The organism is Bradyrhizobium sp. CCGUVB1N3 (genome assembly GCF_024199925.1).
Taxonomy (GTDB): domain Bacteria; phylum Pseudomonadota; class Alphaproteobacteria; order Rhizobiales; family Xanthobacteraceae; genus Bradyrhizobium.
Genome location: NZ_JANADR010000001.1, coordinates 1 through 56269 on the forward strand (window position 1 = coordinate 1; position 56269 = coordinate 56269).

Here is a 56269-nt window from a genome sequence, read left to right on the forward strand (position 1 = left end):
CTTAGTCGATTGTTACTCGTTAGCTCGACGGGGTAGGTCGGTTGTTTGTTGCTCATGCCTTTCGTTCGGAAGCCCATAGGGGCTTGAAGTTGCGGTTTCTACGGCCGGACGCCGGCGCGAAGACCGTCAATCGCTTTTTCCCAAAACGCAGAGGCCGTTGCGCGAGGGCGCAGACGGCCTTGCGTTTCGGATCCACCAAAAAGCGATTGACGCGCGCCTGGGCGACGGCCGTGACGAACCGCATCAAGCCCCGCAGTGGGGCTTCCAAACAGATAGGAAAGATCATGAGCAACAAACAACCTACCTACCTCGCGTTCAGCGTCAAAGAACGGGAAGGCAAACCAACAATCTGGACCAAGATCGGCGCGGCGTTTCCGCACGAGAAGGGCGACGGCCTGAACATTCAGCTCGACGCTCTCCCGGTTGGCGACCGGATCGTTCTGCGCGAGCCAAAGGAAAAGGCCTCCGAGGAAGGTGCTGAAAAAGGGGGCGCTCAATGAGCGCCCCCTCACTCGGCGTGAGCCGCATGAAGAGCATGCTATCGCGGCTATTCCAACCCATGATGATGGACGAGGTGGATATGCCTACGACCTATTTGTGGGTCGGCGATGAAAGCTACTCCGCCTGCATCAACCCCAACACGGGGAGGCTCTTTGCGACGCTCTGGCACGATGGTTACGGAAAGTTCGATCCGGTTCATTACGTGACCATCAGGCAAGCAAGGAGAGTCCTGTCGTATGATAGGCCCTTCAGGATCAGGCTCGGTAGCTTTCCAAGGCTGACATTCGAGTTCTTTCGCATCAAGTGTCATTCAATGAAAGAAGCCCAGGCCGAAGTCGAGCTCCTGCTCGATGCGTGGCAGATAACGTGATGCCGCCATAGAAGATACAAAGGTCAACGAAGAGCTCGCCTGACAAGCGGGCTCTTTTTTCATGAGAAGTAGGACGAGCGGAAATTGCAATCCAGTTTAGGAATGTTTGCGAATTACAAATGCTTCCGATGGAGGTGAAAAGGTTCAAAGAATAAATTGGCGGAAAAGGTAGCGAGATGTCCGTTTGCCTAGGGCAAACGGTGCTCGTTGGGGACCGGTGAGGTGGTCCCCAAACCCCAGGACGCATGCGCTCTGCCAAGGAAGGATGACATGGGCCGGCCAAGAAAAACTGAACCGCGTGATCGGCAGCTTAATTTGAGCCTCACTGCGACGGAATACGAAACCATCGTAAGGCGCGCGGCGGCTCTCGGGATGCGACCGGTGCATTTCGGGCGCGCCATTCTCTTGAGCAAGGAGCGAATTGCAGTTCCGAAGAGCGTGCCGACGGACAATGGCTGGCGGCTCTTGTTGGTGCAGTTGTCGAGGCTGGGAAACAACCTGAACCAGCTCTTGAAGGTTCTCCACACAACTGGCGACCCCGTTCCGCCCGATCTCGAGCCCCTGCTCAAGGATATCCGCAGCCTGATCGCGAGGGTGCGCGGATGATTGTCAAGAATTCCGGCGACGGAAAATCGTTTGCAGCGCGCGCCGACTATTTGACGCACGACAAGGATGCAAGGACCGACGAGCGCGTCGAATGGACGAAAACACTTAACCTTGCCAACGACGACGTGCCGGCGGCTATTAAAGAAATGGAGCTAACCGCTGAAAATGCTGAATTGCTCAAGCAGGAAGCCGGAATCCGGGGGGGCGGCAGGCCAACGGAAAAGATCTCGAAGCACTACAGCCTGAATTGGGCGATATCCGACGACCCCACACAGGAGCACATGACCGAGGAGTCGCAGCGTTTTCTGCGCCACATGGGGTGGCATGAGCATCAGGCCGTTTTGATCGCCCACAACGACAAGGCCTACAAGCATGTGCATATTTTGGTGAATGCTGTGCACCCCGAGACGGGGCTTCGTCTCAACGATGATTTTGAAAACGTGCGTGCGCAGGCTTGGGCGCTTCAATATGAGCGCGAGCAGAATCGTATTCATTGCGAGCAGCGGGAAAAGAACGCGAACGAGCGGGAAAAGAATATGCCGCGCAATGTCGCGATGGAATTCAAGGTCCAGGAACAGCAATTTTTTCGGGCCGAAGAAAAATTGGCGGAAAATACGCCGGAAATTCCAGATGATCCCAAAAATAGGGACTGGAAAATTCTCAAGGAAATCCAGCGCATCGAGCGAATGGAATTTATTGAGAGCGGGAGATCGGAATTCAGGCAGCTAAAGACCGAAGTTTATCGCGAGGTGCGCGAAGAATTCCGGGACCGTTGGGCGAATTTCTACTCCTTTAAGAGGTCTTGCTTGGATGCGAAGACCCTTGCTGGGATGAAGGAGAGAATCCTGGCGGACCAAAAGACGACACTGGAGACCAGGCGTGACAAGGCCTGGAACGAGCTGCGGGCCGAGCGCGACGGCTGGTATCGCGACATATTGGACGACCAGAAAGAGGCCCGGGCCGAATTACGATATCTGCAGGGCGCAAGTCTTGATACCGAAGCATTCTTGACGGAGCAGCGTGGCCATGGCCAAGCCCTTAGGCTTGAGCGCAGCTTCCATGAGGCGGCACACGAGGTAGCCGGTGCGACGTTGGCCACACCGGCTATGGAGCCTACTGCGCGACAAGAGGCTTCGTCAGGATGGATGGCCCGGGAGTCTGCCCATGATCCTGATCCCGCGTCGTATTCAGGTGACCGGATAGACAGGGGAATCGCTGCATCCGCCGACGTACTGCTCTCTTTTTTCGCGAATCTCGGCTCGGCTCGACCTGAGCCGATCTCACCGGAGGAGAGGGCGGACCTGTTTCGTGAAGCTGCCGAGAATGTGACCAAACAGCAGCAGCACGCTGCCCGCGAAGAGGAGGATGCCATCTGGCGCGAGCGACAGAAGGATCTCTTTGGAGAATGATCCAGGGGCCGGCCCCGCCACGGCCGAGCCCCCATCCGCCACGGCAAACGAACTGACGGAGGACGCTGGCGGCAATCGGCTGGTAGAAGAAAGTGAAGCCGACGAACTCGCGCTGAAGTGCGAGTTCCGGCGAAAGCAGGCAAGCTTGCGTTGGCTTCCGCGGCGGGCCCGAGCAGGAGCGCGGCGTGAACTTTACGAATGGCTGAGGGCCGCACTTAAGGCTCTACAGGAGCGGAAGGCCGCGCAGCGACACGCCGAATTGGAGCTTCGCCGAAAAAGGGTTGGACTCCGTATTGCCAAGCTGCGGTTCGGACCGTCCATGTGATGGTGGCAAGGCCTGGCGCGGCCGCCTGAGATGAGCGATCAACAATCCATCCGTGCAGAACGATCAAGTTTCGCGCATTTTCCATTCGCGGGACGGGATGTTCTGTTAATGTTCCATGATGAACGACGAATCGCCACCGCCGCCAGATTCAGTCCAGTCGGGCAAGCTCTCGCCCTCCGACTTCATGAGAAAGCTTCGGCCGGAGTATTACTCTGATTCCGAAGATCGGGCGGCCTACGTCCTCGACCAACCAACGCTTGAGTATCATCTCGACACAATAACCCGGCGTAACCAGACGCATGACTTCGAGATCTTCTGCCGCAAGTTGTGCGAGCGCACCATCTGTCCGAACTTGCGGCCCCAGACCGGGCCCGAGGGCGGGGGTGACAGCAAGGCGGACACTGAGACCTATCCCGTCACAGGGGACGTCGCTGCACTTACTTATGTGGGGCAGCCTCGGAGCGGAAGCGAAAGATGGGCTTTCGCTTTCAGCGCCAAGGAGAAGTGGGCTCCAAAAGTCCGCAGTGATGTCGAGGGTCTCGTTAAAACCGGTCGCGGTTATGATCGGATCATCTGCGTCACCAGCAGGTTTGCAAAAGCCAAAGATCGGGCACGCCTAGAAGATCAACTCTCCAGGCAATACGGTATCCCGATCACAATCCATGACCGATCCTGGATCGTCACCGAGATCATCGAGAAGGACCGCAAGGATCTTGCATTCAACTATTTGGGGATTGGCCAGCAAAAGGACGATCCGCTTCGTCTCGGCCCAACGGACTATTCGCGAGCAAGGCAGTTGGCCGAGACCGAGAAGGCCCTCGATGATCCCGAAGCCTTTCGCGGCATGGAGCGGCAACGTGTCACCGAAGCCCTGATCGCCGCCAAACTCTCACGTAATCTGGAACGTCCACGCACCGAGACAGACGGTCGCTTCTTGCGCGCTATTCGGCTGGCAGTAGCCGATGGCTCGTATCGCCAGAAGCTTGAGGCAAGATACGAGCACATCTGGACAGCCTTCTGGTGGTTCGACGACGTTCCATTGGTCAATGATGCCTATACGGAATTCGAGAAGCTAGTGTTGGGCGCGACGCACTCCAAGAACCTGGAGTTTCTGTGCAATCTCAACCAGCTTCTCGTTAACGCCATTGTACACAATCATCTGTCGCGCGAAGAATGCTTGTTCGACGAGCGTACAAAGCGCCTGAGGCAAGCTCTCGAATCTATCGCCGCTAACAGGGAACAACCCAATAACCGTTTGGAGGCTGTTACCTCCCTGCTCATTCTCCGGATGAACGATGCCTGTTTACAGAAGAAACCGGAACTGTTCGCCGACATCTGGCAGGACTTCGGTTCTGTTCTCGACGAAGCGCGAGGATTGGGTGAGTTCGACGCCGACCGCCTCGTAAGAATGATCGAGCTCGGTGGCGACATCGCGGGCAATGACCCGACTTACACCAGTCTCATTGAAAAGCTTGCAGACTTCGTTTCGGAACGAACGGGAGAGGCAGAAGGCGCTCTTATACTACTCAAGCGAGCTCAAAAGCTTGAATTCTCCGAAAACCTCGAAATGATCCGGTTGCTTGGAAAAGCCGCAATTGGTCTGACGAAGAAGGAATATGCGGAGAGCCTCATAGAGGCGATGCAACGTCTGACACTTGCGTACAGGAGCGCCGGACTACTATGGGCCGCGCGCTCTAGTTGCATCTTCGCTGCGGCAACCCTTTCCATTGAAGGCGAGGAGAACAGCCATCCTCCGGTTGGCATAATCCCCACTTTGAAGATTTGGGCGTGGATTGCGCTTGCGATGCGCCACGTACCCGACTTGCTGCATACCATTCAAATCCTGAGTGGCGCGCTTGAAGTTCTGCCTCTTGCGGACGAATCGAAGGCGAAGGTCAAGGAGGACCTGTTCGAGCTTGAAGTGGCACTAGGCAGCGTTCTTTTGAATTTGGAGGAGAACGATCTGCGTAAGCTGACTGGCTTGCCAGATGTTCTGGAAGCGTTAGGGCTCTTCACAGCGCGAACGGCGCTACTCTATGCTCTCGGTTATGACGACGTATTGCGGGCTGACGGCAGCCTTCCCGAATCTGAAACTGATGAGGACGTAAGTCAGTTCCTCTCGATAGTTGCAAGCCAGCCGGTAGCCGATCAAACGCGCGGTCCGTTGATTCTGAACATAGTGGGGCAACAGCAGAAACTTGCCACTCGAATCCTCGGTATGACGATTGAGATCGAGTTCGACGGAACCGATCAACTGATCAATGTTGCCGCAATGGTGCTTGGATCGGTGGAAGCCTTCTTCTCGACGTCGCTTGAACAGCGCATCATGCCTCACACCGAGCGCTTTCACATCAAGCTGAGGGAAAGCAGCGGACTATCGGACCCTGAATTTGAGATCGACAACATCGCCATGTCCGCCGAGCTCGTCTGGCCGACGGGACTGTCTCCCGCGAGCTTTGATCGTCATGCCGATATTCAGCAATTCCTTGCTGTTGTTTCCGGACAGGTTCTCGTCACGACATGCATGTTCGACGATCCCAAAAGATTGCTTGATAAGCTCTTCGAAAACGAGGCTGTTCAGCAGCGCATGGCGCTTATTGCCGCGAGCACCAACAGCTACCGCCGGCTCATGTCACAGGACGTGGCGAGGCTCTCGGATTGGAAAGAGGTTGTTCGGCGGAGCTATGAACCGCGAACGAAGCGACCTGCATTGGAGCGTTTCCAATTCGAGACGAAGCCGTCAACGGATGGCCAAGAAGAGGACAGCCCGAAAGAACCGAAGAGTCACACCAATCGCACAATTCGTTCCGTTATCGACCTACACGCCTGGAACAGCGCTCGATGGAAGGGCGTGGCCTATGCGGATTTAGGGGCTGTACGGGCCCCCGCGATGGCCTTCATGTTCGAAAATAGAGAGGCCGCCACCAAGATCTTCGAGCGTTGGCGTGCCCGCTTTGGCGAAAGGGATGTCGAAGAAGAAATCTACTTAACGATAGTGCGGCAATTGCCGGGCCAGAACCCAAACCATTATCTTGTTTTCATTGCATCCAAACAGCCCGATCTGAGCACTCATCAGTCCGGCCAAGGGCTGGCGATTGCATCGAGATCCATGACGATGGAGCCGAATGACAGCATCAATATCGATCGCTTTCTGACTGGGTACCATCGCTGCGGTACTTACGTTCTGATGCCCGCCATTTTGCAGGCTGGTCAACCACCCGAATTGCTATCCAATCTAGGGGTCATAAAGAGGGCGATCAATGTGAAGCTTGCCGCCCATGTCAGTCCTGAAGATATCGAGAGTTTGGCTCTTCGACAGCGAGGGATGATGGAGCCTTTGAAGCAAAGTCCGGACTTCGATGAATGATTCTAGATGATGACCAGATTCGGGCACTTGTCGCCCGCCCCGGCGAGGCCCTGAGCGTAGAGATCAAGCGGTGGATCGATCCGTCGCAGCCGGCCGGCATCGCCAAGATCGTGAAAGCAGCATTTGCCCTACGCAACCGAAACGGCGGGTTCTTGGTCATTGGTTTTGATGACAAGACGCTACAACCGGACGCCGCCAACGCGCCTCCCGATATTCGGGCAACGTTTCACCAGGATGTCATTCAGGGGTTGGTGTCGCGCTATGCGAACGAGCCTTTCGAGGTACATGTCGCTTTTGTTGAGCATGAAGGTGGTTCCTTTCCAGTCATCGCAATTCCTCCAGGGGTGCGGATACCTGTCGTCGTTAAGAACTCTCTGTCCGAGGGCACGGGCGACAAGTTATTGGCCGTCGGGGATGTCTATTTTCGTACGTTGCATGCAAACGGAACGCCGAGCACGGCCGCGGCGCGACCGCATGATTGGCGAGACATCCTCGATATCTGCTTCGACAATCGCGAGGCGGATATCGGCAGGTTTCTCCGTCGGCAGTTGGCGGGACAGGATGCATCGCGGCTGGTTGCCGCATTTCAAGGTGAGGCTGCGCCAGTCGACGTTTTGCGAGAACGCTGTAACGCCCTTCTTCAGCAGGGTCAGGAGCGGTTCATTGGAGCACAGAAAGACCGCGGCCTTAGCATTGTCGAGCAGGTCCTTCTCGACCAATTGAGCTGGGAGATCGCGCTCGCGATCGATCCGCCGCGCCCAGACGCGCTACCAGACAAGGAGTTTTTAGCAACGATTGCCGCGAGCAATCCGAAATACACCGGTTGGCCTATCTGGCTCGATGCTCGAACTATGTCGGATGAACGCTCGCGGCCAGTTGTTCGGGGAGGTGCTTGGGAGGCCCTCATTGTCGGCCTCAGCGACGACACCTCCAATCGCCTCGAATTCTCTCGGCTCGATCCCAAGGGTGAGTTCTATCTGAGGCGCTTGCTGCAAGACGATGCTGTGCCCCGGCGGATCGAGCCCGGTACTCGCCTCGATCCGGTGCTTATGATCTATCGAGTGACTGAGGCGATCGCAGTCGGTATCGCTGCCGCCAAAGGATTGGGTTGGTCTGAAACGGCTACTCTCGGCTTTATGTTCCGCTGGCGGAAGCTCGAGGGGCGCCGGCTCGATAGTTGGGCCAACCCCGTCATCTATGTTCCAGGCGGAGGCCCTTCGCGCGAAGACGTGATCACGACATTTGTCGAGGTGCCCCTGACTACAGCTCCGTCTGCTCTACCTGGCTTGGTCGAGGCGGCTACACGTGAGTTGTTCGTTGCTTTCGATGGCACCCGACTGTCTGCGGAGACGTACGAGGAGCAAGCGCGACGCTTGATTGAGCGCAGACTCACCTTTTGAAAGCCATGCTCTGGCCCAGGCTTAAGGCGGCGAAGGGGCGATCTCTCTAAATGACAACCACGACCGAGGGACTTTTCGAAGAAAGTGAAGAGGAGCTGCTTCTCGAATTGGCACTTGCAATCGATGAGGAGGCCATCATCGTCTGCGGACGACACTACAAGAGTTATGCTCAGGAGCCCCCGGTAACCTCGAGGATCATTCAAGCAATCGAGACACGGCTTCGTCATCATCCTATCGTTGTTGGAGGATTGCGCGTGGAGGTCGCCTCGGTCGACATGCCCGATCGCCGAAATGACATGGAGCGGCTCACTGGTGCAGATCTCTATATTGCGCTCGTTCGGCGCGACAAAGAGCTTCCCGTAAGCAAGGGAATGCTTATTCAAGCGAAATGGGACAAGTCCGGCGGAAAGAATCGGATGCGGCAGCAAGCGCTCAACATGGGGCTGCTATCCAACGATGCCTACGTTTGGTTTTATGGAGCAACCGGCGTCACTTGTGTTCCCGCATTGGCGGTACTCAAGCCGTATGCTCGCCTCGATCACCTAAGCTCTAGGATGACATTAGGTGAACTGCTTTCTGATGGCTTGCGATGCAACAGGGGCGATCCGAAGATCGGTATCGATCTTACGATACCAATGCCTGAAGCGATGAATATGGTACTTGATAGCCTGCGTGCAAAAGCTTTGCTCGGTTTGCAGATCGTGCGTGACGACTAATCCGAACTGGCCCCCGAGCGGGGATCGCGCGCTAAGTTGCGCGTTATTTGGCTAACCGCCGCGTGGCAAAAGACGTCCAACATCGCGTCCAACAATCCGTCCAACGAACCGTCCAACAATTTTTCTCATCGGCTCGTAAATATTTGATTTATATATGGTAATGAACCGTGTCGATGCACGTCGCCCGCTCCAACTACCCTCTTCACCCGCTCCAATGTTTTCAATGGTTTAGCTCGCCGAGCCCGTCTCGTTCTGACAGGTCACGTTTTTTCATTCTGACAAACGTTCACTTTCCCTTCGCTTGTCTGGCTCGGCGCTTGATGCGTTTCATTTGCGCATCCTGTTTGGCTTCATCGTCGTCGTGCAGATAGTTCGCCATTGCCGCAGTCGATGACCACTGGCCCTTCTTCATAAGTTGGGTCTCCGTGAGCCCCGACGCGCTCGCTTCTGTTGTGCCGCCATGCCGGCCGAAAGACGTAAACGTCAGTTCAGGCCGCAAGCCCGCAGCCAAGATAATCTTCTTCGTGATGCGCTGGACTTGCGTCAGCATTTCGCCCTTGCTGAACCAAGGTTTACCGCTGCCGTCACGCAGGCCGACGCCGATGGTTACACGGTCTTTGTCACGACGAACTCGACACAATCGGCAAACGTCAATCTGTTTAGTGCAATGCCTTACGATCCGAAGGCGGATTTTGCGCCGGTGGCTGGCATCATGACCATTCCGATGATGCTGAGTGTCAGGCCCGACTTTCCCGCCAAGGACGTCAAGGAGTTCATCGCCATCGCCAAGCAGCGGCCAAAGCCGGTATCATTCGGGAGCGGCAACACCTCGAGCCGCGGTGCCGCGGAACTGTTTCGTTCCCGGGCCGGAATCGAGATGCAACACGTGCCCTATCGCGGCATGCCGCAGGCACTGACTGACGTGCTCGGCGGCGAAATCGATTGCGTCTTCGCCGATCCCGCCAGTGCGCAGGGCTTGATTCAGGATGGTCGGCTGCGGGTTCTTGCAGTGACGAGCAACGAACGGCTCAAAGGACTGCCTGATGTTCCGACACTCGCCGAGGCTGGGTTGCCGAAATCCGAGCTGACCGCTTGGGTCGGCGTTTTCGTGCGTGCGGGGACGCCGCCCGATATCGTCGCGAAGCTCAGACATCTCGTGCTGGCCTTCGTCAGCAGCGCGGAGACAGATGCCTATCTGCAATCCGTCGGCGCCAAGCCGTTCCCGGCGGGGCCGGATGAACTTGGGTCGTTCGAGGATGACGATACGCGTCGTTGGGCCGAAATTGCCGAGATCGCGAAGATCGAGAAGAAATAGATCACTGGCGCAGAGTGATCGCACCGCGGTCGAGCACGACGACATCCCGCTCGAGCGCCCGCGCGCGGAAGCGAATTTGGTGGCCCATTGCGAAGAACTCGGTTCGAATGGTCTCGCCGGGGAAAACCGGTTTGCTGAAACGGGCAGAAAGCGATCCCAATCGCTCGGGCATGCCGTCCGCAAAGGTCGCGAGCGCCGCTCGTGTCGCAATTCCGAGCGTGCACAGGCCGTGCAGGATCGGCCGTTCGAAACCAGCCTTGGCCGCGGCTGCGGGATCTGCGTGGATCGGATTGTAGTCGCCGCTCAACCGGTAGATCAGTGCGCTCTGCGGCAACGTCGTGATCTGGCTGGTCTGCGATGGAAAGCCTTCCGACAATGGGGCGACCTCCGCCGGGACGGCGCCGAAACTGCCACAGCCGCCGTCGCCACGCAGAAAAAGCACGCTGCGGACCGTCGCCAGCTTGGCGTTCGCGTCGCTCAGCGTTTTGACGAGATGCAGAATGGCGCCTTTCCCGGCCCCTTTATCCACCACCGCAGAAATCTCGTACCGCGCCGTGACAGTGCCCTCAGCCGGAATCGGACTGTGGATTTCGAAACTTTGTTCGCCGTGCAGCAATCGGACCCAGTCTATGCCGAGTTCCGGTCGTTTCGCCCAGAAACCCGGATGGGCAAGCACGCAGCAGATGGAGGGGACTGCGCGAAGGTCGGCCTCATAGACAAAGTTGAGCTGCGATGGGTCAAGCGGATCTGATCCGTAGCCGAGCCCAAGTGCGTAGAGCATCGTGTCGCGGCGCGTGTATGTGTGCGAGACCGGCTCAAAACGAAAGTCTTGTATAGCTTCGAGGTTCAAGATGTTCTCCGTGCGCTAAGACCCCTCGGTGTCCATGCCGACCGGTGGGCATTCTCGATCGCGCCGAGGCTGTTGCAATCGTGCTCTATCATATAGTACACAAGCGTACTAAATATAGACCGTCGGGCGCAAGGGCCGGACGGCAGGGAGCTGCGCCGTGATTTCGAGCATCGGATGGTCAAACCATTGGATTCATGCCTGGGGATCGTCCAGGCGGACTATGCTCCGACAGGCCGGCTTCGGCATCGCAAGAGTGTTCGCAGGGTTGCTGGTCAGTTTGCTTGCTGGTCAGGCGATCGCCGGCGAAAAAAAATATGGCCCCGGCGTCAGCGACACTGAAATCAGGATCGGCAACACCTCGCCCTATAGCGGCCCGGCGTCTGCCTTCAGCATGGTTGCCAAGACCGAGGAGGCATATTTCCGCAAGGTCAATGCGGAGGGAGGCATCAACGGTCGACGCATCGTGTTCCTCTCCTACGATGACGCTTACTCGCCGCCCAAGGCCGTCGAGCAGACAAGACGGCTGGTTGAAAGCGAGGAAGTCCTGGTCGTCTTCAACGCTCTTGGCACCGCGTCGAATTCAGCCGTTCAGAAATACCTGAACGCCAAGAAGGTGCCTCAGCTGTTCGTGTCGAGTGGCGCTGCCAAATGGAACGATCCGAAGAACTTTCCATGGACGATGGGATTCACCCCGAGCTATGAGACCGAAGGCTACATCTACGCGAAATATCTTCTGCGCGAGCGCCCCGTTTCGAAGGTTGCGATATTCTTTCAGAATGATGACTTCGGCAAGGATTACCTGAAAGGAATCAAAGCTGGGCTCGGCGATAGGGCCACGTCCATGATCGTTGCGGAGGAGGCGTTCGATGTGTCCGAGCCGACCATCGATTCCCATCTTGTGAAGCTCAAGGCGACCGGCGCTGACGTGCTGTTCGACGTCGCGACGCCAAAATTCGCGGCTCAGGCGATCAAAAAGGTGAGCGAGCTTGGCTGGAAGCCGCTGCATATTCTCAGCTACGTGTCGGCTTCGACCGGTAGTGTGATCAAACCGGCCGGGTTCGAGAATGCGCAAGGGTTGATCTCGGCAGCATATTTCAAGGACCCCAACGATCCGACCTGGAAAGACGATTTGGGGCTGAAGGAGCTCAACGGATTTCTTGACGGTTATTTTCCCGGCGCTGATCGGAGCGATACGCTGATCGTGAATGGCTACAACACAGCGCAGGCGCTCGTTTACCTCCTGAAGCAGTGTGGTGATGATCTGACGCGCGAGAATATCATGCGTCATGCTTCCAATCTCAAGCAGGTCGAGCTCGGAATGCTGCTGCCGGGTATCCGGCTGAACACCTCGCCTGGGGATTTCGCGCCGATCAAGCAATGGCAGTTGATGCGGTTCGAGGGGACGAATTGGCATCTGTTTGGCGACGTCATGAGTGGCGACTCGAATAACTGAGGGAAAGGAAGGTTCATGGGACAACTTTGTGTCGGGCGGGTTGCTATCGTGACCGGAGGTGGTCGTGGGCTGGGACGCGAGTATGCCTTGATGCTGGCTGAGCAGGGGGCCAAGGTCGTGGTCAACGATCTCGGCGCCACCGCAGCGGGCGAGGGAGCCGATCTTTCACCCGCCCGCGAGGTCGTCGACGAGATCAAGCGCGCCGGCGGTGAGGCGATCGTCAACGGCAACGACGTCAGCGATTGGGCGGGCGCCAAGGCGCTGATCGATGACGCCGTCAATACGTTCGGGCGGCTCGATGTTCTCATCAACAATGCCGGCATCCTGCGGGACCGCATGATGGTCAATATGACCGAGGCGGAATGGGACGCTGTCATCAAGGTGCATCTGAAGGGCACCTTCGCGCCCTCTCATCATGCCGCGCAATATTGGCGCCAAGAGACCAAGAAGCGCGGTACACCGGTTGCCGCGCGCCTGATCAACACATCTTCGGCTTCAGGGCTGTTCGGCAATGTCGGTCAGAGCAACTATGGAGCCGCCAAGGCAGGCATCGCCGCCTTCACCGTTATCAGTGCCATGGAGCTTCGGCAGTACGGAATCACGGTGAACGCGATCGCGCCTAGGGCGCAAACCCGGATGACTGAAGGTCTGAGGGAGCGTAGTGAGGAGGATATCAAGCGCCGGAATCCACGCTGGGTTGCTCCAATTGTGGTCTGGCTTGCAAGCGAGCAGTCAGCCGACGTGACGGGCCGCGTGTTCGAAGCTGGCGATGGAATTCTCAAGGTCGCCGAAGGATGGCACGCCGGACCGGGAATCGACCCGGTCGAAGATCCCAACGCACTTGGCCCTCAGATCGCCGAGCTGATGCAGAAAGCGCGACCCAATGCTGACATCTGGGGGCGCGACATCGTCGCGTGAGCCTGCGGAACTCCTCCCGGAGCACCTCAGGCGGGTGGTTGGTTTCAGGCCGCCGCCCGCCGCTTCTTCCGGGTTTTGGGCCGCGGCACGTCCTCCTCGTCCTCTTCGCCCTCGGCCTCAGTACCGTCGGACATGGCGAGGAGATTATGCTTCATGGCAAGGAGCGCTTCTGCTGCGCCTTCGAGCTCCTTTCGATCGATCCCGTTGACGATTCTTTCGTTGAACTTGTCGGTCTCTTTCCGCAGTTTCTCGAGGAAACCGCGTGCCTGCTTAGTGACATAGACGCGCTTGATGCGCCGGTCGACCGGATCGACCTGGCGTATCACGAACCCGGATGTTTCGAGGCGGTCAATCAGCGCGCCGACCGCAACCTTGCCGACGTCGAGCTCGTTGGCGAGCTGCACTTGAGGAAGCCCGTCCTTGCGCGAAATGAACGCAAGGACCCACCACTGCGACCGGGTGATCCCAAGCGGTGCCAGCGCCCGATCGAACATCATCCTCCTGAGCCGTGACACGTCGTGAATGAGATATCCAAGCCGGAGATCCCAATCGGGCTGATCAGCCATTGATGTTTCCCTAGAAAGTCGAGTCGGATTCGAGAGTTCAACTAATACCATACACCAGCGTATTTTAAAGGAAAGGGAGCAGAACTTGGCTAAAACCTCCGCTTTCTGGCTTGGACAGCGGATTTACAAAATAAGTACGCTAGTGTATTAATTGTGAGTTGGCTGGATCTGGTCCGCTGCAGAAGCCGCCGACCGCCGACCCATTCGGCCATAGGAAGGAAGCCGCTCATGTTCGACACGGCCGTGCTCAAGGGAAAGCGCATTCTGGTTACCGGTGGCGGAACCGGACTCGGCAAGGAAATGTCGGTGGGGTTCGCGGCGCACGGTGCTCATGTCTACATCTGCGGACGCAGGAAAGAGGTCCTGGACGCGGCAGTCCAGGAAATTCGTACGCGGTCTGGAGGACAGGTATCTGCGCTGCTCGCCAATGTCCGCGATCCCGACAGCATCGAAGCGCTGATGAACACCATTTGGGCGGACGGACCGCTGACTGGGCTCGTCAACAACGCCGGTGCCAACTTCCTGGCGCCGACCGAAAGCCTGTCGCCACGCGGATATGAGGCGGTCCGGTCCACGGTGATGGATGGCTCGTTCTACATGTCGCTTGCCTGCGGCAAGCGCTGGATCGCGGCGGGTGTGCCCGGCGTGATCATCAGCAATCTCGTCACCTGGGTGTGGACCGGATCGGCCTACGTGGTGCCGGCGGCGATGGCGAAGGCAGCCGTACACGCCATGACGATGTCGCTCGCTGTCGAGTGGGGACCCAGGAACATTCGCGTTAACGCGATCGCACCCGGGCCGTTTCCGACTGAGGGAGCCTGGGACAAGCTCAATCCGTTGGCTGAGACGGGTGTCGGCGCGACCCAGGCAGAAGAGGTCCCGCTCCGCCGCTTCGGCAAGATGGATGAGCTGCGCAATCTCCTGATCTTCCTGATGTCGGATGGTTGCAGCTACATCACTGGCGATACCATCAGCATCGATGGCGGACACCATCTTGCCGCGCCCAGCACTTTTGCGGGGCTTTCGAAGCTGTCCGCGGCGGATTGGCAGCGTGCGCGCGAAGCCATTCAAGGCTCGGTGCAGAAAGAGAAGCAGGCACGTTCGATCTGATCCTTGAGCAAACTCTAACGAAGAGGCTTTGATGGGACTGGCAGTACCGACAAAGAGCTTCGAGTGCACCATTGAGAATGGGCTTGCACACATCGATCTGGCCCAGCCCACGCGAGGTAATCCGATCGACGGGACATTCTGTCGCGAGTTCGGCCTTGCAATTTCGGAGTTGAGTGAGCGCGCGGACGTACGGGCGGTACTGCTTTCGGCGCGCGGACGCCTGTTCAGCGTCGGTGGCGATCTGATGTCGCTGGTGAGCCAGGGAGAGGCGCTGCCGGCGACGATCAAGGCTTGGACAGCGGACCTGCACGCGGCGATCGCAAGAATGGTCCGGATGCGGGCACCCGTCGTTGCGTCCGTTCACGGCAATGTCGCGGGTGGAAGCGTATCGCTCATGGCAGCAGCAGATCTGGTGGTGATGGCAGAAACGGCGCGAATCTCCGCTGCGTTTTCCAAGATCGGGTTCAGCCCGGACAGCGGTTCGACGACGACCGTGACGCGCCGCATCGGCGTTGCCCGCGCGAGACGGTTCTTCCTGCTTGGCGAGGCCCTCGATGCCGGAACGGCGCTGTCGCTGGGCCTTGTCGATTTCGTCGTGCCTGATGACGCGGTGCAGTCCGAGGCCCTCCGGATCGCAAGGGAACTCGCCGCAGGGCCGACCGAAGCGTTTGGCGCGATCAAGCGACTGTTCTCCCAAACCAGCGATCGATCGTTCGAAAGCCAGCTCGAGGAGGAGGCCCAGACGCTCGCCGCGATTTCGCGGACCGCCGATGCCCGCGAAGGCGTCAGGGCCTTTACCGAGAAGCGCAAGCCAGTGTTCGAAGGAAAATGAGCGCCGGCTTCGCGGTCGGAAGCGACAATCTGGACCATTGGCACGAGATCGTACTCCGCCATAACGTACACACATTAACGATATAATCCGGCCGCGAAGCCGGAAGGACACAGCGCTGCAAGAGGGAGAAATCACCGTGGCCTCGGCCCTTCAAGCTTCTCACGCCGGCTTTCGTGAATCAGGCTATTGGCTCGACAAGACCGTCGATCAGTTATTGAGCGAAGCCGCCGCAAAAGCGCCGGACAAGATCGCCATCGTCGCAGACCGGGCAGATCGCGAGCAGGCTCGTCGCTTCACATATAGTGAATTGGTGAGGCTCGCGGATCGTGCGGCGAGTTCGCTCCTGCGGCTTGGTGTCGGCGCTGGCGACGTCGTGACCGTGCAGTTGCCCAACTGGTGGGAGTTCGTCGTCACCGCGTTTGCATGCAGCAAGATCGGCGCCGTGATGAATCCCGTGATGCCGATCCTGAGGGAGCGTGAGCTCGGCTACATCCTCAATTTCTGTCAGACCAAGGTCTTCATCGTTCCGAAGAGTTATCGCGGGTTCGACTACGCCGCGATGGCGCAAGGCATGCGCGCGGACCTGCCGCATCTCAAGCACGTGATCGTGGCGGATGGCGAGGGCGAAACGAGCTTTGACCGGATGCTGCTGTCGACCGAGGCCGACAAGCTTCCTTCGGGTTTGCGCCCGGACGACATGGCCGTCCTGATGTTCACATCAGGCACGACCGGCGAGCCCAAGGGGGTCATGCACACGTCGAACTCACTGGTCGCCTGCTGCAAGGCGCTGACGGGGCGGTTCGGCCTCGACTCTACCGATGTGCTGCTGGTGGCTTCGCCGGTCGGTCATATGACAGGCTATGCCGCGATCGTGCTGCTGTCGGTCCATCTCGGAGGAACGATGATCCTCCAGGACGTCTGGGAAGCCAGGCGTGGCGTCAATCTGATGGCCGGCGAAGGCGTGACCTATACCGCAGCCTCGACGCCATTCCTCGGCGATATCTGCGACGCCGTGAAGGCCGGGGCGCCACATCCGAAGAGTTTGCGCGCCTTCCTGTGCGGCGGCGCGCCGATTCCCTCGATCCTGATCGACCGCGCGGCCGCAGAACTCGGCCTCAAAGTTTGCTCACTCTGGGGCATGACCGAAGTCCTGTCTGGCACGCTCACCGAGCCGGCGCGAGCGGCCGAGAAATCGGCGCATACAGACGGCCGGGCGCAGGACGGGATGGAAGTCAGGATCGTCGACACCGATGGACGATTGGCCCCGACGGGAGAGTCGGGACGGCTGTTGGTTCGCGGCGCCCAGATGTTCAAGGGCTACTACAAGCGGCCGGAGCTGCCGACGTTTGACGGCGATGGTTGGTTCGACTCCGGCGATCTCGCCTACATGGACAAGGATGGATACATCCGCATTTCGGGCCGGGTGAAGGACATACTGATCCGAGGTGGCGAGAACGTGCCGGTCGTCGAGATCGAGGACCTGCTTTACAAACACCCGGCCGTCTCCGCCGTAGCGGTGGTGGGTTTTCCCGATGCGCGGCTCGGCGAGCGCGGCTGTGCCTTCATCGTGCCTCGCACTGGAAGCACGATCGATCTCGCTGCCGTACAGTCCTATCTAGGCGAAGCCAAGATGGCGAAACAGTTCTGGCCGGAACGTGTCGAACTCGTGGCTGAACTCCCGCGCACCGCCAGTGGAAAGATCCAGAAGTTCAAGCTGCGCGAGCTTGCAACCGCGTTGCAGACCGAAGCGTAGGTCACTGGTCAGAATAGGTGGGATCCCGCCGCTCGCGAAATGCGGCGACGGCTTCCGCGTGATCGTGCGTCTCCAGCAAGATAACCTGCTGCCGGTCCTCTATCATGAGAGCGGAATCGAGGCTGGGTGCGTCGATCAGCGTGTTGAGCGCCTGCTTGGTCATGCGCAAGCCCATGGGGGAGACCCGCAGCATCTCGTCGGCGAACGCTAACCCCTTTGCGAGCAGCTCGTCGAGCGGTGCGATGTCGCTGACGAGACCTATCGCTTTCGCGCGCTCAGCCTTGAGAAACCGTCCCGTCAGCAGCAGTTCGGAGGTTACGGAGAGGCCAACCAAGCGCGGCAGCAGGTAGCCCGAGCCCATGTCACAGCCGCCGACGCCGATGCGGATATAGGCCGCGTTCATCCGCGCGTCGGGTGCTGCAAACCGGACATCGCAGGCGAGCAGGAAGGAGAAGCCCGCACCGCAAGCCGCGCCGTGGACGAGCCCGATGATCGGCTGCGGGCACGACCGCATCAACCGGATCACGCCCGAGTAATTCTGCTGCATTCTGAGCTGGCGCTGCGGTCGGCCCTTGCCGGGGGCGGCAAACGCGTCCGATCCAAGTTCTGCACCGGCCGAGAATTGAGGTCCATCGCCGCGCAGGATTACGACGCGCGTCGTCGGCCGATCGTGAAGCCCGGCGAAGTATTCGGTCAATTCGGCGATCATGTCAGGCGACACGGCGTTGAGCTGGGCTGGTCGGTTCAACGTCAGGATCTCGATCGCGCCGCGGGTTTCGACGGCGATAGTGTTCGGGTGGGTCACAGGTGCGCTCCCATCGGTTCGTTTGTCCTTGATCGTAGATAGTAATAAAGTGTACGATATCTCCGTGCAATGCTCGTTGCGGCCCTGCGGACAAGTCGGGCGGCAGCGTCAGCAACAGGGAGCCAGGAGATGCCATACCAGTCCGTGTTCAGGCCGGATCTGTTCAAGGGCCAGACGATCATCGTGACCGGCGGTGGCAGCGGGATCGGGCGTTGCACCGCTCACGAACTCGCCGCCCTTGGCGCGAATGTGGCCATTCTCGGCAGGACCATGGAGAAGCTGACCGAAGTTCAGCATGAGATCGAAGAGGACGGCGGGCAGGCGATGAGCCATGCCTGTGATATCCGCGATGATGCGATGGTGATCGGCGCGATCGATGCAGTGTTGGCGCGATTTGGTCGTATTGATGGATTGGTCAACAATGCCGGCGGGCAATTTCGCGCTCCATTAAAGGCGATCTCGACCAAAGGGTTCGACGCCGTCGTGCGCAACAACTTGACGGGCGGCTTCATTTTCATGCGGGAAGTCTACAATCGCTGGATGGAGGCCAATGGAGGGGCGATCGTCAACATCATCGCCGACATCTGGCATGGCTGGCCCGAGTTCGGCCATTCCGCGGCGGCATGCTGACCCTGACCGAGACCGCCGCCTGCGAATGGTCGGCGTCGGCCGTCCGCGTAAACGCGGTTGCTCCGGGCGGCATCGTGTCGAGCGGTTTCGATACCTACTCGCCGGAAATGCAGAAGAAGCTCTATGACTTCACCGAGCGGGTTCCGTTGCAGCGCTTTGGAACGGAAGCGGAGATCTCGGCCGCAATCACCTACCTGCTTTCGCCGGCGGCTGCTTACATCACTGGCTCATGTATCCGTGTCGACGGTGGAACGCCGAATGCACGCACAACCTGGAAGCTGGAGCCGCACAGCCGCAGCATGCCATTCGAAGGTTTTCACCGGGTCAAGCTGCCCGAAGTGATGAAGCGCAAGGCCCGCGCCTAGCGGGTCTACCTAATCGACCGCGATGATCAGCTTGCCGTGGTTATCGCCTCGGTAAAGCCGGGCAATTGCGCCGGGGGCGTGCTCGAGGCTTGGCAGGATCTCCTCGTCATGGACGATCTTGCCGGCAAGTGCGAGTTCGGCCAGGCGCGCTGCGGCGCTCTCGAATTCGGCGAGATGATCGAAGATGATGAACCCGGACCATCGCAGGCGCCGGGTGAGAATTTCACGTTCGGGTCGCGGTCCGGTTGGGACAGGGGTCCATGACGCATTCGCCGCTGTGCCGCACTGAATGATGCGTCCGCGCAAACGCATGGTCCTGATGGCTGCATCGGCGATCGAGCCGCCGGTGTTGTCGAAGAAGATATCGTTGCCGTCGGGACACGCTGCACGGATGGCCTCGCCGAGGTCGGCGGCCCCCCGATAATTGATCATGTCCTGATAGCCGTAGCGCGCCTTCGCCAGCGCAGCCTTGTCGGCGGAGCTGGTCAGCCCGACCGCTCGGCACCCGGCAATTTGCGCGAGCTGGCCGACAAAGCTTCCCACGCTTCCCGCCGCCGTCGATACCAGGACATGTTCTCCTTGCTTTGGATCGCCGAGGCCGTGAAAGGCGAGATAGGCCGTGATGCCGTTCATTCCGAGTACGCTGAGATTTGCGCTCAGGGGCAGGGGCGATGGGGTGACGCGGCGAAGGATCGATTCCGGTGTGGTAATGCAATAGCGCTGCCAGCCAAACCATCCGTAGACATGGTCGCCGGGTCGATACTCCTGAACGTTGCTCTCGAGAATCTCGCCGACCGCAAGCGCTCGCATCGGCGAATCGAGAGGAACGGGCGCGCTATAGTTCCCCTCGTCATTGGCCCAGCCGCGCTGGGCGGGGTCGACGGAGAGAAAGTGGTTTTGGATCAGAATCTCGCCCCTGCCGGGGGCGGATATCGGCTCCGCCACCAGCGAGAAATGTTCCGGCTGCGGTATCCCGCGCGGTCGCGCCGTGAGCCGTACCTGTCGATTTTCGCGAAGGGACATGAGCGATCCTCACAATTAGTACGCTTGTGTACGATATGAGTATACGGTAGAAATCAAGCGGGAGACAAGGACATCGCGGCGGCTGTGGTCGCCGCTCCACCCTGCAAGAATGGCAAGAGGCAAACGATGGCGGGGCTCTATTTCGAGCAGTTTTCGGTCGGGCAGACATTCATCCATGAGATCCGGCGCACGGTCACGGACATGGACAACATCCTGTTCTCGTCGCTGACCTACAATCCGGCGGCGGTTCACATCGACCACGAATATGCCAAGGGCACCGAGTTCGGAAAGCCTTTGATGAATTCGATCTTCACGCTTGGTCTGATCATCGGCTTATCGGTTCAAGACACGACGCTGGGAACCACGGTCGGCAATCTCGGCATGGAGGACACCAAGTTTCCGCGCCCGGTGTTTGCCGGAGATACGCTGCGCGCCGAGACCAAGGTGATCGCCGTGAGAGAAAGCAAGTCGCGTCCGACGCAGGGTATCGTGACGTTCGAACATCGCGGTTTCAATCAGCGAGACGAGGAAGTGGTTTACTGCCGCCGAAGTGGGCTGATGATGCGGAGACCAGCATGAAGCTGCGCTCGCTTCTGTTTGTGCCGGCCGACAGCGAACGCAAGTTTGCCAAGGCCTCCAGTGTCGGCGCCGATGCACTGATCCTCGACCTCGAGGATTCGGTCGCCCCAGGGCGCAAGGCCTTTGCCCGGGACGCCGTCGAAGCGTTGTTGGGTGGCGCGACGCGCGACTGGTCGTTCCTGGTCCGGATCAATCCATTCGGCACGGGGCTCACGCTGGAGGATCTGGCGGCGGTGGTCCGTCCGGGCCTCGATGGCATTCTGATCCCGAAGGTCAACGGCATCGAGGACGTCGACCTCGTTTCGCACTATGTGGACGTGCTCGAGGTCGCGACCGGAGTTTCGCCTGGACATGTCAAGCTGCTGGTTGTTGCGACCGAGACACCCGCTGCCATGATTGGCTTCAACGGCTACGCGCGCAAAAACGAGCGACTGGTCGCGATGACCTGGGGCGCGGAAGATCTGAGCGCTGCCCTCGGTGCGCTCACCAACAAGGAGGCGGATGGGGCGTGGACCTTCCCATACCAGGTGGCGCGCGCCCAATGCCTGTTTGCGGCAGGCGCAGCCGGCGTTGCTGCGCTGGATACGCTCTATGCCGACTTCAAGGATCAGGATGGTCTTGCGGAAAGCTGCCGCCTTGCGCGGCGTGACGGTTTCGTGGGGCGCGTAGCAATCCACCCGGATCAGGTTGCAACCATCAACACATGCTTCACGCCATCGGAGACTGATCTGGCGCATGCGCGCCGTGTCGTCGCGGCGTTCGCTGCGGCGCCGGATGTCGGTACCGTCGGGATCGATGGGAAGATGTACGACATTCCGCACCTGGTTGCAGCGCGACGGACCTTGGCGTCGGTCGGGGAGGGACATTCGAATGGACAATAGATCGTTCTCCGACCAACTCGACGTGCCTGAAGATCATGCTGCGATCCGCGAGGGCGTGCGCGCGGTCGTTACGCGTTTCGACGACGAATATTGGTTGGCGCGCGATGACGACGGCGAGTTTCCGCGCGAATTCCACCGTGCGATGGCGGACGCTGGCTGGCTCGGCATTACCATGCCCGAAGAGTATGGCGGCTCCGGACTTGGTGTCACCGAGGCCGCGATCATGATGCATGAGGTTGCCAGCCATGGCGGCGGCATGACGTCGGCATCCGCCGTTCACATTAACCTGTTCGGACCGCATCCAATCGTGGTGAAAGGATCGGACGACCAGAAGCGGCGTTGGGTGCCGCGGCTCGTCTCGGGCGAAGACCAATGTTGTTTCGGCTTCACCGAGCCGGACGCTGGCTTGAACACCACGCGCATCAAGACATTTGCCGAGAAGGTCCCGGGCGGCTATCGCGTCCACGGCCAAAAGGTGTGGACGTCGACCGCTCAGGTCGCGAACAAGATCATGCTGCTGACCCGGACCACGAAGTTCGAGGATTGCAAGCGGTCGACCGACGGCATCACCATCTTCTACACCGACCTCGATCGCTCTAAGATCGAGGTGCGCAGAATCCCAAAGATGGGCCGAAAGGCGGTTGATTCGAATGCCATCTTCATCGACGGTCTCTTCATCCCCGAGTCAGACCGGATCGGCGAAGAAGGCAAGGGCTTCTCCTACATCCTTCATAGTCTTAACCCGGAAAGGATCCTGATTGCCGTCGAGGCGATCGGAATTGGACAGGACGCGCTGCGCAGGGCAACACGATATGCCAAGGAGCGCGTCGTGTTCGATCGCCCAATCGGCCAAAATCAGGCGATCCAGCATCCGCTGGCAGAGAATTGGATGTATCTGGAGGCGGCATGGCTGATGGCGATGCGCGCAGCCTGGCTCTACGACTCCAACAAGCCATGCGGTGCAGAAGCCAACAGCGCCAAACTGCTCGGCGCACGAGCCGGTCACGACGCTGCCTGGCAGGCGATCATGACACATGGCGGTTTCGGCTATGCCAAGGAGTACCACGTCGAGCGGTTGTTCCGGGAGGTCTCGATCACGCGCCTCGCACCGATCACCGAGCAGCTCATCCTGAGCTTCATCGCCGAGAAGGTGCTCGACCTGCCGAAGAGCTACTGATCCGCTCTTTTGTCTCTCAAAGACTGCGCGAGATCAGCTCGCGCATGATCTCTGAGGTGCCGCCATAGATGCGTAGCACCCGTGCATCCGCGAACAGCCGGCAGATCTCGTACTCGCGCATAAAGCCGTAGCCGCCGAAGAACTGCAGGCACTGATCGACGAGCCTACCGTGCATCTCGGTAACCCAGAGCTTGGCCGTCGAGGCGCCATAGGTGGTCAGCTCACCACGAACATGCTGGCTCAGGCACTGATCGACATAGGCCCACCCGACCTGGAGATCCGATTTCAGATCGGCCAGCTTGAAGCGCGTGTTCTGATAGGTTCCGATCGCTTGTCCGAAGGCCTTGCGCTCCTGGACGTAGGTCTTGGTGATGTCGAATGCCTTCTGTGCCGATGCAATCGAGTGGAGGGCGATCGTCAGCCGCTCCTGTGGCAGCTCACTCATCAGCGCGCCCATAGCGCCGCCTTCCGAGCCCAAAAGGTTGCTGACGGGGACGCGGACCTGGTCGAAGAACAGCTCCGACGTATCGGAGGAGAGATGGCCGAGCTTGTCGAGATTGCGGCCGTGTCTGAAGCCCGCGCGGCTGGTCTCGACGATAATCAGGCTCATGCCGCGTGATCCGCCCTCGGGATTGGTACGGGTGACGGCAATGACCAGATCGCACATCTGGCCGTTGGAGATGAAAGTCTTCTGGCCGGAGATAACGTACTCATCTCCTTCGCGAACGGCGCGGGTGCGGATGCCCTGCAGGTCGCTGCCGGTCCCAGGCTCGGTCATGGCTATCGCGCACACGGTCTTGCCGGAGACCATCCCTGGCAGCCATTTCCGTTTCTGCTCTTCCGTGCCGTAGCTCAGCAGATAGCCACAGCAGACGTCGTTATGAACCGAGAAATCGGTTGCCGGACCTGCGAAGCCCGAATAGGCGAGCTCTTCGATCACGACGGCGTTGTGGCGAAAGTCGCCGCCGATGCCGCCATATTGTTCCGGCACTTGCGGGCAGAGCAGGCCGGCATCGCCGGCTGCGGGCCACAGCGCGCGGTCGATGATCCCGGCCTTTTCCCATTCCTGGAAGTGTGGCGCTATCTTCGCAGCGGCAAAGCGCCGGACGCTTTCTCGCAGGAGGGTGTGCTCTTCGTCGTAGACCGGGCGATTTGGCAGCATGTCTGTCAACCGTAAGCTGAGCGCTAGAAGGCGACCTTGTCGCCGCCCTTGAGCTGGAGGATTTCACGTGCTTCGTCGGGGCTTGCGATCTCGAGCCCGAGGCCCTCGATGATCTTGCGTACCTGCGTCACCTGCGCCGCATTGGTTTCGGCAAGGCGGCCCGAGCCGATCCACAGGCTGTCCTCTAGTCCAACCCTGACATGGCCGCCCATTGCCGCCGCCATTGCGGCCACCTGCATCTGCGCGCGGCCGGCGCCGAGCACCGACCAGCGATATTTGTCGCCGAACAGGCGATCCGCCGTTCGCTTCATATGCATGACGTCATCGGGATGCGAGCCGATGCCGCCGAGCAGTCCAAAGCAGGTCTGGATGAAGAGGGGCGCCTTGACCAGTCCTTCGGTCAAGAAATAGTGCAAGTTGTAGAGATGGCTGGTGTCGTAACACTCGAACTCGTACCGAGCGCCAGAGCTGTTCAGCGTCTCCAGCGCGTAGCGAATATCCTTGAACGAGTTGCGGAAGACGAGATCGTGGGAACCTTCGAGCATCTGAGGCTCCCAGTCATGCTTGAAGGTCTTGTAACGCTTCAGCATCGGGAACAGGCCGAAATTCATCGATCCCATATTGAGGCTCGCGACCTCCGGCTTCCAGCTCGCTGCCGGACGGACGCGCTCCTCCACGGTCATGTAGGGCGACCCGCCTGTCGTCAGGTTCACGACGACGTTGGAGCTCTGCTTGATCACCCGGAGGAAAGGTTCAAAGGCCTCCGGGGATTGATCCGGCCTTCCGTCGACCGGATTTCGCGCGTGCAGATGCACGATGGCGGCGCCAGCTGCCGCAGCGCCGAGTGCGGACTCGGCGATCTCCGCCGATGTCACCGGCAAATGCGGCGACATCGAGGGGGTGTGGATCGATCCCGTGACCGCGCAGGAGATGATCACCTTTTGCGACGCCATGGCTTGGTCTTCCTGCTGGCTTGGTCTTCCTGGGCCCGCGCCGCTCAGCGCGTGAACTTGTGAAAGTCCGGATCGCGCTTCTCGTTGAAGGCCGCGACGCCTTCCTTCGATTCCGCAGTGTCGTAGAACAATTTCACGGCGTGAAGCGCAAAATTGCTGATGCCGCGGATATTGTCGGAATCGGCGTTGAAGGATCGCTTTGCGAGTGCAATGGCGGTCGGCGAGCGCTGCGCGAGCTTGTCGGTCCAGTCCTTCACGGCCGCGTCGAGTTGCGCCATCGGCACCACCTTATTGACCAGACCCATCTCGCGGGCCTGCTCAGCGGTGTAGCGTTCATTGAGGTACCATATTTCGCGGGCCTTCTTGTCGCCGACGTGGCGGGCCAGGAATGCGGTGCCCCAGCCGGCGTCGACGGAGCCGACCTTGGGACCGACCTGACCGAACTGAGCCGTATCGGCAGCGATTGTGAGGTCGCAAAGCGTAGCGAGGACGTTGCCGCCGCCAATCGCAAATCCGTTGACCCGGGCGATGACCGGCTTCGGGACATCGCGGATCAGGCCCTGGATCTCGTCGATCGGCAACCCGACCACGCCGCGGCCGTCATACTGACCCTCATGGGCGGATTGATCGCCGCCGGTGCAGAAGGCTTTCTCGCCTGCACCCGTGAGTACGATGCTGGCGACATTGCGATCGTTGCCGGCAATCTGAAAGGCCTGGATCAGCTCGTCTAGCGTGCGTGCACGGAAGGCGTTGTATACCTTTGGCCGGTTGATGATGATCCACGCGGCGCGGTCGCGCACTTCATAGATGACGTCGGTGAATTGCTTGGGATCGGTCATGGCAGGTCCTCGCGCGTTAGATCATGTTCATTCCGCCGGAGACGGAGATGGTTTGCCCGGTGATGAATTTGCCGTCGTCGGAAGCGAGCATCGCAACAATCCCGCCGTAATCGTCGGGTTCACCCATCCGCTTGAGCGGGATGCCCCGAACCATCGCGTCTTTCCATTTCACGGCGTGCTCACCCTCGCCAAGCACGGATGCCATCATCGGCGTGTTGGTTGGACCTGGGCAGACGGCATTGAGCAGGACGTTCTTGCGTGCCAGCTCGCGCGCCAGCGATTTCGTGAACGAGATAAGGCCACCCTTGCAGGCCGAGTAGACGGCCTCGTCGCTGGTGCCAACGCGGGCGGCGTCGGAAGCGATGTTGACGATGCGGCCGCCGCCGCGCTCGGCCATCAGCGGCGCAATCGCCTTGTGGGTATTGAGCGGTCCGTAGAGATTGATGCGGATGATCTTGTCCCAGAGCTCCCGATCGGTCTTCAGGAATGGCATCGGACGGTCCCAGCCGGCATTGTTGACCAGAAGCCAGATCGGGCCGAGCTCGGCCTCGACCTTGCCGACCGCGGCATCGACGGAGGCGGCATCGCCGACGTCGACCGCATAGGTCTTGATGACGGCCTGCGGCGCGAGTTTTGCGGTGTCTTCGCCGCCTTGCGGATTGATGTCGAAGATCGCGATCTTGCAGCCTTCTTCAGCCAAACGCAGCGTCAATCCTCTTCCGATGCCTTGTCCGCCGCCGGTCACGACGGCCACTTTTCCCGATAGGCCCTTCAACGTCGATCTCCCTTGTGGTTTGTCGTTTCTTTGGCAGCCTTCGATGGAGCGAAGGCGAGGGGGCTATGAGGCCGCCCCGTTCCTTTGAATGTCATATCCGCGCTGCGAGTACATTTGGCGCGCAATGATCGTCTTCATGATCTCGATCGAGCCGCCTGCGATCTTCACCACCCGAGCGTCGGCATAGGCCCGGGCGATCGGGTACTCCCACATGTAACCCCAGCCACCGAAGAGCTGGAGGCATTCATCGACGGTCTCGCAGTGCAGCTCCGAGGTGAACATCTTTGCCATGGCGGCGTCGACCGGATCGAGCTTTCCTTCCATGAATAGGGCGATGCACTTGTCGGTGAAGACGCGTGCGACGGTGGCCTTGGTTCGGAGCTCGGCCAACTTGAATTGCGTGTTTTGGAAGTCGGCGAGCTTCTGGCCGAAGGCGCTTCGTTCGGATGTGTATTGCAGCGTCCAGTCGATCACTGTCTCGATGACGGTCGCAGACCGAATGGCCTGTGCGAGTCGCTCCTGCGACAGTTTGGTCATCATTTGGGCGAAGCCGCGCCCCTCCGTACCGAGCATGTTGCTCGCGGGAATACGAACATTGTCGAAAAAGAGCTCGGACGTATCTTGTGCCCTCATGCCGAGCTTCTCTAGATTCCGGCCGCGCTTGAAGCCGGGCCGATTGCTCTCGACGATGAAAAGAGTCACGCCCTTGGCGCCTGCCTTGCTGTCGGTCTTGGTCGCGAGCACAATGAAGTCGCAAAGCTGCCCGTTTGAGATGAACACTTTCTGGCCGTTGATGACGAAGTCGTCACCGTCGCGCGCGGCCCGCGTGCGGATCGCCTTGAGGTCGCTCCCGGCGTGAGGTTCCGTCATACCCAGGGAGCCGATCGCTTCGCCGGACACCATCTTGGGTAACCATTTGCGTTTCTGAGCCTCGCTCCCGAAGGACAGAAGATAGGTGGCGACCAGGTCGGTGTGGATCAAAAAGCCAGGACCGCTGGCTCCCGCCCGCCAGAGCTCTTCGAACACAACAACGTCGAAGAGATAGTCGAGGCCCATGCCGCCATATTCTTCTGGCACGGTGCAGCAGAGGAGGCCAGCCGCGCCGGCCTTCAGCCACAGGTCTCGCGGAACGATGCCCTCTTCTTCCCACTGGGCATGAAAGGGTACGATTTCGCTCTCGACGAAGCGACGGACCGTCTGCCGGAAAATCTCGTGTTCCTCGCGAAAGATCGTGCGTTCGATCATTGTCAAATGTCGCCTCGTCTGATTTAGTTCGCTAGTGTACAGTATTTGATTGGGGTATACAACCCGAAACGATACGCAGGCAATATCGATCGTACACCAATGAACGGTAGCGGGGAGAGCAAGCGATGACAGTCGGGCCGGTGCTCAAGCAGTTTCGCCTCGAACTGACCGAGCAACACGTCGTGCACCTCATCTTCGACATGCCGGGACGAACGATGAACGTGTTCTCGAATGCTGCGATCGAGGAGCTTGGGTTGTTTGCGGACTGGCTCAAGCAAAGCGACGTGGCCGGGGTCGTCATTCGTTCCGGTAAGTCGATTGCCTTCTGCGCTGGCGCCGATTTGGCTGAGTTGGAGACTGCCTACGACATGATCATGGCCGCGGCGCCCGCCGACCGCGACCGCCTGGCTTTCAATCATTTCTTTCGATTGAGTCATGGGTTGCGAAAGCTGGAGACGGCCGGCAAGCCGGTCGCAGTGGCAATCGCTGGTCTTGCTTTGGGGGGCGGCTGCGAGTTTGCCCTTGCAGCGCATCATAGAGTGCTTGCCGATCATCCCCAAGCGACATTTGGTTTGCCGGAATCGCTTGTCGGACTATTGCCGGGCGGCGGCGGAACTCAGCGCCTGCCGCGTCTGATTGGCATAGAGGCGGCGCTGCCCGTCTTGCTTGATGGCGCCCGACTCAAAGGACAAGAGGCTGTTTCAGCCGGACTTGCGCATGAACTGACGGCGCCCGGCGAAGAAGTTGCGGCGGCTGAGCGCTGGGTGCTGTCGCGTCCACTCGCGGCACAGCCTTGGGATCGGCTAGCTTGGCACGCGTCGGATGCGCCGCGCGTGAGTGTAGAAATTGCAGAGAAACGGAGCAAAATGCTGGCCGAAACGCTCGGCCACTATCCGGCCCCAACAGCCATTCTCGACTGCGTCGAACAGGGCCTCCCGCAGGACTTCGATACGGCGATCCGAACGGAGATGCAGATCTTCGCAAAGCTGATCCAGAGGCGAGAGCCCCGCAACATGATCAGGACCTTGTTTCTCGGCCGGCTGGATCACGAGCGGCAGAAGAAGGTCGGTATGAATCCCAAGATCGCCGCGGCGGTCGCCGAAGTTTCGAAAGCGGTGGGCGTTCAATCCGAGTGTGGCAAAGAGCTTGTCGAGGCGTTCGCGCGGGCGGGCTTTCGTGTCGAGCGGCCGTGCAAGGTCGAGTTCGATGGGCGAATTGCGGGCGCGGTCTATTGGCATGACGATGAGCCGCGAACTTGGGGCAAGGAGCTATTGCGGGCGCGGTTGGCGGATGCCGAAATCGCGGCCGCAAGCTGGCGAACGCAACTCGATGATTCCGAGCGTCGAGCTGCCGACTATGTGCTGGTCACGCAGGCGGGCTTTCCCGCCTACCTAGGTGGCCTGTTTGCTGCCGGGCTCAGCTAGTCGAGCCCGAGGAAGGAGATAAGTCGTGTCCAGGCCTCTCGAAGGTATTAGGGTTCTCGATCTCTCGAAGGTGCTCGCAGGTCCGCTTTGCGCCCAATATCTCGGCGATCTCGGTGCCGAGGTGATCAAGGTTGAAGCGGTGGGGCAGGGTGATGAGACGCGGGGATGGCCGCCGTTCCCTGCGCCCGGCCTTGGCACAGTGTTTCTGAGCGCCAACCGGAACAAGCGAAGCATTGCCATCAATATGAAATCCGACAAGGGGCGGAAGCTTGTGCATGAGCTCGCAAAATCAGCCGACGTCGCGATCGAGAGTTTCGGCACCGGCGTTGCGGAGCGGCTGGGCATCGACGCGGCAAGCCTCTGCGCGCTCAACGATCGTCTGGTTCATTGCAGCATCTCCGGCTTCGGCCGGACGGGGCCGCTTAAGAACTCCCCAGGCTACGACGTGATCCTGCAAGCCTTCAGCGGCATCATGTCGATGACGGGCGACGAGGGCGGCGGCTACATCCGTAGCCCGATCTCGCCGATCGACCAGATGACCGGTGTCCATGCCTTCAGCGGCATCCTGGCTTGTCTCTTTGCACGCGAGAAGTCGGGCAAGGGCGCCGCGATCCAGGTATCGCTGTTCGACACGGCACTTGGACTCCTCGGCTACAATCTACAGACGTTCTGGGAGCGGGGGACGCAGCCGGCCAAGTGCGGATCGAGCCACGAATCGTTATGTCCGTACCAAGCATTCGAGGGCACGGACGGGCCGATCATGATCGGAGTGGCCAACGACAACCTCTGGCGCAAGTTCTGCGGCGTCGCCGGCCTGAATGCAATCGTGGATGATCCGAAATTCCGGACCAACGCGGAACGGGTGAAGCATCGTGCCGAGACGTTGCGCCACGTTCAGTCAGTGATTGCTACCAAGTCTGTCGAGCATTGGAATGCGGCCCTGAACGAGGTTGGCATTCCCTGTTCACCGATCAACACGCTCGCCCAGCTTCTTGAGCATCCCCACACGAAGGCAGATAAGCTCATCATGCAGTACGACCATCCCGCGGTTGGCCCTTTGAACTGCGTGGGTCATCCCGTCACGTTCGTTGGGCAAGAGCGTGATCCCGGCCTTCCTCCGCCAACGATCGGGCAGCACACCGACGACGTCCTGACCGAGCTCGGACTATCTGCTGCCAGCATCGCGGAGCTGCGCCGCGATGAGGTCGTGAGTTGACTGGTGTCCATGCCGCACGCGATGCGATGGCATCAGATGGGCGTGAAGAACGGTAGCGGGGCGCCGTCGGTCGGCTTGAACACCACCTTCACCTTCTGGCCGATCTTGAGCTTCTCGAGATCGCAGTCGACGAAGTTGGTCTGGACCGACGGGCCTTCCTTCAGCGTGACGTAGCCGATGGAATAAGGACCGGTCGGCGACTTCCGCATCAGGCTGTACGTGTAGATCGTGCCCTCGCCCGAAGCCTCCTCCCACACCGTTTTGTCGGAATAGCAGAACGGGCAGATCGAGCGCGGGAAGTAGTGCGCTTCGCCGCAAGCGGTACAGCGCTTGATCATGAACTTGCCGCGGCTGGCCGCGTCCCAGAATGCTGCGGTCTCCGGATTGGTCACCGGAGCCGGATACTTTTTTGCATCTACCATCACACGCGCTCCAGAATGGCCGTCGAGGCGGCATGGCGAACGCCCAAAAGGCCGCCGGTGCCGTGAGCGATGGCGAGATCGCAATTTTTCACCTGCACCTTCGGATGCGCCTCGCCGCGCAGTTGCCTGACAGCCTCGATGATCTTGGTCATGCCGCCGCGGTTGACGGGATGGTTGCTGCAGAGGCCGCCGCCATCGGTGTTGAACGGCAGCTTGCCGACGCCCGAGATCAGATTGCCGTCGGCGACGAACTTGCCGCCCTCGCCCTTCTTGCAGAAGCCGAGGTCTTCGAGCTGCATCAGCACCGTGATGGTGAAGCTGTCATAGATCGAGGCGTATTTGATGTCCTTCGGCGTGATGCCCGCTTCCTCGAACGCGCGCGGGCCAGACCAGACGCCGGCAGAGTAGGTGAGGTCGAGATCCTTGCCGCCGCGTGGACCCTTCATCGCTTCTCCATGACCGATGAGACGCACCAGCGGCTTCTTCAGGCTCCTGGCGATCTCCGGAGAGGTCACGATCAGCGCACCGCCGCCGTCAGTGACGACGCAGCAGTCAAGCCTGCGCAGGGGGTCGGAGATCATCGGCGAGTTCAGGACATCCTCGACGGTCACGACATCCTTGAGCATCGCATGCGGGTTGTATTGCGCATGATGCGAGGCCGCGACCTTGATCCAGGCAAGCTGCTCGCTCGTAGTGCCGTAATCGTGCATGTGGCGCATGGCACACATGCCATACGCATTATGGGTCGTCGCGCCATAGGCGGTTTCGAAGTCGGCCTCGGCGCCCGGTGTGCGCACCTGCGGCGGCCCGGTGCGCGGCTTGCCCGCCAGCGTAATCAGCGCGATCGAGCATTTGCCGGCGGCGATCGCTTCGGCGGCATGGCCGAGCTGAATGATGTAGGAACAGCCGCCCGTGTCGGTGCTGTCGACGTGGCGTACCTTCAGGCCGAGATAATCGACCATAGGCCAGGCGCCTCCGGGCGCATCGCCGGACAGAAAGTAGCCGTCGATGTCATCCTTGGAGAGCCCCGCATCTTCGATCGCGCCCTTGGCGACCTCGGCGTGGAGCTGCGCGGTGGATTTGTCCGGCGCATGCCGGGTCGGGTGTTCGTAGATTCCGGCAATGTAGGCCTTGGCCTTGATGGTCAACGAAGGTCTCCGTTCGTGTGTTTCTGGCTTGAGGCCCACCGAGGCGACGTTCGGTGGGCCTCAAGGGACTATTCGTCGAGTAGCTTCCAGGACGCTTTGTCGAAGATGGCCATGCGCAAGGAGCGGTAGGGGGCGTAATTTTCCTTGGAGTTGGACAGTTCGATCCCGGGAAGAAGCATGCCCACCCGTTCCTTGTTGAAGCTGGTTGCCTGCGCCAGAAGGTTTTCACGCGTCAAATTGTCACCGCAGCGCTGCAACCCTTTCGCAATGGCTTGCGCATTGATGTAGCCGGACAGTGCAATGAAGTCGTTCGGACTGTCGTTCGGTGCCCATTTCTTCATAAAGGCGACGTAATCCTTTACCTCGCCGTCTTCCGCCCAGGCAGGATCGCCGGCCTGCTTGGCGAATTGAGTCGTATAGGCGCCCTGAGCGTTGTCGAGCCCGGCAGGAGTCAGCACGCCTTGGATCGAGTTGACCGGACTTGCGAGGAACTGGACCGGTTTCCAGTTCAGCTCGTTGGCCTTCTTGATCGCCTGCGCCGCAAACTTGGGCGTCGTAAAATAGACCAGCGTATCGGCGCCCGAAGCCTTCAGCTTGAGGACTTCAGAGTCGACGGTCGGATAGCTCAATTCGTAGCTTGCTTCAGCTACGATTTTCGCGGTGCCGTCAGACCCCAGGCCTGCCTTGAGGCCCGTAAGGTAGTCCTTGCCGTAATCGTCATTCTGATAGAGCACCGCGATTTTTGCGTTTGGAAACTTCTTGATAATGAACTTACCGAACGTGCCCTCCATTTCGAACGGAGGATAGAATGGGACGGTCCACGGGAAGGCTTGCGGGTCGTTGAAGCGGCGTCCGCCGGCCGAAATGAAGACCTGGGGAACCTTGTTCTGATTGAGATACTTTTGAACGGCGATGTTCGGCACCGTGCCTACGGTCCCGACCTCGGCCAGGACACCATCGTCATCGACCAACTTGCGGGTTTGTTCAATGGCCTTGGGCGGGCTGAAGGCGTTGTCGACGGAGATCAGGTTGATCTTCCTGCCGTTAATTCCACCTGCTTCGTTCAGCATCTGGAAATAGCCGGTCATGACCCGACCGTAGCTCGAGAAGCCGGACGCTGGCCCGCTATAGGGGACGGTCTGGCCGATCTTGATCTCGGTGTCGGTTACGCCTGGGCCATATTGCTTGTCGGCCGCGCCGGCCTCGAGGAGGGCGCCCAGCGTGAAAAGAGCCGAAGCGCTGACCAAAATCGGAATTCTCATGCTTTCTCCCATATTTGTTTTTGCAGACGCTGGCGCGGCTGATGCATTAAAGAAGTACACTACTATACCAAATTTTCGGAAATGGAAATATGGCGCATGCGAGCTCATAGGCTTTCAATCTTACTTGCTGCGTTGCGGGTGAAGCCTTGCGCCTATGCCTGTCTCTATGCCGACTTTCCTTGACGCCGCCGGGATTGTGGGTCAAATAGTACTAAAGTGTACTAACGGTTCGCCGGGCGGCGCGTGACGATTGCCACTGGCGCAGGGAGGGATCATGGCAGCCTCAGGCGCAACGGCACTGGCCGCACTCAAGATTGGCGGGCGCGTTGCCTTCGAACGACTGGTTCGGCCCAAGGCGCGACGGCCTGAAGATGTTCCGTGCTCACCCGACGCCATTACGCCCGAGTGGCTAACGGCTGTACTCTGTAAAAATGTCCCTGAGGCGATCGTAACGGCCGTCGTCGTCAAGCCCGCAAGCGCGGGGACCCACGAACGCCACCAGTTGATTGTCAGTTACAACGAAGCCGGAGAGCGCGCGGGCCTGCCGAAGTCGATGTTTACGAAATCGTTGCCCAGTGTCGTTACGCGCATGATCGGCGGCTTCAACGGTACCGCGCGGGTCGAGGGGCGGTTCTATATGCAACTGCGGCCGCAGCTCGAGATCGAGGCGCCGATCGGCTATCACGCCGCGTTCGATCGCAAGACCTACGCTTCGATTCTGCTCCTGGAGGACATGGTCGCAACGAAGTCTGCTACGTTTTGCAACTCCAAGACTTACGTCGATCGTACGATGGCGGAAGACATGGTCGATGTCCTGGCTGCCCTGCACGCGCGCTTCTACGGCAGTGGCGAACTCGCTGCGCGCTATCCCTGGATCGCCAGCTATCCGCGATGGTTCACCATCGGCGCTGAAAAGATGAGCCTCGAGCACTACACCCGAAAGGCGTTCGATGCCGCAGCGCACGTCATCCCGAAGAGCGTGCTCGCGCGGCGCGAAGCGGTCTGGCCGGCCGCCGTGCAAGCGCTTGCGGTCCACGACAACGAGCCGCAGGGACTGATCCATTCCGACGTGCATATCGGCAATTGGTATCGCACGGGGGTGGGGAAGATGGGCTTGTGCGACTGGCAGTGCCTCGCGCGCGGTCACTGGTCGCGGGACTTTTCGTATGCCGTCACGGCCGGGCTGACGCCCGACGATCGCCGCAATTGGGAAAAGGATCTGCTCCGTCGCTACATCGACCGGTTCGCCGAATTGACGGGGACCAGGCCGGACTTCGACCGGAGCTTCCTGCATTATCGCCAACAGATGGTGCACGCGCTCCTGATGTGGACGATTACCTTGTGCCATTCGCCCTTGTTGCCGGCCATGCAGTCAGAGGAAACGACGTTGGCGATGATCGGACGCATTGCAACGGCAATGGCCGATCTGGACTCGCTCGGCTGATCGATCTCGCCAACGGAAATCGCGAAGTATAGTCGTATCGAGGCACTGGACGTGCGGCGAGCGTCTTCACGCAGACGAGATCGCCATCGTGCTCCCGGACGCTAGTTTATCGGCTTGCCCGACAGTTTCGCGCGCGATCGCGACGAAGCGTTCGACGACGCAATTGGCTGGATCGTTCCGCCATACCAACGAAAAGGGGATGGTCAAAGGCGGGTTGGCAAATGGTCGAACTCCCACGCCATCCGGTACCAGGCCGACAAGGGACAGCGGAATGAACCCAATTCCAGCCTCGGCAGCGACGAGCGTCAGGATCGCAGATGCACGGGACATTCGGGCGGCGATCTTTGGCCGGACGTCCGCGCGCGCAAATGCGGCCATTATTCGATCACCGAAGCGGCTCCCTTCCTCGGGTAGAATGATGGACTCCTCTCGGAACTGTTCAGGGCATACCGAAGGGCTATCGAGCAGGCGGCAGGAGTCGGGCATGCATGCAAGTACCGTGTCATTGCCAATGCCCAAGCTCGAAATCCTTGGGTGCGCCTGCAAGTCTGGCACGAACAGACAATCAAAGGTGCCGTGCAACAATGCGCGTTCAGAGCCATTGGACGACTGCTCAAGCAGAATGGTATCCGTGTCGGGGTAGCGATGCCGAAAGTTCTGGATGATCCGCGGCATGGGCGAACTGAGAGCCATCTCGGAGTAGCCGATCCGCAATCGCTCCCTGGAAATGCCACCCGCCGCACGCGTCTTCTCGGCCAATGCTTCGATCCGCTCGAGCAAATCCTGGCCTTCTCGCCTTAAAACGCTTCCAGCGGGTGTCAGGCAAACGTTGCGCCTGTTCCGATCGACAAGGCGTACGCCCAAGACATCCTCGAGCCGCTGCAATTGGTCGGTCATCGACGATTGCGAAATATTCGCCTTCCGAGCTGCTCGACTGAAGCTCAGCTCGTCCGCCAGATACATGAAATAGCGGAGTTGACGTGACTCGATGGGTGGCATCCTCACCTTGCAAACGTCTTATCGGATTGGCCGATAAGTCTATCACCGCAGATTCGAACGCGTCAACTTTGAGCGGCGTGCTACCTCTGACGACAAGAAGACAATTTGCAGGACGGAATACAGCACCGTCGCCTGCGGGAGGAACGATGAGCGCTGCTTTTCCTGTTTCGTTAGGGGAAGTCGATCCTGCGTGGTTGACGAACGTCTTGCGAGCGAACCGGCTGATAGCGCCAAGCGAAAGGGTCGATGGCTTCGAGGCTACCCCGATCGGACTTGGTTTCGGGCAAACGGGCGAATCTGCGCGCTTGACGTTGCGCTATGCACAATCGGGAACACCGACGAAGGGACCGGCCAGCCTGTTTGTGAAATTCGCAACGACTGATCCGGTGAGGCGGAAGGCGTCGAAGGCGATCGGCCTCTATCAGAGAGAAATTGATTGTTACAATGTCCTGTTGAAGGCCGCGAGCGTTCGTGCGCCGGGATGTTACTTCGCCGAGACGACGTGCGACGGCGAATTCTTTGCGCTTCTTCTCGAGGATCTTCCCAACCACCGCCCTGGCGACGAAACGGTCGGCCTCAAGGTCGAAGAGGCCCGCCTTGCTATCGATCTCATGGCTCAATTGCACGGTCCATATTGGGGCAAGATGGCGAAGGTGGATCTCGCACCGCTCGTGATGCCGTCGCGCGACCGGTATGTCACCGCCTGGACTGAGATGGAGGCGCGGTTCGGAGAGCATGTGCCAGATCGCTTCCGTTCCGCGCGCGAAGCCTATCTCGACGCCATCGTCCCGCTTCAGAAATGGCTTACCTCCCAGCCGTCAACGTTGGGGCACGGCGATCTTCGTCTCGACAATCTGTTGTTTGGGCAAAACGGCAAAGACCCGATCGTCGCGGTCGATTGGCAAGCCGTGCGTCCGTCAAAGGGGATGCGGGATTTCGCCTATCTGGTCAGTCACAGCATGAACGTGGACGACAGGCGTGCCAACGAGCACGAGCTGCTGCGGCGTTACGTCGAACGTATCGGATCGTTCGGGATACGATATTCGTTAGAAGATGCGCGCGAAGACTACCGCAAGGCGATGCTGTTCGACTTTTGCACGGTTTTGTACATCGTTGGCATCAACATCAACACCCACGAACGAGCATTGAGGCGCAAGCACGCGCTAATGAACCGTGCCGTCACGGCCATGCTGGATTGGAACGTGCTCGATCTGCTCCCGGAATTCCGATGAATGCGAAGCCTCAAAGCTAAGGCCGCAGGTTCGAAGCGCCTGCATTCCAGCTGCTGCGGGAACCGGCCAGGAAACTAGCAAGGCGAATTGTCGACCAACAAAGCTTCGTGGGGGAAACAGATGACGACGACAACTGACGTAAGTCCAATCGTAGCCGTAGACCGCCTCTACACCAAGATCGCTTGGCGGATCGTCCCGATCCTTATTCTGATCTTCCTCTTTGCCAATCTCGACCGGGCCAACGTCGGATTTGCGGCCCTGCAAATGCGTCAGGAGCTGGGTTTCAGCAATGCTGCGTACGGCCTCGGCGCCGGCATCTTTTTTATTGGTTATTTCCTGTTCGAGATTCCAAGCAACGTTGCGCTGCAAAAAGTGGGCGCCAAGATCTGGTTTGCCCGCATTGTTCTGACTTGGGGCATGGCCACAATCGGATTGGCTTTCGTGACGGATACGACCTGGTTCTACGTTCTACGCTTCGTCATCGGCGCCGCGGAGGCCGGGACCGCACCGGGTGTCATGCTGTACCTGTCGCAATGGGTCCCAGACAGCCAACGCGGCCGCTTCAACTCTCTTTATTGGGTCTCCGTGCCGATTGCATTCGTTGCGGCGGGGCCGCTTTCGGGTCTGATCATGACGCAGTTCCACGGCGCGGCCGGATACTCCGGCTGGCAATGGCTGTTTGCGATCGAGGGCGGTCTGACAGTGCTTGTCGCGCCACTTATTCTGTTCGGCCTGGCGAACGACATCAAGGATGCCAATTGGTTGACCAACGATGAAAAGCGGGTGGCACAGGATGCCGTCACGACGCTTGCAAGGACAGCCGATGCGCACACCTATAGGGATGCGCTACGGAAGCCGGAGACGCTGCTGGCCTGCCTGGCCTATTTCTTCCTCCTGATTGGCTATTATGGCATCGCGTTCTGGCTGCCACAGTTGATCAAGCAGGCCGGGATTTCGGACACGATGACGATCGGCTGGCTGTCCGCGCTGCCGTGGTTGGCGGCTGGTCTCTCAGTCGTTTTTGTCGGCCCGTTTTCGGATGGCCCCGGACGAAGAGGTGCGGTGCGGACGATTGCCATTCTGGGGACTGCGATCGGGTTCGGGATGAGCGCCTATTTCAGCACCAGCATTCCGTTATCGCTGTTCGGCCTGACGATGGCGGCAGTCGGTATCCTGTCCGCCTCGACGGTGTTTTGGGCCAACCTCGCGCGAATCTACATCGGTGGGGCGGCCGCGGTTGGCTTCGCAACCATCAACTCGATCGGAAATCTTGGCGGCTTTGTCAGCCCTTACATGCTTGGCCTGATCACTGACGCAACCGGTTCGACCGTCCTTGGCATGTACGCCATCGCGGCCAGTGTCGCGATCTCAGGCGTGCTCATGTCGATCTGTTTCAAAAAATCCGATGCGTGAATCCGGGGCCGTGCGACCGAACGGGCCGAAAGCGAAGGGCGAATCTAATGATCACTGCGCAAGATCTCGAATATCACTTCACAGACAAGGACGATTACACCTGGGGAGAGACCTACTACCTGCCCGTATCTATTCCCGAGGAGCGCATCTTCGGTCACATTTATGTCTGCGTTCGCCCTGTCCTTGGATGCATGCAGAACGACGTCCGTTTCATCGGAGCCGTCAGTGAGACCGAATTCGAAGCGTTGTATGTCGACACTCGCTTCCATCTTCCGGCGCCGGAACGGTTTTCACACATTCACGGTCCGAACGGACTGAGCATAAAGGCCGTCAAGCCGCCCCACGACTATCGCATCGACTATGTCGGTCGTGAGGGCACCGAACTGCATATGGACATTATAGGAATCATGGATCCGTTCGACATCCACGATCCGAACCAGAATCAGCTAGCCGGCAAAACCGAGCAGGAGCGGCTGGCGCGCACGTCGATGGGCAGCGGTTACAAAGGTCACTACGACATGCATGGCCGCTTCAGGGGTACCCTGAGACTGCGAGGCAAGGAGTACGCGATCGATATCGTCGACAGAATGAACCATAGCTGGGGTCCTCGGCCGGAACTGGAGATCCCGCCGATGAACTCTCTTTGGGCTCAATTTGGCGAAGCCTTGGGATTTCGTTTCCATATGCATCTCGATCCCGAGAAGCCGGCTGGTGAAGATCAGCGCTTTGCCCATGGCTATCTGCTCGACAATGGCGAGGTGATGGCGATCATGAACGTCGAGATGACGATGACGCGGCTCGGCATTACGCCGATTGTCATTGATGCCCTCGTCACGGATCAGCGGGGCCGGAAACATCAGTTGCGCGGCGTTCCTCTCGCCGGCGCCCCGTGGCGCGCTTACGGCAATGCGATCTGCTGGATCGGTCTGATCAGGTGGGAGCTCGGCGGTAGGATTGGTCATGGCTCCGCGCAGGAAAACCATTCGCTTGCGGTAGAAGCGAGATTGCGTGGGCGACGTTGGACCGACCGTATTCCTGCGATCACGAGTTGATGAGGAGGCGGACGTTCCGTGTGCCGCGGGGCCCATGGACCGTCTGAGTGCCCGAGGTGTGGACTAAGCTCGTGAAGGATCGAGGAGCCGGCATTCGCCTCGATCGAGCAACATCACTTGTCTTTCGAGCGCCCACGCCTGAAACCGAATTGCCTCGTCTGTTTCGAACAGGTCGAACCGGATCGTATCGCCGGGATAGGCTGGCGCGATAAATCTCGCTGCCAGCGTGTCGATCAACTCTGGGCGGCCCGGCGCGTGCCTCTTTAGGATCGCGCGGCAGGCGAGGCCCAGCGTATTCAAGCCGTGCGAGATTGGTCGATCAAAGCCTGCGTCGCGGGCGACCGAGGGGTCGGCGTGGATAGGCATGTAGTCGCGGCTGACGAGGCGATAAAGTAGCGCCGCCTGATGCGGAGTCCGGTAAGTGATACTGGTGCTGGATCTTGCCTCGTCAGCTATTCGTGTGATCGCGACGGGCGGCGAACCAAAATTGCCGCAGCCACCATCGCCACGCAGGAAATCCGTCGCGCAGAGGGTGGCCAGTCGCTCGCCGCTGGTAGCGTCGAACAGCTCGGTATCGAGGTAGAGCAGGGCGCCGCGCATCGGCCCCTTGTCTTCGACAGCACTGACGCGGTGTTCGGCACGAATGGATCCGCTGACCGGCAGTGGGCGGTGCAGCGTGAGACGCTGTTCGCCATGTAAGGCCTTGGTCCAGGCAATGCCGGTCTCGGGCTCGGCGATCCAGAGAGGCGGCCAGCCGAGCGTTACGCTCATGCTTGGGACGGCACGTTGATCGCGGCCCTCGTAGACGTAAGGCAATTCGTCCTCGTCCAAGGGGTCGTCGCCCATGCCGAGGCCGAGCGCGTAAAGCGCGCAATCGCGCCAATCGTAGGATTGATGGTTCGGCGCAAAACGCCGCGCGACAACATGATCAAGGTTCATCGGGTCCCCTTAGCGTGCACGACGCGATACTTTAAATCGTTGAGCTGCGTACGAGTGTCGGCAATCGGATCTCTGTGCAAACCGCCCATTGCGCGAGATGCCGCAGCGCACGGCTTCCATTTGGATTTGCGTCGAACACCAGTATATGATAAGCCAGTGTACTAATCGAGCATTGAACTCGAGATTGTCCGACAGGACAAGGGGAATGCTGAAGGCCGGCACGCAGCGCGATCGGATATCCGCTGCGGATGCCGCGTGGTGGCAGGAGGGCCGTTTGCGAGGTCGAGCGCCTAGGCTGGCGGCGCATCGGAAAAGCGTGTGCAGCGCATCGATGCATCGTGACAAGGTCATACCGTCGTGATCGCGCTCTTGATCGCGAATTCGCTGGCGCTCGCCTCCTTGCTGATCATGCTGTCGAGCGGGCTTGCCTTGATCTACGGTCTGCGCGACGTCATCAATTTCGGGCATGGCGCGATCTACATGCTCGGTGCCTATCTTGGCTATACGATAGCCACCGTCGGGGGATTCTGGCTGGCACTGCTGCTGGTCCCGATCCTGCTGGCGTTGCTTGGGATCGCATTCGAGTATCTGGCCCTGCGGCCGTTGCAGAGGCGCTCGCACATCGAAGTCGCGCTGGTCACGCTGGGTCTTGGCATCATCGTAGGTCAAATCATCATCTACATCTACGGTGGCGAGGCGCGCAGCGTCGACGCCCCGAAGATCCTTTCGGGATCGGTCACCATTCTCCACCTTTCTTACCCCGTATACCGCCTCTTCCTCATTGTGATGGGGCTCGGCTCCTGTGCGCTGCTCGCGCTATGGCTGCGCTCGACCTCGTCGGGACTGTATGTGCGGGCGGTTAGCCAAGACCCCTCGGTCGCGCGCATGATGGGAATCAATGCCGACCGCCTCAGTCTGCTGGTCACCAGCCTCAGCACGGCCTTTGCCGGCATCGCCGGTGTGCTGGCCGGGCCCTATCTGTCGGTCGATCCCGGAATGGACGTCGTCATGATCGTGAACTGCCTGATCATCGTTGTGATCGGTGGTACCGGCAGTATTGGCGGCGCAATCGTTGCGGCGCTGCTGTTCGGCTTTGTTCAGGTCGCGGGATCGGTTTTTCTGCCCAATCTCGCGGCGCTCGTGCCCTACATCTTGCTGATGGTCGTTCTGCTGATCGCACCGGGCGGCATTGGGCGCGGGAGGGTGCTGGGTTGAGCAACGATGCGATGATGGGAGGCCTGCACGAACCTGCGGCTGCTACATTTGGTGGCTCGATTTCCCGGAGGCCGCTGGCAATCATCGTCGGACTGATCGGGCTAGCCACGGGCGCAGTCGTTCCGACCTATCTCGCCAGCGATTTTGTACTCCGACTTGGTGGTGAGGGCTTGCTGTTGGGTTTACTAGCCCTAAGTGTCGCCTTCCTGATGAATCAAGCTGGGCTCGTGGCGCTTGGGGCTGCCAGTATCTATGGCGGCGCCGGATATCTTTTCGCGATCGGCATGAGCGATTGGGGCCTCACACCGACGGTGGCATTGGGTGTCGCATTCCTGCTTCTTCTTGTCTATTCGGCCATGCTCGGCGCATTGATCGTCCGAACGAACCCGCTTGCTTTCATGATGCTGACACTCGCCGCCGGCGAGATGGTGAGCCACGCAGTGCTGCTTGAGGGATTGCGCGACTATACCGGCGGCGCCGACGGACTCGTGGTGCGGATCAATGGATCGGTTCTCGGCGTCGACGCAGCTCGCTTTACGGATCCGGCGCAGTTCTGGTCACTCGCCTTCGTCGTGACCGCGCTGGTCGGACTAGCATTTTGGGGGATCGGACGGTCCCGTCTCGGTGCCATGCTCCGCGCTATCAGGGAGAACGAGGAGCGGATGCGCTTTTCCGGATTCAATACCTTCCTGCCGCGGCTGATCGGATATGTCCTCGTCAACGTCGTGGCCGCGATTGCGGGCTTTCTGCATGTACTCAATGCCGGCTTCGTATCGCCGGAGAGCTTGGGCCTGTTTGTCAGCACCAATACGTTGGTCGCCGCGCTGATCGGCGGCATCTCCGGTTCGCTCGGGCCGATCCTCGGCGGGCTGATCTTCTCCTTTGCACAGGATGAGTTCGGCGCGCGCGGGCTAACGCAATTGCTGACCGGCATCGCCATCGTCGTGTTCATCGTCGTGTTCCCGCGCGGTGTCGTCGGTGGGCTATCCGGTCTATCGAAGCGGCTCGGCTGGCGGCGGGAGACCTGACATGCTCGCGATCGAGAAACTATCGGTGAGTTATGGCTCGGTGCGCGCGCTGAGTGACGTCGATCTCGAGGTTCACGGTGATGGCGTCCTGCACGGGGTCATCGGCCCCAATGGGGCGGGCAAGTCCACCTTGCTTGATGCGATCTGCGGCCGCCGGCGTCCGAGCTCTGGACGCGTCCGCTATTGCGGCGAGGATATCACGCGCCGATCGATCAGCTGGCGTCGCCGGCAGGGCATGGCGCGATCGTTTCAGCGCACCAGCATCTTCCAGGATCTGACTGTGCATGACCAACTCAAGCTGGTCGCGCAGCATCTTGGCGACGATCGACTCGACGATGTCATCGAGGTCATGGATCTCGGCGGCTATCTCGACCAGAAAGCGGGGCGCATCGCCTACGGCGTTCAGCGCCGGGTCGACGTCGCGCTAGCACTGATCGGTCGTCCCCGTCTGCTGTTGATGGACGAGCCGGGGGCCGGCCTGTCAGCCACGGAGACGCTGCGTCTGTTCGAGCATGTCCGCGATCTCGTCCGCGAGCGGCGGATTGCAGCCGTCGTGGTCGAGCACGATGTCGATGCGGTGTTCGCCTGCTGCGGTATGGTCACCGTGCTGGATCTCGGGCGACATCTCGCCACAGGGGCACCCGAAGCAATTCGCGCCGACCATCGCGTGATCGCGGCGTATCTGGGGACGGCGGCATGAGCGCGCTGCGAATCCAGTCGCTGTTTGCGGGCTATGGCGCATCCACCGTATTGCGCGGCATAGACCTCACGGTCGAGGAGGGAGAATCGGTCGCGCTGGTCGGCCGCAACGGCGCCGGCAAGTCGACTCTGCTCCTCTCTGTGTTTCGCGAGACCACTATCTCGTCCGGCGAGATCTGGGTTCGCGGCCGCCGGATCGACAGCCTGCCGGGTTACACGGCTGCGAAACTTGGTGTGTCGATTGCACCGCAGGGACGGCGCATCCTGCCGAACCTGACGGTCAAGGAGAACCTGCTGCTGGGCCGGTCGACCGGCCGGGCAGGGCATTGGATCTTGAAGACCATCTACGAGCTGTTTCCGGTGCTCGAGGAGCGCGCCGATCGGCCCGGCACCATGCTGAGCGGCGGCCAGCAGCAGATGCTGGCGATCGGCCGCGCCCTGATGGCCAATCCTAGCCTCATCCTGCTCGATGAGCCCTCGGAAGGTCTTTCACCAGTGCTGATCGACGGGTTGGTCGACACGCTCAACGCAATCCGCAGCGGCGGGACCGGCGTGCTTGTAGTCGAGCAGCATCTCAGCCTCGTCAGGCGCGCAACCGATCGGTTTGTCATTCTGGCGAAAGGGGAAGTCGTCGGGACAGGCGCGATTGACGCCATCGGGGCACCGGAGAACCAGGCTTTGATGGCGCTCTAGCAAAAACAAGCAGAGGAGGGAGGAAATGAAGATATCATCCACAGGGCCGGCTTTCGGGGCGCTGCGCACGGCGACCATCGGCGCTGCGCTGGCGTTCACCGTCGCGACGACCGCCATTGCCGAGGATACGGTCAAGATCGGCGTACTCCTGATCGACAGTGGACCGCTCGCAGGGCTGAAGGACACCCAGGTCAAGGCTGTGAACCTCGCGATCGAGCAGATCAACGCCGCCGGCGGCGCGGCAGGCAAGAAGCTGGAAGCGACCTTCATCTCCTATCCCGGCACGCCCGATACCGCGGTGGATGGCGCCACCCGCGCAGTCCAGAAGGACGGTGCGATGTTCATCACCGGCATGGACACATCGGCGGTGACGCCTGCACTGCAGGCCAAGCTGCCGGCGCTGAAGGCCATCATGCTGGAAGTCATGGCCAATGCCGACGGCCTCACCGGAAAGAACTGCACGCCGAACTATTTCCGGGTCAATGCAAACGACTCCATGATCATGGGAGCCTTCAGGGAGTTCTTGAAGGACCAGGGTATCAAGAAGTGGGACATCATCGCGGTCGACTATGCAGCCGGGCGTGATTCTGCGGACAAGTTCAAGGCGCTGGTGACCTCACAGGGCGGAACCATTGGCAAGACCCTGTTCTCGCCCAACGGCACGCCGGATTTCGGTACCAAGATTTCGGAGCTCGGCGCCGATCCGGCAGACGGCCTGTTTGTGACGATCTTCGGCAGCGATGCGATCAATCTCGCCAAGCAGCAGCAACAGTTCGGCCTGTTCAAGAAGTACAAGATGGTACTGGGCAATTCCTTCGTGATCCCGCAGACGTTACCAGCGCAGGGCGAGACCGTGCTGGGCGTCTACCAGAACATCGGCTTCGTGGCCGGCTTCCCCGGCGCGAAAGCCGAAGCCTTCGTGAAGGCCTACAAGGACAAGTACAACGGCGAGCTCCCGCCCTACACCAGCGCCGACCAGTATGCTGCAATCGAATTGATCGCAGCGGGGCTTCAGAAAGCGAACTCGACCGACATCGACGCGGTTCGCGCGGCGCTGTCCGGCCTCAAGACAGAGACGGTGCTGGGGGATGTGGAGGTCCGCGCGGGTGATCATCAGACGGCGCGGCGGATGGCGATCAGTCAGATCGCGATGGGTCCGGAGGGCAAGCCGGCCTACCAGATCAAGAAGATCGAGCCGGGAGCTGACATTATTCCGCCAGTGGATCCCGCCTGCAAGATGTGACGCTGATCTCGTTTCGCTCGTGGCTAAGCCACGAGCGAAACCTTGCCGAACTGCGCTCCGGAGGCGAGTCGTGCAAGGGCCGAAGGGGTGTCCGCCATCTTGAAGGAGGAGTCGATCACCGGCTTGACCAAGCCGCGATTGAACACATCGAGCAGCTGTCGGAATTCCCCGACGCTGCCGCCGGTCGAGCCATATATCTCCAGCTGACGGATGAACACCCGCTGCAGATCGGCCGGCGGGTTGGAACCCGTGGTCGCACCGCAGGTGACGAGGCGGCCGCCGCGACGTAGGGAACGCAGCGATTCACCCCAGCTCGCTTCTCCGACGCTGTCGATCACCATGTCGACACCGCCACCGCTCATCTGCTGGATCGCGGCCGATACCCTGTCTTTCCGATAGTTGACGCCACCATCCGCGCCCAGTTTGATGGCCCTGGCGATTTTCTCGTCGCTGGAGGAGGTGACTAAGACGCGGGCACCGACCAGCTTTGCAAGCTGAAGGCAGGCGACCGCGACACCCCCGCCGATGCCGACGATCATGACGCTTTCGCCGGGTTGCAGCGCACGTTTGCCGAACAGCATGCGCCAGGCGGTAAGATGGCCGGTCATCAAAGCGCCCGCAGCCACCAAATCCGTATCGTCGGGAAGAGGGAAAAAGCAAGCGCTGGGCATTGCGATGTAGTCTGCGAAGCCGCCGTGGCGATGCTCACCCATGATCTTGACGTTCTCGCAAAGCGACTGATCGCCCGCCAGGCAGTAACGGCATTTGCCGCAAAAAGCTTCGGAGAAGAGCACCGCCTTCGCACCCACCTTCAGCCCGCTTCCCGGGGCGGCCTCGACGATCTCGCCAGCCGCTTCGACGCCCATCACTTGTGGCAATTGATGGGTGATGCCGTTGCCATTGTCGCGCATGTAGAGATCGACGCGATTGACCGATGCCGCCGCAACCTTCAGCACGGACTCGCCTGCAGCCGGCAGGGGATCGGGGAAATCGCGCCAGACCACGCCGTCCGCGCCGCGTCGTTCCAGGACTGCCGCCTTCATGCTTGCCTCCCTCTTTGCTTCCGCCGCAGGTCACGAAACTGATGCACTAGATCACGAAACAGGAATCAGAAGATCCAGCACGAAGCTGGAACTGGCCAAATTGCTGTTGCAGTCCGTTTCAAATATAATACACTAGCGAACTAATATGCCGTCAAGTGCATCGATCAATCGTCATGGAGGCAACGTCATGAGCGAGCATCGTTTCGATCCCGTGGCGCATGCGCGCGCAATGCGTGCCAGCGGATTCTGGGTCGACAAGAGTTTCGACGAGTTCCTGCAGCAGACGATCGCCGCCACGCCCGACAAGCTCGCTTTGATGGCGGATCGTGCCGATCGCGACACGGCCAAACGCCTGAGTTATGCCGAACTCGGCGACCTGATCTCCTGCGCGGCCGCATCGCTGCGACGTCTGGGCGTTGGTCCAGGCGATGTCGTATCGGTTCAGTTGCCGAACTGGTGGCAATTCGCGGTCATTGCGCTGGCAGCGTTCCGCGTCGGCGCGGTCGTCAATCCTCTGATGCCGATCTTCCGCGAGCACGAGCTGAACTACATGCTCGGCTTTGCCGAGACAAAGCTGCTGGTCGTCCCCAAACTGTTCCGCGGGTTTGATCACGAGGCGATGGCGCGTTCTCTGCAGCCAGGGCTGCCGAAGCTCGCGCAGGTTATCGTCGTCGATGGCGAGGGATCAAATGGCTTCGAGCAAGTCTTGCTGTCTGGCAGTGAGCGCCTTGGGCCGCCGCCGGTCGGCGAGATCGGCGCCCTGCCGGCCGATCGGATGGCCGTGCTGATGTTCACCTCGGGAACTACCGGTTCGCCGAAGGGCGTCATGCACTGCCTCAACACACTGATGGGCTGTTGCATCGGACTCGGCGGGCGCTTCCGCCTTGATGCCTCCGATACGATGCTGGTCTGCTCGCCGCTCGGACACATGACTGGTTTTGCCGCTGGCATGCTGCTCGGTCTGAAGATTGGCGCCACCGTCATCTTCCAGGACATCTGGGAGCCAAAGCGTGGCGTCTCTATCATGGCGAAGGAGGGCGTGACCTATTCGGCCGGTGCTGCGACGTTCCTGGCCGACATGTGTGAGGCCGTTGCGGCGGGCGCGGCGAAGCCCGCCGAGCTGCGTAAGTTTCTTTGCGCGGGTGCGCCGATCCCACCAGCATTGATCGATCGCGCCTATCGAGAGCTCGACCTCAAAGTCTGCTCGCTCTGGGGCATGACGGAATCGCTCTCCAGCACGTTGACCGAGCCCGAGCGTGCGCTGGAGAAATCCTCGAAAACAGATGGGCGTCCCGTTGAGGGCGTGGCGGTCAAGGTGTTGCGCATGGACGGCACTCCGGCTGCGGTCGGAGAGCGCGGTTTGCTCAAGGTCCGCGGCGCTCAGATGTTCCTCGGCTACTACAAGAGGGGGGACATGGAGCCGTTCGACGCCGACGGCTGGTTCGATACCGGCGACATGGCTTATATGGACGATGAGGGCTACATCCGGATTGACGGCCGCATCAAGGACATCATCATTCGCGGCGGCGAAAACGTTCCCGTCTTCGATATCGAAAACTTGATGTTCAAGCTGCCGTCCGTGCTCTCCGTCGCGATCGTCGGCTATCCGGATCAGCGGCTCGGGGAGCGCGCTTGCGCATTCGTGGTTCTGCGCCCCGGCATGGCGCTCGACCTGGCGACCGTGCAGGCCCATATGGCCGAGCACAAGGTCGCCAAGCAATATTGGCCGGAGCGCATTGAAATCGTCGCCGATCTCCCGAAGACGCCGGCTGGAAAAGTGCAAAAATATCAGCTTCGCGAGATCGCCAAGGCATTCGCCGAGGCGGCCCAGAAAGCGAGCGCATGAACGCACGTCTCAAGGACCGAGTCTGCGTCGTCACGGGCGCAGCGCGCGGCATCGGCCTCTCGATCGCAGAGCGGTTCGGCCAGGAGGGCGGGCGACTGGCCTGTGTCGATATCAGCGCGCGCCGCCTCGAGCCGGCGGTCGGCCGTCTGAAAGACATGGGGTTCGATGCGCGAGGTTACGAGGTCGATATCGGACAGCGCGAGGCCGTTCACGCGATGTTCGGCCGCATCGAACGCGAGTTCGATGCGCCGGTGGCCGTACTCGTGAACAACGCCGTGTTTGCGCGCTTCGAGCCGCTATCGGAGATCTCGGTCGACACGGTAGAGCGGATGTTTGCCGTCGGCGTGTATGGCCTGATCTGGGCGACGCAGGCCGTGGTTCCGCAGATGGTGCGACGCGGCGGCGGCTCGATCGTCAATCTAAGCTCGGTGTCGGCGTTTCATCCGGCGAAGGACTCTATCGCCTATTCCGCGCTGAAGGCCGGCGTCGTCGGACTATCCCGTGCCTCAGCCATCGAGCTTGCGGCGAAGAAGATCCGCGTCAATGTGATCGCGCCGGGCATGATCGGAACGCCAGCCTCGATCGCGCAGTTCGACGAGGCGACGATCGCCGCGCGGCAGGCCGAGATGCCGGCCGGGCGCTTCGGTGCGCCCGAGGAAATCGCCGCTCTGGCAGCGTTCCTTGCCAGCGACGACGCAAGCTACATCCAGGGCGCGGTCATCACCGCAGATGGTGGTTGGACCGTTCCTGCAAAATAGGAGAAAGCGCATGAAGCGTCTCGAAGGCAAGCGCGCGGTCGTCACCGGCGGCGGAAGCGGCATCGGCCGCGCCAGTGCCATCCGTTTCGCGCGCGAAGGTGCAGCCGTGCTCGTTGTCGGCCGCGCGGGTAATGCGGAGGAGACGGCTGCGGCGATCCGCAGCGAAGGCGGGATCGCCTCTGCCATGATCACGGATGCCGCAGTCGAGGAGAACGTGGCTGCGATCGTGTCGCATTGCGTTTCGGAGCTCGGCGGGCTGGAGATCTTCTTCGCCAATATCGGTGTGACCGGGACCAATACGCCACTGCTGGAGCAGACGGTGGAGGAATGGTCCGAGGTCTATCGTATCAACACGATCAGTTGCTTCCTCGCTATCAAATACGCCGGTCGCCACATGACGGCGCAAGGCTATGGCTCGATCATTCTGACTTCGTCGGCAGCATCATCGCGCGCCAATGCCGGCGCAATCTCCTACAGCGCAAGCAAGGCTGCGGTGAACAATCTGGCGCAGACGGCGGCCAATGCCTTTGCCGGCACCGGCGTCCGCGTGAATGCCGTTTTGCCGGGTCTCGTCGAGACCCAGCTGACGCGCAAGGTTTTCGAGGATGCGCGCGCGCGCGGCGTCGAATCCAAGCTCGGCCACGTTACGCCGCTGAAGCGCCCGGGCCGTTCCGAGGAAATCGCGGCGGCGGCCGCGTTTCTGGCGAGTGACGATTCCTCGTATGTGGATGGGCAACTGCTGTCGGTCGACGGTGGCGTCAGCAGCACGCACCCCTATGCTTGGATTGCGCTCTAGCGGCGCGGGCGGCTCAACAAGAACAACAGAGACAGGAGAGGCGCCGTGGATTTCGAACTCCCGAAGGAGATCACCGATAAGCTCGCTGAGCTCGATGCGTTCATTGAAGCCGAGATCAAGCCGCTTGAGCGCGACAACATCAAGTTCTTCGATCACCGTCGCGAGAATGCGCGCACCGATTGGGACAATGACGGCCGTCCCCGGGATGAATGGCGGGCATTGATCAGCGAGATGGAGCGTCGTGCCGACAAGGCCGGGCATCTGCGTTACGGCCTGCCCAAATCGTGCGGTGGACAAGGTGCTTCAAATCTCGCGATCGCCGCAATCCGCGAGCATCTGGCGGCCAAAGGCCTTGGTCTGCACAATGATCTGCAGGATGAATCGTCGATCGTCGGCAATTTTCCGATCATCCCGGCACTGGCTGATTATGGGACCGAAGAGCAGAAAACCTATATCGAAGGCATCATCACGGGAAAGAAGCATCTCTCTTTTGGCCTGACCGAACCGGGACACGGCAGCGATGCGACCTGGCTCGAGACATCAGGTGTGCGCGACGGCAATCATTGGGTCATCAACGGCCGCAAGCGCTGGAACAGCCAGGTCGCGCGGGCGCATGCCAATCTCGTGTTCGCCCGGACCTCTGGCAAGCCGGGGGAGGCCAAAGGCATCACGGCGTTCATCGTGCCGACCGACACGACCGGCCATAACGTGTTGTACAATCACTGGACCTTCAACATGCCGAGCGATCACGCAGAGACGGAGCTCGTCAATGTGCGGGTGCCCGACAGCGCGATCCTGCACAGGGAGGGCGAGGGCCTCGTCGTCGCCCAACGCTTCGTGCACGAGAACCGCATCCGGCAAGCGGCGGCCAGCGCGGGTGCCGCGCGCTACTGCATCCAGGAGGCCGTCAAATACGCGAGATCGCGTGTCGCGTTCGGCGAGCCGCTTGCCAAGAAGCAGGCCGTGCAGTTTCCGCTGGTCGAGCTTTGGGCGGAATACCAGATGCTGCGAAATTTCATCTTCCGAACTGCGTGGCAGATGGATCGGCAGAACCCGCTCACGATCAGCGATATGGTTTCGATTTGTAATTTCCGTGCCAACCGGTTGTGTTGTGAGGCTGCCGATCGCGCGATGCAGGTGCATGGCGGCATGGGCTACAGCCGCGCGCTACCTTTCGAGCATATCTACCGCCACCATCGCCGCTACCGCATTACGGAGGGAACCGAGGAAGTACAGATGCGCCGAGTGGCGCAATATCTGTTCGGCTTCAGCGGCAAGAGCGCGAGCTGAACGTGATGAACGCACACGTCAGCGATGGCCCGGATTTCGACCTGCGAAGGCTGGATTCCTATCTGAGGGACTGGCTGGGCGGATCTGCCACCACGGATGTCACACGCACCACCGGCGGAATGTCGAATCCCACCTATTTCGTGACGCGTGGCGATTGGCGTGCCGTGCTGCGCAAGCAGCCCAACAGTGTCCTGATGCCGTCGGCTCACGCCATCGACCGCGAATATCGCGTACTTGCAGCCCTCCAGGATAGCGCAGTCCCGACCCCCAAACCGCTTCGGTACTGCGAGGATCGGGAGATCCTTGGTACGCCCTTCTATCTCATGGAATGGCTGGAGGGACGGGTCGTCTATGACTATGCGTTGCCGGGATTCTCGCGCGAGGAGCGCACAGCTTGCTATCGCTCGATGTGTATGACCCTGGCGGAGATTCACAAGCTGGATTTCGCCGGTCTGGGCCTCGGCGACTACGGCAGACCTGGAAACTATTTTGCGCGCCAGCTCAATCGCTGGTCCAAGCTGTGGAGCGAATATCGCAAGGGCGATGAGGACAATCCGGCGCTGGACAAAATGGTGCTTTGGCTCGGCGAGCGCGTGCCCGTGAGCGAGACCCTGACATTGTGCCACGGGGATTTCCGCATGGCGAATGTCGTCTTCCATCCGCTCGAGCCTCGGGTCATCGGTGTGCTCGACTGGGAATTGTCGACACTCGGTCATCCGCTCGTGGATCTCGCCTTCAACAGTCAGGCCTGGCGTATGGCACCGGATGAGAACGGAGGCTTGCTCGGGTTGCCGCTCGAAGAGATGGGTATTCCAAACGAGCGGGAGTATCTTGAATGCTATTACGAATGCGCGGCGGCGACCGAGCGCCTGACGGTCTTCCACCAGGTCTTTGCGATGTTCCGCGGCGCTGTTGGCAGCGCTGGCGTAGCTGCGCGTGGCGATCTCGGTAACAACGTTTTGCCCGATGCAACGAATGTGGGACGACGTCTCGCGCGCGCCTATGCGACGCGGGGGATGGCGTTGATCGAGAGCGACCGATGAGCATCGCGGAGCGGCCAACGATGAATCTCGACGAGGCGATCCGCCTTCGGCGGTCCGTTCGCGGGTTCCTTCCGCGAGAGGTGCCACAAGAGACCCTGCGCGAGGTTTTCGCGCTTGCACAGTTCGCGCCGTCGAACTGCAATGTTCAGCCCTGGACGCCGCATGTCGTATCCGGCGACAAGCTGAGGCGCCTTCGCGAAGCGCTGGTTGCCGCCGGAATGCGCGACGAGCCGATCAAGCCGGACTGGCCGGCCGACGGCAAGTTTGTTGGAATCTATCGCGAACGCCAAGTTGGGGCGGCGCAGGCGCTTTACGGGGCGATGGGAGTGGTGCGGAACGATACGGTGGGGCGGAAGCTCGCCTATATTCGCAACCACGCGTTCTTCGACGCGCCCCACGCCGTGCTCATCTTCATGCAGGAGCCGTTCGACACGCGTGAGGCAACCGATATCGGAATGTATGCGCAGACGCTGATGCTGGCCCTGACTGCACGAGGGATCGGTTCCTGCGCGCAGGGCGCGCTGGGCCTGTTTCCAGACATCGTCCGCGAGCAGCTCGCAATTCCCAGCAATTTCAAGCTGCTGTTCGGCATCTCGTTTGGCTATGAGGACAACGAGGTTAAAGCCAACGGGGCGCGCGTCGAGCGGGCCCAGGTGGATGACGTCGTGCACTTTCACCGCTGAGCCGATCAGCAGAGTATCGAACGGAGTTCGTCTTGACTGGTCCCTTGCAAGGCTTTCGTGTCATCGAGATGGGAGGTATCGGACCGGCACCCTTTGCCGGGGCGCTGCTCGGCGACCTCGGGGCGGATGTGGTGCGCATTGACCGCATCGCGAAACCGGGCGTTGAACCGGAACTGCCCGCCCAATTTGACTTCTACAATCGCAACAAGCGCTCAGTGGCACTCGATCTCAAGAAGCCGGAGGCGATTGCAACGGTGCTGAAACTTGTGGCGCAGGCGGATGCGCTGATTGAGGGGTTTCGTCCAACGGTGATGGAGCGATTAGGGTTGGGTCCGGAGGCGTGCCACGCGGCTAATCCTCGGCTCGTTTATGCCCGCATGACAGGCTGGGGGCAGGAGGGGCCGCTGGCGCAGGAGGCGGGACACGACATCAACTACCTCGCGTTAACTGGCGCCCTACACAGCCTAGGCGATAGCGATCGGCCGCCGCCGCCTCCACTCAATCTCGTTGCTGACCTTGGCGGTGGCGCGCTCTATCTGGTGGTCGGGTTGCTCTCGGCAGCAATGGAGGCGGGTAGATCGGGGCAGGGGCAGACAGTCGACGTCGCCATGATCGATGGCGTGACTCATTTGATGTCGGCGTTTCAGGCATTCCGCCAGCAGGGAAGCTGGACCGCGGAGCGGACGAACAACATCGTCGACGGTGGGGCGCCATTTTATCGTACCTACGCGACAAATGACGCAAAATTCGTCGCTGTCGGAGCGATAGAGCCGCACTTCTACGCCAATCTGTTGAACGTTATGGGCCTCAGCACCGAAAAACTGCCCGATCAGAACGATCGTTCAGCATGGCCACACATGCGTGAGCGCTTTGCCGGCATTTTCGCTCAGCGAACGCGCGATGAGTGGGTCGCTGCAGCGATGGGCCGCGATGCCTGTCTCGCGCCGGTGCTGACGGTCGACGAGGCGCCGTCGCATCGGCAGATGAAAGCGCGAAACGCATATGCGACATTCGACGGCGTGCGGCACCCGAGCCCTGCACCGCGTTTCTCCCGCACACATTCCGAACTTCACCGGCCACCTCCGACGCCGGGCCGTGACAGCCGTAGTGCCTTGGCCGATTGGGGGCTTGCTGAGCATGAGATCGGCGCACTCGAGCGCAGCGGAGCAATAGCGCAGGCCAAATAGCCGGACCTTTGCGGGGAGAGCATACAGTGACTAGCAGGCGCACAGGCGAGACAAAGCTGATCATTGTCAGGCATGGTGCTCCGCACGAGGATCACCCCGTCGAGCCTGCCGATCCGCCCCTCACGATGGAAGGCCGCCAACAAGCGGCCAGGCTGGCCACACAGCTTATTGCCGAGGGCATCGACCGCATTGTGTCAAGCCCACAGCAGCGCGCCTACGAGACCGCGCAACCGTTGGCGGATCGGCTTCGCCTGCCAATTGAAGTTCTGGATGGTCTTGCCGAAGTGGACCGCGGCACCGACCGCTATCGTTCCCCTGAGACGATCAAACGCGAGACGCCAGAACGCTGGCATGAATTCCTCGCATCACCCATCGCCTATTTTGGACTGAGCGAGGAGAGATTCCGCGCGACCGTCCTCAGGGCGTTCGCCGAGTTATTGGCGTCCGATACGGGTACCATCGCTGTTTTCAGCCATGGCACGCCAATCAAGGTGATCCTTCAACACGCACTCGGGCTGAAGGATCGTGCGACGCTCGTGATCGGCCATTGCTCAGTGACAAGCATCTCTGGCACGTCCATCGACAAGATGACTGTCGAATGCGTGGCCGACCAGCGAATTCAGTCCGGAGCGGGGTGCTAATCCGCCGAGATGGGATCGCCGGACAGCGCCCAGCTCGTTCCGTCGAACTTGGCGATACGGAGGATCTTGAACGGCGTGTGGTCTCCGGGCGCGGTGCTGATCGAGACGCCGGGGAGCATCAGCGGCATTCTTGTGCCGTGAAGCGAGGTCGCCTGGCGGATGGGGTTCTCCCGGGTCAGTTCGTCCCCACATTTCTTCAGCACCGCGGTTACGCTCGGCATCGGCGAGCTGAATTCGAAACATTGCCATTGGGAGCTCCCTCGTTTGGGGGCAGGTTGGCGTCGCGTGGTTAATGGAAGGTTGATGGCAATCCCGCGACCATTCTGACAATCGAAAAGTCTCCAATAATCTCAAAGGGAGACTCTATGCTGAGTTCATGGCGCAAATGATGCGCTCAACCTCATCGACCGTGTTGTAATAGTGCATCGAGACCCTGATCGCGCCGTTGCGAATACTGGCGTAGATGCGGTCCTTGTTGAGCGCTGCGAGCATGGAGGAAGCTGCAATGTCGGGCTTCTCAAGAAGCACTATTCCCGATCGTGATCGTCGTTCGAATCGGTAGACCGGCAAGATGCTCTGCCGAAGGGCACGTTCCGAGAGCAACTCGTTGAGCTGGAGAACTCTGTCCTCGATCCATTCGATCCCAAGCTCGTCGATCTCTGCCAGGCGCTCCGCAAGTCCGAAGATGCCGGCTGCATTCGGAGTGCCCGACTCGAAACGTCGCGCATCAGGCAAGTAGTCAAGCGTCCGCTTGAACTCGAACGGATCGTTCACGCTCATCCAGCCAACGATCGCCGGCGTAATCGCTTCGAGTGCGCGGCTGGAGAAGCTGGCAAAGCCAATCCCGCGAGGACCCATCAGCCACTTGTGTGCACTCGCCACAAGGACGTCGATCCCCATTGCTTCAACATCGAGCTTGAGAGCGCCAACCGACTGGGTGCCGTCGACAATCAGCAGAGCGCCGTATTCAGAACAGAGGTCTCGAAACGAAGCTAGATCAGCCCGGAAACCGCTAAAGAATTGCACGTGACTCACTGCGACGAGCCGAGTCCGGCGATCCATTGCCTGCCGAAAATGGTCCGGGGATAAGGTCCCGTCAGGTGAAGATATCTGACGGACTTCAACACCCTTCGCGGCCAACCGTGTCCAGCAGAGATAGTTTGACGGGAACTCCTGCGCGCAAACGACCAGATTGTCTCCGGGTCGCCAATCAAGACCGAGCGCTACAAGGGATAGGCCGTGAGACGTGTTTTGCACATAAGCAATGTTCTGCGCCGTGGAGCCGACCAGCTTCGCTGCGAGCGCGCGCCCCTTTTCGAAATGCGGTTGTGCAATCGTCCTGGCATCGCGCAGCTGTTCCGCGATGATATTGTTGTACTGCTCGCTTGCGATTTGAACGCGCCTTGAAATCGGTGAAACCGACGCATTGTCAACGTAGATGCCCTTCGCAAGGAATGGAAGGTCGCTTCGGATGCTGCTTAGCTTCTGATCATCAATCACGTGGAAGTCCCGCTTCGAGCAACGACTGGTTGGTGACCTCTAGGGCTTTCGGGATGGAGGAAGCCAGTTCACTCGGACAATTGGCAAACGCAACGCCAAGCCGTGCCCGAACCATCAATTTTCGCACA

Annotated in this window: 56 protein-coding genes (1 of these 56 cut by a window edge); 37 read left to right on the plus strand and 19 right to left on the minus strand. The window is 60.1% G+C overall.

The window, feature by feature from the left end:
* The first annotated feature begins 284 nt into the window (after window positions 1-284).
* From NLM33_RS00005 to NLM33_RS00035, 7 genes are all read left to right on the plus strand, one after another.
* Window positions 285-500: a hypothetical protein gene (locus NLM33_RS00005; protein ID WP_254093591.1), complete on the plus strand. Its 216-nt coding sequence runs from the start codon at window positions 285-287 to the stop codon at window positions 498-500.
* Complete coding sequence (locus tag NLM33_RS00010) at window positions 497-871, plus strand: hypothetical protein (protein ID WP_254093593.1); 375 nt, start codon at window positions 497-499, stop codon at window positions 869-871. Before NLM33_RS00005 ends, NLM33_RS00010 begins: the two co-directional genes overlap by 4 nt.
* Window positions 872-1141: 270 nt before the next feature.
* Entirely contained in the window at window positions 1142-1477 is a 336-nt protein-coding gene (gene mobC, locus NLM33_RS00015) for a plasmid mobilization relaxosome protein MobC (RefSeq protein WP_371929881.1), read from the plus strand.
* A complete protein-coding gene (locus NLM33_RS00020; protein WP_254093595.1) occupies window positions 1474-2886 on the plus strand; it encodes a relaxase/mobilization nuclease domain-containing protein in 1413 nt (470 codons plus the stop codon). Before mobC ends, NLM33_RS00020 begins: the two co-directional genes overlap by 4 nt.
* Window positions 2887-3329: 443 nt before the next feature.
* Window positions 3330-6578, plus strand: coding sequence for a hypothetical protein (locus NLM33_RS00025; protein WP_254093596.1), 3249 nt, complete (start codon window positions 3330-3332; stop codon window positions 6576-6578).
* Window positions 6575-7978: a helix-turn-helix domain-containing protein gene (locus NLM33_RS00030; RefSeq protein WP_254093597.1), complete on the plus strand. Its 1404-nt coding sequence runs from the start codon at window positions 6575-6577 to the stop codon at window positions 7976-7978. The genes NLM33_RS00025 and NLM33_RS00030 overlap by 4 nt, the downstream gene beginning before the upstream one ends.
* Window positions 7979-8028: 50 nt before the next feature.
* Window positions 8029-8694 (plus strand): hypothetical protein, encoded by a 666-nt coding sequence (locus NLM33_RS00035; protein ID WP_254093598.1) that lies wholly within the window; start codon window positions 8029-8031, stop codon window positions 8692-8694.
* Between the two features lie 286 nt (window positions 8695-8980).
* On the opposite strand, the gene NLM33_RS00040 is transcribed toward NLM33_RS00035, so the two are convergent.
* Window positions 8981-9244 carry a hypothetical protein gene (locus NLM33_RS00040; protein WP_254093599.1) on the minus strand — a complete coding sequence of 88 codons (264 nt, stop codon included), beginning with the start codon at window positions 9242-9244 and terminating at the stop codon, window positions 8981-8983.
* On the opposite strand from NLM33_RS00040, the gene NLM33_RS00045 reads away from it, so the two are divergent.
* On the plus strand, window positions 9233-10009 hold the full coding sequence (locus tag NLM33_RS00045; RefSeq protein WP_254093600.1) for a tripartite tricarboxylate transporter substrate binding protein: 777 nt from the start codon (window positions 9233-9235) through the stop codon (window positions 10007-10009). The genes NLM33_RS00040 and NLM33_RS00045 overlap by 12 nt on opposite strands.
* 1 nt (window position 10010) lies before the next feature.
* On the opposite strand, the gene NLM33_RS00050 is transcribed toward NLM33_RS00045, so the two are convergent.
* Window positions 10011-10859 (minus strand): MaoC/PaaZ C-terminal domain-containing protein, encoded by an 849-nt coding sequence (locus NLM33_RS00050; RefSeq protein ID WP_254093601.1) that lies wholly within the window; start codon window positions 10857-10859, stop codon window positions 10011-10013.
* A 220-nt stretch (window positions 10860-11079) separates the two neighbouring features.
* Between NLM33_RS00050 and NLM33_RS00055 the strand changes: the two genes are divergently transcribed.
* Both NLM33_RS00055 and NLM33_RS00060 read left to right on the plus strand, forming a co-directional pair.
* Entirely contained in the window at window positions 11080-12312 is a 1233-nt protein-coding gene (locus NLM33_RS00055; RefSeq protein ID WP_254093602.1) for an ABC transporter substrate-binding protein, read from the plus strand.
* Window positions 12313-12327: 15 nt separating this feature from the next.
* Entirely contained in the window at window positions 12328-13230 is a 903-nt protein-coding gene (locus NLM33_RS00060; RefSeq protein WP_254093603.1) for an SDR family oxidoreductase, read from the plus strand.
* 44 nt (window positions 13231-13274) lie between these two features.
* Here the strand turns inward: NLM33_RS00060 and NLM33_RS00065 are convergent, their stop codons facing one another.
* Window positions 13275-13796: a MarR family winged helix-turn-helix transcriptional regulator gene (locus tag NLM33_RS00065; protein WP_254093604.1), complete on the minus strand. Its 522-nt coding sequence runs from the start codon at window positions 13794-13796 to the stop codon at window positions 13275-13277.
* A 228-nt stretch (window positions 13797-14024) separates the two neighbouring features.
* Here NLM33_RS00065 and NLM33_RS00070 point away from each other — a divergent pair, with 228 nt between their 5' ends.
* From NLM33_RS00070 to NLM33_RS00080, 3 genes are all read left to right on the plus strand, one after another.
* Window positions 14025-14906 carry an SDR family oxidoreductase gene (locus NLM33_RS00070; RefSeq protein ID WP_254093605.1) on the plus strand — a complete coding sequence of 294 codons (882 nt, stop codon included), beginning with the start codon at window positions 14025-14027 and terminating at the stop codon, window positions 14904-14906.
* 31 nt (window positions 14907-14937) lie between these two features.
* Window positions 14938-15738, plus strand: coding sequence for an enoyl-CoA hydratase/isomerase family protein (locus NLM33_RS00075; RefSeq protein WP_254093607.1), 801 nt, complete (start codon window positions 14938-14940; stop codon window positions 15736-15738).
* 136 nt (window positions 15739-15874) lie between these two features.
* Window positions 15875-17491, plus strand: a complete 1617-nt coding sequence (locus NLM33_RS00080) for an AMP-binding protein (protein ID WP_254093608.1) — start codon at window positions 15875-15877, stop codon at window positions 17489-17491.
* A gap of 1 nt (window position 17492) precedes the next feature.
* Here the strand turns inward: NLM33_RS00080 and NLM33_RS00085 are convergent, their stop codons facing one another.
* Entirely contained in the window at window positions 17493-18296 is an 804-nt protein-coding gene (locus NLM33_RS00085) for an enoyl-CoA hydratase/isomerase family protein (protein ID WP_254093609.1), read from the minus strand.
* A 69-nt stretch (window positions 18297-18365) separates the two neighbouring features.
* Between NLM33_RS00085 and NLM33_RS00090 the strand changes: the two genes are divergently transcribed.
* Together NLM33_RS00090 and NLM33_RS00095 are read left to right on the plus strand one after the other, a co-directional pair.
* Complete coding sequence (locus tag NLM33_RS00090) at window positions 18366-18926, plus strand: SDR family NAD(P)-dependent oxidoreductase (protein ID WP_254093610.1); 561 nt, start codon at window positions 18366-18368, stop codon at window positions 18924-18926.
* Window positions 18920-19291: an SDR family oxidoreductase gene (locus NLM33_RS00095; protein WP_254093611.1), complete on the plus strand. Its 372-nt coding sequence runs from the start codon at window positions 18920-18922 to the stop codon at window positions 19289-19291. The genes NLM33_RS00090 and NLM33_RS00095 overlap by 7 nt, the downstream gene beginning before the upstream one ends.
* A 9-nt stretch (window positions 19292-19300) precedes the next feature.
* On the opposite strand, the gene NLM33_RS00100 is transcribed toward NLM33_RS00095, so the two are convergent.
* Complete coding sequence (locus tag NLM33_RS00100; protein WP_254093613.1) at window positions 19301-20314, minus strand: NADP-dependent oxidoreductase; 1014 nt, start codon at window positions 20312-20314, stop codon at window positions 19301-19303.
* Window positions 20315-20440: 126 nt separating this feature from the next.
* Between NLM33_RS00100 and NLM33_RS00105 the strand changes: the two genes are divergently transcribed.
* From NLM33_RS00105 to NLM33_RS00115, 3 genes are read left to right on the plus strand one after another with little or no spacing between them, the layout of a single operon-like run.
* Window positions 20441-20893, plus strand: a complete 453-nt coding sequence (locus NLM33_RS00105) for a MaoC family dehydratase (RefSeq protein ID WP_254093615.1) — start codon at window positions 20441-20443, stop codon at window positions 20891-20893.
* Complete coding sequence (locus NLM33_RS00110; RefSeq protein WP_254093617.1) at window positions 20890-21774, plus strand: CoA ester lyase; 885 nt, start codon at window positions 20890-20892, stop codon at window positions 21772-21774. Before NLM33_RS00105 ends, NLM33_RS00110 begins: the two co-directional genes overlap by 4 nt.
* Window positions 21764-22951: an acyl-CoA dehydrogenase family protein gene (locus NLM33_RS00115; RefSeq protein ID WP_254093619.1), complete on the plus strand. Its 1188-nt coding sequence runs from the start codon at window positions 21764-21766 to the stop codon at window positions 22949-22951. Before NLM33_RS00110 ends, NLM33_RS00115 begins: the two co-directional genes overlap by 11 nt.
* Window positions 22952-22967: 16 nt before the next feature.
* Here NLM33_RS00115 and NLM33_RS00120 read toward each other — a convergent pair whose 3' ends face one another.
* The 5 genes from NLM33_RS00120 to NLM33_RS00140 form a co-directional block, all read right to left on the minus strand.
* Window positions 22968-24113 carry an acyl-CoA dehydrogenase family protein gene (locus NLM33_RS00120; protein WP_254093621.1) on the minus strand — a complete coding sequence of 382 codons (1146 nt, stop codon included), beginning with the start codon at window positions 24111-24113 and terminating at the stop codon, window positions 22968-22970.
* A 23-nt stretch (window positions 24114-24136) separates the two neighbouring features.
* The gene (locus NLM33_RS00125) at window positions 24137-25066 is read right to left on the minus strand and encodes a 3-keto-5-aminohexanoate cleavage protein (protein WP_254093623.1); all 930 of its coding nucleotides are present in this window, start codon (window positions 25064-25066) and stop codon (window positions 24137-24139) included.
* 44 nt (window positions 25067-25110) lie between these two features.
* Window positions 25111-25905 carry an enoyl-CoA hydratase-related protein gene (locus NLM33_RS00130; RefSeq protein WP_254093625.1) on the minus strand — a complete coding sequence of 265 codons (795 nt, stop codon included), beginning with the start codon at window positions 25903-25905 and terminating at the stop codon, window positions 25111-25113.
* Window positions 25906-25921: 16 nt separating this feature from the next.
* A complete protein-coding gene (locus NLM33_RS00135; RefSeq protein ID WP_254093627.1) occupies window positions 25922-26680 on the minus strand; it encodes an SDR family oxidoreductase in 759 nt (252 codons plus the stop codon).
* 63 nt (window positions 26681-26743) lie between these two features.
* Window positions 26744-27925, minus strand: coding sequence for an acyl-CoA dehydrogenase family protein (locus NLM33_RS00140; RefSeq protein ID WP_254093629.1), 1182 nt, complete (start codon window positions 27923-27925; stop codon window positions 26744-26746).
* A gap of 125 nt (window positions 27926-28050) precedes the next feature.
* Here NLM33_RS00140 and NLM33_RS00145 point away from each other — a divergent pair, with 125 nt between their 5' ends.
* Both NLM33_RS00145 and NLM33_RS00150 read left to right on the plus strand, forming a co-directional pair.
* Window positions 28051-29349: an enoyl-CoA hydratase-related protein gene (locus NLM33_RS00145; RefSeq protein ID WP_254093631.1), complete on the plus strand. Its 1299-nt coding sequence runs from the start codon at window positions 28051-28053 to the stop codon at window positions 29347-29349.
* 25 nt (window positions 29350-29374) lie between these two features.
* On the plus strand, window positions 29375-30565 hold the full coding sequence (locus NLM33_RS00150; RefSeq protein WP_254093633.1) for a CaiB/BaiF CoA-transferase family protein: 1191 nt from the start codon (window positions 29375-29377) through the stop codon (window positions 30563-30565).
* Between the two features lie 32 nt (window positions 30566-30597).
* Here NLM33_RS00150 and NLM33_RS00155 read toward each other — a convergent pair whose 3' ends face one another.
* The 3 genes from NLM33_RS00155 to NLM33_RS00165 all read right to left on the minus strand — a co-directional run bounded on the left by NLM33_RS00155 (window position 30598) and on the right by NLM33_RS00165 (window position 33505).
* Window positions 30598-30987 carry a Zn-ribbon domain-containing OB-fold protein gene (locus NLM33_RS00155; RefSeq protein WP_254093634.1) on the minus strand — a complete coding sequence of 130 codons (390 nt, stop codon included), beginning with the start codon at window positions 30985-30987 and terminating at the stop codon, window positions 30598-30600.
* Complete coding sequence (locus NLM33_RS00160; protein ID WP_254093635.1) at window positions 30987-32135, minus strand: thiolase domain-containing protein; 1149 nt, start codon at window positions 32133-32135, stop codon at window positions 30987-30989. The genes NLM33_RS00155 and NLM33_RS00160 overlap by 1 nt, the downstream gene beginning before the upstream one ends.
* A 68-nt stretch (window positions 32136-32203) precedes the next feature.
* Entirely contained in the window at window positions 32204-33505 is a 1302-nt protein-coding gene (locus NLM33_RS00165; RefSeq protein ID WP_254093636.1) for an ABC transporter substrate-binding protein, read from the minus strand.
* Window positions 33506-33671: 166 nt separating this feature from the next.
* Here NLM33_RS00165 and NLM33_RS00170 point away from each other — a divergent pair, with 166 nt between their 5' ends.
* Window positions 33672-34841, plus strand: coding sequence for a phosphotransferase family protein (locus tag NLM33_RS00170; RefSeq protein ID WP_254093637.1), 1170 nt, complete (start codon window positions 33672-33674; stop codon window positions 34839-34841).
* A 66-nt stretch (window positions 34842-34907) separates the two neighbouring features.
* On the opposite strand, the gene NLM33_RS00175 is transcribed toward NLM33_RS00170, so the two are convergent.
* Window positions 34908-35840 carry a LysR family transcriptional regulator gene (locus tag NLM33_RS00175; protein WP_254093639.1) on the minus strand — a complete coding sequence of 311 codons (933 nt, stop codon included), beginning with the start codon at window positions 35838-35840 and terminating at the stop codon, window positions 34908-34910.
* Window positions 35841-35917: 77 nt separating this feature from the next.
* Here NLM33_RS00175 and NLM33_RS00180 point away from each other — a divergent pair, with 77 nt between their 5' ends.
* The 3 genes from NLM33_RS00180 (at window position 35918) to NLM33_RS00190 (ending at window position 39537) form a co-directional block, all read left to right on the plus strand.
* Window positions 35918-37072 carry an ecdysteroid 22-kinase family protein gene (locus NLM33_RS00180; RefSeq protein WP_254105608.1) on the plus strand — a complete coding sequence of 385 codons (1155 nt, stop codon included), beginning with the start codon at window positions 35918-35920 and terminating at the stop codon, window positions 37070-37072.
* A gap of 120 nt (window positions 37073-37192) precedes the next feature.
* Window positions 37193-38485, plus strand: coding sequence for an MFS transporter (locus NLM33_RS00185; protein ID WP_254093640.1), 1293 nt, complete (start codon window positions 37193-37195; stop codon window positions 38483-38485).
* Window positions 38486-38532: 47 nt separating this feature from the next.
* Window positions 38533-39537 (plus strand): hypothetical protein, encoded by a 1005-nt coding sequence (locus NLM33_RS00190; RefSeq protein WP_254093641.1) that lies wholly within the window; start codon window positions 38533-38535, stop codon window positions 39535-39537.
* 63 nt (window positions 39538-39600) lie between these two features.
* On the opposite strand, the gene NLM33_RS00195 is transcribed toward NLM33_RS00190, so the two are convergent.
* Window positions 39601-40476, minus strand: coding sequence for a MaoC/PaaZ C-terminal domain-containing protein (locus NLM33_RS00195; RefSeq protein WP_371929882.1), 876 nt, complete (start codon window positions 40474-40476; stop codon window positions 39601-39603).
* A gap of 357 nt (window positions 40477-40833) precedes the next feature.
* On the opposite strand from NLM33_RS00195, the gene NLM33_RS00200 reads away from it, so the two are divergent.
* Genes NLM33_RS00200 through NLM33_RS00220 form a run of 5 tightly spaced genes read left to right on the plus strand, consistent with a single transcriptional unit; the run spans window position 40834 to window position 45354 of the window.
* Window positions 40834-41691, plus strand: coding sequence for a branched-chain amino acid ABC transporter permease (locus NLM33_RS00200; protein ID WP_256570504.1), 858 nt, complete (start codon window positions 40834-40836; stop codon window positions 41689-41691).
* Window positions 41688-42719: a branched-chain amino acid ABC transporter permease gene (locus NLM33_RS00205; protein ID WP_254093644.1), complete on the plus strand. Its 1032-nt coding sequence runs from the start codon at window positions 41688-41690 to the stop codon at window positions 42717-42719. The genes NLM33_RS00200 and NLM33_RS00205 overlap by 4 nt, the downstream gene beginning before the upstream one ends.
* Window position 42720: 1 nt before the next feature.
* Complete coding sequence (locus NLM33_RS00210; protein ID WP_254093646.1) at window positions 42721-43419, plus strand: ABC transporter ATP-binding protein; 699 nt, start codon at window positions 42721-42723, stop codon at window positions 43417-43419.
* Complete coding sequence (locus tag NLM33_RS00215) at window positions 43416-44111, plus strand: ABC transporter ATP-binding protein (RefSeq protein ID WP_254093648.1); 696 nt, start codon at window positions 43416-43418, stop codon at window positions 44109-44111. The genes NLM33_RS00210 and NLM33_RS00215 overlap by 4 nt, the downstream gene beginning before the upstream one ends.
* A 25-nt stretch (window positions 44112-44136) precedes the next feature.
* Entirely contained in the window at window positions 44137-45354 is a 1218-nt protein-coding gene (locus tag NLM33_RS00220) for an ABC transporter substrate-binding protein (protein WP_254093650.1), read from the plus strand.
* 23 nt (window positions 45355-45377) lie between these two features.
* Here NLM33_RS00220 and NLM33_RS00225 read toward each other — a convergent pair whose 3' ends face one another.
* Window positions 45378-46397 (minus strand): zinc-binding dehydrogenase, encoded by a 1020-nt coding sequence (locus tag NLM33_RS00225; RefSeq protein ID WP_254093652.1) that lies wholly within the window; start codon window positions 46395-46397, stop codon window positions 45378-45380.
* Between the two features lie 187 nt (window positions 46398-46584).
* Between NLM33_RS00225 and NLM33_RS00230 the strand changes: the two genes are divergently transcribed.
* Genes NLM33_RS00230 through NLM33_RS00265 form a run of 8 tightly spaced genes read left to right on the plus strand, consistent with a single transcriptional unit; the run spans window position 46585 to window position 54641 of the window.
* Window positions 46585-48243: an AMP-binding protein gene (locus tag NLM33_RS00230; protein WP_254093654.1), complete on the plus strand. Its 1659-nt coding sequence runs from the start codon at window positions 46585-46587 to the stop codon at window positions 48241-48243.
* Window positions 48240-49001 carry an SDR family NAD(P)-dependent oxidoreductase gene (locus tag NLM33_RS00235; protein WP_254093656.1) on the plus strand — a complete coding sequence of 254 codons (762 nt, stop codon included), beginning with the start codon at window positions 48240-48242 and terminating at the stop codon, window positions 48999-49001. Before NLM33_RS00230 ends, NLM33_RS00235 begins: the two co-directional genes overlap by 4 nt.
* Before the next feature lie 10 nt (window positions 49002-49011).
* Entirely contained in the window at window positions 49012-49797 is a 786-nt protein-coding gene (locus NLM33_RS00240; RefSeq protein WP_254093658.1) for an SDR family NAD(P)-dependent oxidoreductase, read from the plus strand.
* 45 nt (window positions 49798-49842) lie between these two features.
* The gene (locus NLM33_RS00245; protein ID WP_254093660.1) at window positions 49843-51087 is read left to right on the plus strand and encodes an acyl-CoA dehydrogenase family protein; all 1245 of its coding nucleotides are present in this window, start codon (window positions 49843-49845) and stop codon (window positions 51085-51087) included.
* A 5-nt stretch (window positions 51088-51092) separates the two neighbouring features.
* A complete protein-coding gene (locus NLM33_RS00250) occupies window positions 51093-52130 on the plus strand; it encodes a phosphotransferase family protein (protein ID WP_254093662.1) in 1038 nt (345 codons plus the stop codon).
* Window positions 52127-52813 carry a nitroreductase gene (locus tag NLM33_RS00255; protein ID WP_254093664.1) on the plus strand — a complete coding sequence of 229 codons (687 nt, stop codon included), beginning with the start codon at window positions 52127-52129 and terminating at the stop codon, window positions 52811-52813. The genes NLM33_RS00250 and NLM33_RS00255 overlap by 4 nt, the downstream gene beginning before the upstream one ends.
* A gap of 32 nt (window positions 52814-52845) precedes the next feature.
* Entirely contained in the window at window positions 52846-54000 is a 1155-nt protein-coding gene (locus NLM33_RS00260; RefSeq protein WP_254093665.1) for a CaiB/BaiF CoA-transferase family protein, read from the plus strand.
* Window positions 54001-54026: 26 nt separating this feature from the next.
* The gene (locus NLM33_RS00265; protein ID WP_254093666.1) at window positions 54027-54641 is read left to right on the plus strand and encodes a histidine phosphatase family protein; all 615 of its coding nucleotides are present in this window, start codon (window positions 54027-54029) and stop codon (window positions 54639-54641) included.
* Here NLM33_RS00265 and NLM33_RS00270 read toward each other — a convergent pair.
* The 3 genes from NLM33_RS00270 to NLM33_RS00280 all read right to left on the minus strand — a co-directional run.
* Window positions 54638-54862, minus strand: coding sequence for a hypothetical protein (locus NLM33_RS00270; protein WP_254093667.1), 225 nt, complete (start codon window positions 54860-54862; stop codon window positions 54638-54640). The two genes, NLM33_RS00265 and NLM33_RS00270, sit on opposite strands and share 4 nt — an antisense overlap.
* A 142-nt stretch (window positions 54863-55004) precedes the next feature.
* Window positions 55005-56141 carry an aminotransferase class V-fold PLP-dependent enzyme gene (locus tag NLM33_RS00275; RefSeq protein WP_254093668.1) on the minus strand — a complete coding sequence of 379 codons (1137 nt, stop codon included), beginning with the start codon at window positions 56139-56141 and terminating at the stop codon, window positions 55005-55007.
* A gap of 114 nt (window positions 56142-56255) precedes the next feature.
* Window positions 56256-56269: the 3' end of a DinB family protein gene (locus NLM33_RS00280; RefSeq protein WP_254093669.1), read on the minus strand. Its footprint extends 484 nt past the window's final position; only the last 14 of its 498 coding nucleotides appear in the window; its start codon lies off the right edge, out of view; the stop codon is at window positions 56256-56258.

Bases quoted from the DNA above. Each gene is read 5' to 3' on its own strand.
- NLM33_RS00005 (WP_254093591.1), top strand. From the start codon at position 285: ATGAGCAACAAACAACCTACCTACCTCGCGTTCAGCGTCAAAGAACGG.
- NLM33_RS00010 (WP_254093593.1), top strand. From the start codon at position 497: ATGAGCGCCCCCTCACTCGGCGTGAGCCGCATGAAGAGCATGCTATCG.
- mobC (WP_371929881.1), top strand. From the start codon at position 1,142: ATGGGCCGGCCAAGAAAAACTGAACCGCGTGATCGGCAGCTTAATTTG.
- NLM33_RS00020 (WP_254093595.1), top strand. From the start codon at position 1,474: ATGATTGTCAAGAATTCCGGCGACGGAAAATCGTTTGCAGCGCGCGCC.
- NLM33_RS00025 (WP_254093596.1), top strand. From the start codon at position 3,330: ATGAACGACGAATCGCCACCGCCGCCAGATTCAGTCCAGTCGGGCAAG.
- NLM33_RS00030 (WP_254093597.1), top strand. From the start codon at position 6,575: ATGATTCTAGATGATGACCAGATTCGGGCACTTGTCGCCCGCCCCGGC.
- NLM33_RS00035 (WP_254093598.1), top strand. From the start codon at position 8,029: ATGACAACCACGACCGAGGGACTTTTCGAAGAAAGTGAAGAGGAGCTG.
- NLM33_RS00040 (WP_254093599.1), bottom strand. From the start codon at position 9,244: ATGCTGACGCAAGTCCAGCGCATCACGAAGAAGATTATCTTGGCTGCG.
- NLM33_RS00055 (WP_254093602.1), top strand. From the start codon at position 11,080: ATGCTCCGACAGGCCGGCTTCGGCATCGCAAGAGTGTTCGCAGGGTTG.
- NLM33_RS00060 (WP_254093603.1), top strand. From the start codon at position 12,328: ATGGGACAACTTTGTGTCGGGCGGGTTGCTATCGTGACCGGAGGTGGT.
- NLM33_RS00065 (WP_254093604.1), bottom strand. From the start codon at position 13,796: ATGGCTGATCAGCCCGATTGGGATCTCCGGCTTGGATATCTCATTCAC.
- NLM33_RS00070 (WP_254093605.1), top strand. From the start codon at position 14,025: ATGTTCGACACGGCCGTGCTCAAGGGAAAGCGCATTCTGGTTACCGGT.
- NLM33_RS00075 (WP_254093607.1), top strand. From the start codon at position 14,938: ATGGGACTGGCAGTACCGACAAAGAGCTTCGAGTGCACCATTGAGAAT.
- NLM33_RS00090 (WP_254093610.1), top strand. From the start codon at position 18,366: ATGCTCGTTGCGGCCCTGCGGACAAGTCGGGCGGCAGCGTCAGCAACA.
- NLM33_RS00095 (WP_254093611.1), top strand. From the start codon at position 18,920: ATGCTGACCCTGACCGAGACCGCCGCCTGCGAATGGTCGGCGTCGGCC.
- NLM33_RS00100 (WP_254093613.1), bottom strand. From the start codon at position 20,314: ATGTCCCTTCGCGAAAATCGACAGGTACGGCTCACGGCGCGACCGCGC.
- NLM33_RS00105 (WP_254093615.1), top strand. From the start codon at position 20,441: ATGGCGGGGCTCTATTTCGAGCAGTTTTCGGTCGGGCAGACATTCATC.
- NLM33_RS00110 (WP_254093617.1), top strand. From the start codon at position 20,890: ATGAAGCTGCGCTCGCTTCTGTTTGTGCCGGCCGACAGCGAACGCAAG.
- NLM33_RS00115 (WP_254093619.1), top strand. From the start codon at position 21,764: ATGGACAATAGATCGTTCTCCGACCAACTCGACGTGCCTGAAGATCAT.
- NLM33_RS00120 (WP_254093621.1), bottom strand. From the start codon at position 24,113: ATGCTGCCAAATCGCCCGGTCTACGACGAAGAGCACACCCTCCTGCGA.
- NLM33_RS00125 (WP_254093623.1), bottom strand. From the start codon at position 25,066: ATGGCGTCGCAAAAGGTGATCATCTCCTGCGCGGTCACGGGATCGATC.
- NLM33_RS00130 (WP_254093625.1), bottom strand. From the start codon at position 25,905: ATGACCGATCCCAAGCAATTCACCGACGTCATCTATGAAGTGCGCGAC.
- NLM33_RS00140 (WP_254093629.1), bottom strand. From the start codon at position 27,925: ATGATCGAACGCACGATCTTTCGCGAGGAACACGAGATTTTCCGGCAG.
- NLM33_RS00145 (WP_254093631.1), top strand. From the start codon at position 28,051: ATGACAGTCGGGCCGGTGCTCAAGCAGTTTCGCCTCGAACTGACCGAG.
- NLM33_RS00155 (WP_254093634.1), bottom strand. From the start codon at position 30,987: ATGGTAGATGCAAAAAAGTATCCGGCTCCGGTGACCAATCCGGAGACC.
- NLM33_RS00165 (WP_254093636.1), bottom strand. From the start codon at position 33,505: ATGAGCTCGCATGCGCCATATTTCCATTTCCGAAAATTTGGTATAGTA.
- NLM33_RS00170 (WP_254093637.1), top strand. From the start codon at position 33,672: ATGGCAGCCTCAGGCGCAACGGCACTGGCCGCACTCAAGATTGGCGGG.
- NLM33_RS00175 (WP_254093639.1), bottom strand. From the start codon at position 35,840: ATGCCACCCATCGAGTCACGTCAACTCCGCTATTTCATGTATCTGGCG.
- NLM33_RS00185 (WP_254093640.1), top strand. From the start codon at position 37,193: ATGACGACGACAACTGACGTAAGTCCAATCGTAGCCGTAGACCGCCTC.
- NLM33_RS00190 (WP_254093641.1), top strand. From the start codon at position 38,533: ATGATCACTGCGCAAGATCTCGAATATCACTTCACAGACAAGGACGAT.
- NLM33_RS00195 (WP_371929882.1), bottom strand. From the start codon at position 40,476: ATGAACCTTGATCATGTTGTCGCGCGGCGTTTTGCGCCGAACCATCAA.
- NLM33_RS00210 (WP_254093646.1), top strand. From the start codon at position 42,721: ATGCTCGCGATCGAGAAACTATCGGTGAGTTATGGCTCGGTGCGCGCG.
- NLM33_RS00215 (WP_254093648.1), top strand. From the start codon at position 43,416: ATGAGCGCGCTGCGAATCCAGTCGCTGTTTGCGGGCTATGGCGCATCC.
- NLM33_RS00220 (WP_254093650.1), top strand. From the start codon at position 44,137: ATGAAGATATCATCCACAGGGCCGGCTTTCGGGGCGCTGCGCACGGCG.
- NLM33_RS00225 (WP_254093652.1), bottom strand. From the start codon at position 46,397: ATGAAGGCGGCAGTCCTGGAACGACGCGGCGCGGACGGCGTGGTCTGG.
- NLM33_RS00230 (WP_254093654.1), top strand. From the start codon at position 46,585: ATGAGCGAGCATCGTTTCGATCCCGTGGCGCATGCGCGCGCAATGCGT.
- NLM33_RS00235 (WP_254093656.1), top strand. From the start codon at position 48,240: ATGAACGCACGTCTCAAGGACCGAGTCTGCGTCGTCACGGGCGCAGCG.
- NLM33_RS00240 (WP_254093658.1), top strand. From the start codon at position 49,012: ATGAAGCGTCTCGAAGGCAAGCGCGCGGTCGTCACCGGCGGCGGAAGC.
- NLM33_RS00250 (WP_254093662.1), top strand. From the start codon at position 51,093: ATGAACGCACACGTCAGCGATGGCCCGGATTTCGACCTGCGAAGGCTG.
- NLM33_RS00255 (WP_254093664.1), top strand. From the start codon at position 52,127: ATGAGCATCGCGGAGCGGCCAACGATGAATCTCGACGAGGCGATCCGC.
- NLM33_RS00270 (WP_254093667.1), bottom strand. From the start codon at position 54,862: ATGCCGAGCGTAACCGCGGTGCTGAAGAAATGTGGGGACGAACTGACC.